This window comes from Bradyrhizobium sp. Bra78 (assembly GCF_024519855.1).
GTDB lineage: Bacteria > Pseudomonadota > Alphaproteobacteria > Rhizobiales > Xanthobacteraceae > Bradyrhizobium > Bradyrhizobium japonicum_G.
This window is the reverse complement of sequence record NZ_JALJRE010000003.1, coordinates 629,920-686,016: the sequence shown is the minus strand read 5'-3', so window position 1 is coordinate 686,016 and position 56,097 is coordinate 629,920. Positions and strand designations below refer to the sequence as shown.

The window sequence follows — 56,097 nt, the reverse complement described above, 5'->3', positions numbered from 1 at the left end:
CCGGAAGAATTCGCCGCGCTGGAGGCGGCCTATGCGCCGCCGGCGGCGGACATCAAGGGCGCCGCGGAGTAGGAATGTGTCGATGATCGAAATGCCGCCGCTCCAGTTCGCGCAGACGAACGGAATCCGCATGGGCTACTACGAGGCGGGCCCGGCCGATGACAAGTCGCCGATCGTGCTGTGCCATGGCTGGCCCGAGCTCGCCTTTTCCTGGCGTCACCAGATCAAGGCGCTGAGCGAGGCCGGCATCCGGGTGATCGCGCCGGACCAGCGCGGCTATGGCGCGACCGACCGGCCGGAGCCGGTCGAGGCGTATGACATAGAACATCTGACAGGCGATCTCGTCGGACTGCTCGATCATCTCAACATCGATAAGGCGATCTTTGTCGGTCACGACTGGGGCGGCTTCATCGTCTGGCAGATGCCGCTGCGGCACATCGACCGGGTCGCCGGCGTGGTCGGCATCAATACGCCCCATACCAACCGCGCCTGGGCCGATCCGATCGAGCTCCTGCGCGCGCGCTTCGGCGACAAGATGTACATCGTGCAGTTCCAGGACCCGGCGCGTAAGCCTGACAGGATCTTTGGCAGCCGCGTCGAGCAGACCTTTGACGCCTTCATGCGCAAGCCGGCGCCGCGCCCGGCAGATGCTCCGGCGGAGGAAGTCGTCGCTGGTGTCGGTGCCTCGCCGCGGCTGAACCTGGCATTCCCGCAAATGATCGCGGGCTATGATGCGAAGCACGATCCCCGGACGCCGATCCTGTCGGCGGAGGAGAAGAAAGTGTTCGTCGATGCCTTTACCAGGACCGGATTCACCGGCGGCATCAACTGGTATCGCAACATGTCGCGCAACTGGGTGCGCTCCGAGGGGCTCGATCATACGGTGCGCGTGCCGTCGTTGATGATCATGGCCGAGAATGATGCGGTGCTGCCGCCGTCGTCCGCCGATGGCATGGAGAAATTCATTCCCGATCTGGAAAAGTACCTGGTCCGCGACAGCGGCCATTGGACGCAGCAGGAGAAGCCTGAGGAGGTCAGCGCCAGGCTGATCGAATGGCGTAGAAGGCGGTTCGGCTAATTCGTCATTGCGAACTCGTCATTGCGAGGAGCGAAGCGCCGAAGCAATCCAGACTGCTCCGCGGATATATTTCTGGATTGCTTCGCTTCGCTCGCGATGACGACATTGAGGCAGGGGGACTACATTTCGATGTCATCCAAGAACCGTCTGGATCCGATCCCGCAGCCGCCGACCAAGCCGGTGGTCGGCAACATGCTGTCGCTGGACTCGGCCGCCCCCGTGCAGCACCTGACGCGGCTTGCGAAGGAGCTGGGCCCGATCTTCTGGCTCGACATGATGGGCTCGCCGATCGTCGTCGTCTCCGGCCATGATCTCGTCGACGAGCTCTCCGACGAGAAGCGGTTCGACAAGACGGTGCGTGGCGCGCTGCGGCGCGTGCGCGCGGTGGGCGGCGACGGACTGTTCACGGCCGACACCCGGGAGCCGAACTGGAGCAAGGCGCACAATATCCTGCTCCAGCCCTTCGGCAACCGCGCCATGCAGTCCTATCATCCGAGCATGGTCGACATCGCCGAGCAGCTCGTCAACAAATGGGAACGGCTCAACGCCGACGACGAGATCGACGTGGTCCACGACATGACGGCGCTGACGCTGGACACGATCGGCCTGTGCGGCTTCGACTACCGCTTCAATTCGTTCTACCGGCGCGACTACCATCCCTTCGTCGAGTCGCTGGTGCGCTCGCTCGAAACCATCATGATGACCCGCGGCCTGCCGTTCGAGCAGATCTGGATGCAGAAGCGGCGCAAGACGCTGGGCGAAGACGTCGCTTTCATGAACAAGATGGTCGACGAGATCATCGCCGAGCGGCGCAAGAGCGCGGAAGCGATTGACGACAAGAAGGACATGCTGGCCGCGATGATGACCGGCGTCGACCGCTCGAGCGGCGAGCAGCTCGACGACGTCAACATCCGCTACCAGATCAACACGTTCCTGATCGCGGGCCACGAGACCACCAGCGGCCTGCTGTCCTGCACCCTCTATGCGCTGCTCAAGCACCCGGACATCCTGAAGAAGGCCTATGACGAGGTCGACCGCGTCTTCGGCCCTGATGTCAATGCGAAGCCGACCTACCAGCAGGTGACGCAGCTCACCTACATCACGCAGATCCTGAAGGAGGCACTGCGGCTGTGGCCGCCGGCGCCCGCTTACGGTATCTCGCCGCTCAACGACGAGACCATTGGCGGCGGCAAGTACAAGCTCCGGAAGGCCACGTTCACCACCATACTGGTGACGGCGTTGCATCGCGATCCCTCTGTCTGGGGACCGAACCCCGACGCCTTCGACCCCGAGAATTTCAGCCGCGAGGCGGAAGCCAAGCGGCCGATCAATGCCTGGAAGCCGTTCGGCAACGGCCAGCGCGCCTGCATTGGCCGTGGCTTCGCCATGCACGAGGCCGCGCTCGCACTCGGCATGATCCTCCAGCGCTTCAAGCTGATCGATCACCAGCGCTACCAGATGCACCTGAAGGAAACGCTGACGATGAAGCCGGAGGGCTTCAAGATCAAGGTGCGTCCGCGCGCCGATCGCGAGCGCGGCGCCTATGGCGGGCCCGTAGCGGCGGCTTCGGCGCCGAAGGCGCCGCGTCAGCCGACCGCGCGTCCCGGCCACAACACGCCGATGCTGGTGCTTTACGGCTCCAACCTCGGCACCGCCGAGGAACTCGCGACGCGGATGGCCGACCTTGCCGAGATCAACGGCTTTGCCGTGCAACTCGGCCCGCTCGACGATTACGTCGGCAAGCTGCCGCAGGAGGGCGGCGTGCTGATCATCTGCGCCTCCTATAACGGCGCGCCGCCGGACAATGCGACGCAGTTCGTCAAATGGCTCGGCGACGATCTGCCAAAGGATGCCTTCGCCAATGTGCGCTATGCCGTGTTCGGCTGCGGCAACAGCGACTGGGCGGCGACCTATCAATCGGTGCCGCGTTTCATCGACGAGCAATTGTCGGCGCATGGCGCGCGCGCAGTCTATCCGCGCGGCGAAGGCGATGCGCGCAGCGATCTCGATGGCCAGTTCCAGAAATGGTTCCCGGCGGCCGCGCAGGTCGCGACCAGGGAATTCGGCATCGACTGGAATTTCACCCGCACCGCCGAGGACGATCCGCTCTACGCGATCGAGCCGGTGGCGGTGACCGCGGTCAACACCATCGTAGCCCAGGGCGGCGCGGTGGCGATGAAGGTGCTGGTCAATGACGAGCTGCAGAACAGAGGTGGGTCCAATCCGTCCGAGCGTTCGACGCGTCACATCGAGGTGCAGCTGCCGTCCAACATCACCTACCGCGTCGGTGATCATTTGAGTGTCGTTCCGCGCAATGACCCGACACTGGTGGATTCGGTCGCCCGCCGCTTCGGCTTCCTGCCGGCAGACCAGATCAGGCTTCGCGTCACTGAGGGCCGCCGTGCGCAATTGCCGGTCGGCGATGCCGTGTCGGTCGGCCGCCTGCTCAGCGAGTTCGTCGAGCTGCAGCAGGTGGCGACACGAAAGCAGATCCAGATCATGGCCGAGCACACCCGCTGTCCGGTCACCAAGCCGAAGCTGCTGGCCTTCGTCGGTGAGGAAGCAGAGGCGGCCGAGCGCTACCGAACCGAGATTCTGGCGAGACGCAAATCGGTGGTCGACCTGCTGCTCGAATACCCGGCCTGCGAATTGCCGTTCCACGTCTATCTGGAGATGCTCTCGCTGCTGGCGCCGCGCTACTACTCGATCTCGTCCTCTCCGTCGGTCGACGCGTTACGTTGCAGCGTCACCGTCGGCGTGGTCGAGGGGCCGGCCGCCTCCGGGCGCGGCACTTACAAGGGCATCTGCTCGAACTATCTCGCCAACAGGCGCGCGGGCGATGCGATCTACGCCACCGTGCGCGAGACCAAGGCCGGCTTCCGGCTCCCGGATGATTCGTCCGTGCCGATCGTCATGATCGGCCCGGGCACGGGACTGGCGCCGTTCCGCGGCTTCCTCCAGGAGCGCGCCGCGCGCAAGGCGAAGGGCGCCACGCTCGGCCCGGCCATGCTGTTCTTCGGCTGCCGCCATCCTGATCAGGATTTTCTCTACGCGGACGAGCTGAAGGCGTTCGCGGCCGATGGCGTCACCGAGCTGTTCACGGCCTTCTCGCGCGCGGATGGACCAAAGACCTACGTGCAGCATGTGCTCGCCGCGCAGAAGGACAAGGTCTGGCCGCTGATCGAGCAGGGCGCCATCGTCTATGTCTGCGGCGACGGCAGCAGGATGGAGCCCGACGTGAAGGCGGCCCTCGTCGCGATCCACCGCGAGAAGAGCGGCAGCGACGCCGTGGCGGCTGCGCGCTGGATCGAGGAGATGGGCGCGACGAACCGGTATGTGCTGGACGTCTGGGCGGGAGGGTGATTGTTGGTCCGACCGTGCTAAAGCTCTCGCATGATTCCCTGGGAAAAGATCGATACCGCGAAAATCCCCGGCTCCGACGAGGAGCTCCGCCTGATGCGGCGCGGCAAGGAGTTTTCCATCAAGCTCGGCACCAACGAGCTGATGAACAACCGACTGTCGGGCTCGGAAGCCGCACTCGCGACGCTTGCGGCGAAGCAGATCGAGATGGTCGCAAAACCTGTCGTTCTCATCGGCGGCCTCGGCATGGGTTTTACGCTGCGCGCGGCGCTCGCCGTGCTGGGAGGCAAGGCGAAGATCGTGGTGTCCGAGCTCGTGCCGGCGGTGGTCGCCTGGGCGCGAGGCCCGATGGCGCAGGTTTTTGGCGATAGCCTCGATGATCCCCGGGTGAGCATCCGGGAGACCGACGTCGGTGAAATCATCCGGGCGCAACGCTCGACCTTCGACGCGATTCTCCTCGACGTCGACAATGGGCCGGAGGGACTGACCCGCAAGGGCAATGACGCGCTCTATAGTGCGAGCGGATTGAAGGCGGCGAAGACCGCGCTGCGGCCGGGCGGGGTGCTGGCCGTCTGGTCCTCTGGGCCCAACCCTGCATTCACCAAGCGGCTTGGAAGCGCCGGCTTCGACGTCAACGAGGTCAATATCCGCGCCACCGGCAGGGGTGGCGGCGCGCGTCATGTGATCTGGATGGCGAAAAAGAGCTAGGCCGCCTGCGCAGTCCCCAGTTCGATCCGTCAGAACATCGTGTTGCTGTTGGCGGGAATTTCGGGGACGGCCTGGACGACGTCCCAGTGTTCCACGATCTTGCCGTTCTCCAGCTTGAAGATGTCGACAATCGCATTGCCCCTGGTGCCGGGTTCGCGAACCGCGTGAACGTGCAGGATGACGTAGTCGCCATCCACGAAGCTGCGCTTGATCTCGCTGTGCGAGTTCGGGAATTTCTCGCGCAGGAAGCCGATGAACTTTCGGAAGCCGTCCGGACCGTCGGCCGCGTTCGGATTGTGCTGGACGTAGCGGTCGCCGACATAGGCGAGGGCTGCATCGGCGTCCTTCTGGTTGAGGCCCTTCTCGTAGAAGGCAAGCACGGCGGCGCGGTTGGCTTCTTCCTGCGCGCTGGCGGCGATCGCGGCGCCGTTGCCGAGGGACAGCATGAGAATGGAAGCCGCAATCATTGCGACGGACCGGACGATGAGACGCATGTGAGCTCCGAGAGGCCGCGGCCTCTGTCTTGCGATTGAGGGAGGCCTGTATAGCTTTCGTGCCGGCCTGCGTTAAGAGAGTAACCGGAAGCTCACATGGTCACCGCGAGGAGACCTCCGCCGGTCTACGCCGCCTGCGCTGCCGCACCATGCGCGTGCTTGTCGATGGCACCGATGATCTCGGGCCAGAAGCGCATCGGCAGCGCGTGGCCCATGCCTTCGATCATCAATAGCTTTGCGCCGGGAATTGATGCTGCCGTGTCCTTGCCGCCTTCGGGATGGACCAGGGGATCGACCGTGCCGTGGATCACCAGCGTCGGCGTCTTCACGCCATGCAGCCGCTCCTTGCGGCTGCCGGAGGCGAGCACCGCGCGGAGCTGCCGGCCGACGCCGGCGGGATTGAGCCCGCGCGCGAACACGCGTTCGGCACGGCCGGGGTCGAGCGCCTCCTCGTCCGGGAAGGACCCGGCGCGCAAGATGTTCCAGGTCTGGCCGTAGCGGACGATGAACTCCTCCTTGCTGCGCGGCGGCGGCGCCATCAGCATCGCGGCGGCCTCGCGTGTCGGCGGCGGCACGCGCGGATTGCCCGTCGTCGACATGATCGAGGTCAGCGAGCGCACGCGCTCGGGAAACGACAGTGTCACCTCCTGCGCGATCATGCCGCCCATCGAGGCGCCGACCAGATGCGCCGACTTGATGCCAAGTGCATCCATCAGCCCGACCGTGTCTTTCGCCATGTCGATCAGCTTGTAGGTTGCCGCGACGGGAATCTTGAGGAAGCGCAGCTTCAACAGCTCGAGCGGCGTCAGGCGCTTGCCGCCGGTGAGGTGGCTCGACTTGCCGATGTCGCGGTTGTCGAAGCGGATCACGCGAAAGCCATGCGCGGCGAGCTGCTCGCAGAACGCATCGTCCCAGTGGATCATCTGGGCGCCCAGCCCCATGATCAGCAGCAGCGGCTCGGCATTGTCGTTGCCGAAAATCTCGTAGCAGATATCGATGCCATTGGCGCGGACGGTCTGGGGCGGCTGATGGGCGGTCACGGATGCGTTCCCTCGGCTTTTGATCGATTGTGTATCGCACGGTTTCCCGCCGCAATGAAGCATGCGCGACACCGCGCCGCCGCTTGCCGGTTGACCGGCACCTCGCAACGGTGTGGTATGACGGAAAAAGAAGGGCGTCGAAGCTCTCGATTTCAGGAGGACGCCGATGACCGACAAGACCAACGACCCGGTCGCCATGTGGCAGAAGATGATGGGCGAGATGGAGAAGGGCTTCAACTCCTTCGCCAACCAGGCCATGTCGTCGCCCGAGTTTTCACAAGCCATGAACCGGGCCGGCGGCGTTGCTGCAGGTGCTCAGAAGCAGCTTGGCGAGCTCATGGAGAAGTATCTGGTCTCGATGAACCTGCCGAGCCGGGAGCAGGTCACGGCCCTTGCGGAACGGCTGCAATCCATCGAAGCCCAGGTCGGCGAGATGAAGTCGATGCTGAGCCAGATGGCGGCGAGTTCCGGCATCTCGCAAGGCCTCGACGGGGCGCCGAAGCCGCCGCGGACGAAGCGTCCGCCCTCGGAAAACGGAGGGCAGACATGAACGCGCCGGCGGGACTTGATTTGGCGTCGATCCCGGAGCGCATCCAGTCCGAGGTGCAGCGCGCGATCCAGCGCAGCATCAAGGGCGTCGAATATTTTTCGACCTCCGGGCCCACCCTCGGCTCGACGCCGAAGGACGTGCTGCATTCGCGCGGCACGATGAGCCTCTATCACTACCGGCCGATGTCGGACGAGATCTACCGCGTGCCGGTGCTGATCGTGATGGCGACCACCAACCGCGGCTACATTCTCGACCTCGTGCCGGGCCAGAGCTTCATCGAGTTCCTCTTGAAGCGCGGCTACGACGTCTACATGCTGGACTGGAGCGCGCCGCGGCCGGAGGAGAAGAGCCTGCGGATGGAAGACTATGTCCTCGACTTCATCCCGGACTGCGTCCGCCGCGTGCAGCAGGATTCCGGCGAGCAGGACGTCTCCGTGATCGGTTACTGCTTCGGTGGCGTGCTGTCGTTGCTCTACGGCTCGATCTTCATGGACGGGCCGATGAAGAATTTGATCTGCTTCACCACGCCGATCGACTTCCGCGAGATGAAGCTGTTCTCGAATTTCTCCGACCGCCGTTATTTCGACGTCGACCGCCTCGTCGACAGCGTCGGCAACGTGCCGCCGGAGATGATCCTGTCGTCGTTCGAGATGCTGCGCCCGGCCTCGCGCGCGGTGAGCCAGATCCAGCTCTGGGAAAACATCTGGAACGACGAGTTCGTCAAATCCTACCGGATGTTCGACCGCTGGGCGACCGACACGCTGCCGCTGGCTGGCGAATATTTTCGTACGATCACCAAGGACCTGATGTGGGACAACAAGCTGTTCAACGACACCATGTCGGTTGGCGGCCGCGCGGCGAAGCTCGCGAACATCAAGGTGCCGTTCCTGCATGCGGTCGCCGAGCACGACCACATCGTGCCCTATGACGCCGCAAAGCACCTGATCGCCAAGATCGGATCCGGGGACAAGGAAGAGGTGATGCTGAAGGGCGGTCACGTCTCGCTCGTCGCCGGCGCCAATGCGGTGAAGCGGCTGTGGCCGAAACTGGATTCCTGGCTTGGGAAGAGATCGACATGAGCGAGCAGCGTTCCTATCCGCGTCACGTCAAGACCGATGCCGGAGATATCGAGATCCGCCTGATGTCGCCCGCGGACGAGGCCGCCGTGCTCGCCTTCGGCAAGGGCCTGCCGACCCACGATCTCCTTTTCCTGCCTCGCAACATCAGCGAGCCAAAAGTGCTCTCGGCCTGGGTCAAGGAGATCGAGCGCGGCGCGATCACGAGCCTGCTCGCGGTGAAGGACGGCAAGGTCGTCGGCTGCGGCACGCTGGTGCGCGATCCTCACTCCTGGTCGCCCCATGTCGGCGAGATCCGGATGGTCGTCTCGCTCGACGTGCGCGGGAAGGGGGTGGGGCGGGCGTTGTCGCAGGAGACCTTTGCGCTCGCGCTCGGCGCCGGCCTCGAAAAGCTCTCGGTCCAGATGACGGTCGACCAGCAGGCGGCGATTGCCGTGTTCGAAAGCCTCGGCTTCAAGGCCGAGGCGCTGCTGCGCGACCACGTCCGGGACGTCGACGGCAAGACGCACGACATCGTCGTGCTCGGCCACAACATTGCGCAGGTCCAGGCACAGATGGAAGCCTATGGGCTTCCGGGCGCCGTCCAGCACTAGGTTCCCAGCGGGGCCCGACTGGCTACGAAGGCACCATATTGCCTACCCTGAAGGCTGTTCACGATTTCGTGATATCGCAGCGCAATATGAATATTGCATCGCACAATTAACTATGCCATATAAGCAGTGCCCCGGGCCAATGAGGACGGGGTGAGCCCATAGCTCAACCAATGAGGATGGAGAAAACCCCATGACCACCGAAACCAACACCGCTTTCGAGGGCTTCAAAGACGCTTTCAAGAACATCCAGAACCTGGAAGTTCCCGAGGCTGCCCGCGAATTCGTCAAGAAGTCCGCCAGCACCGCCAAGGATCGTGCTGCCGAAGTGTTCGCTGGCTCCGAGCGCGTGACCGCCGCCGTCGAGAACGCGGTGACCGAGTCCGTCACTGAAGCCGGCAAGATCAGCCGCAACATCCAGCAGGCGATCTTTGAGGACGCCGAGGCGTTCTTCTCGGGCATCGACAAGCTGGCGTCCGCCAAGTCGTTCAGCGAAGCCGTCGAGATCCAGTCCAGCCTGCTCCGTGCACGCGGCGAAGCCTTCGTCTCGCGCGCCAAGGCGACCACCGACTATCTCGGCAAGCTCGCCACCAACGGTGCGAAGTCCGCTCAGGACAATTTTGCCAAGGTCTACAACAAGACCGCCTGATCTGTCTGGACGAGAAACTGAATTTGAGGCCCGCTTCGGCGGGCCTTGTTTTTTGCCTTGCCGTCATTGCAAACGAAGCGAAGCCATCCGGACTCTTTCTGCGGAACGATTCTGGATTGCTTCGCTTCGCCTGCAATGACGGGTACTGTGATGCAGTCATGACTCCATCGGGCAGCTTCTCCTTCGACTCCCCCGGCGATGCCGAACGCGCGGCCGAACTGCGCCGAGTGAAGGCGCTGGCTACGCTGGTGCTGGCCTCGACGCTTCTGCTGTTCGTCGTCGCGAAATGGCTTCTCCCCGTGCATCCCGTATTCGGCTTCATCGCCGCCTTCGCGGAAGCTGCGACCATTGGCGGGCTCGCCGACTGGTATGCCGTGGTCGCGCTGTTCAAGCGTCCGCTTGGCCTGCCGATCCCGCACACCGCGATCATCCAGAGCAACCAGGCCCGCATCGCCGACAAGCTCGGCGAATTCATCCAGGTGCATTTCCTCGAGGCCGGTCCCGTCGAGGCCAAGCTGCAGGAGATCGACTTCGGCTCGTTCGTTGCGGACTGGCTGCGCGATCGCAAGCGCAGTGACGACCTGGCGCGCTTTGCGTTGCGCCTGCTGCCCGAGGCCTTCTCCGCGACCGAGACCTCCGGCCTGATGACCTTCATCATCCGCCGCATGTCCTCGCAGCTCCAGGCGATCGACCTGGCGCCGCTCGCGGCCGGCACGTTGCGCGGCTTTGTTGCGGAGGGGCGGCACCAGATCCTGTTCGACGATCTCCTGCGCGTGATGCACGAGACGCTGAACCAGAAGGAGACGATGGCGATAATCCGCGACAAGGTGCGCGCGGAGTTGCCGACCCTGCTCAGGCTCTATCGTGCCGACAAGTTTCTGGTGAACAAGATCGTTGCGTCGGCGACCGCCTTCTTCAATGAGGTGCGCAGCGATCCCAAACATCCGTTCCGGAGTGAGTTCGACCGCATGGTGCTGAGCTTCGTCGACCGGCTCGGCACCGACCAGGCCTATGTCGAACGCATCGACGGCCTGAAGCGCGACCTGCTCGCACGGCCCGAGCTTGCCGATCTCGCCCGCACGGTCTGGGCCAACACGCGGTCCTTCATCGAGCGAAGCGCGAGCGGCGAGACGCAGGTATTGCAGCATCATCTCGCCGGCATGTTCGTCGCCGCCGGCGAAGCGCTCGCCGGCGATGCCGAGCTGCGCGGCGAGATCAACAAGGGCCTGGTGGCGGTGCTGCGCAGTTTCGTCGCGGACCAGAAGAGTGGCGTCTCGACCTTCATCTCCGACCAGGTCAAGGCGTGGGACATGGCGCAGCTGATTTCGCTGATCGAGATCAACATTGGCCGCGACCTGCAATACATCCGCTTCAACGGTTCGCTGATCGGCGGGCTCGCTGGTCTTGCGCTCTACTCCGTAGAATTCCTGCTTCGATTGTTGTGACTTTTGCGTCACGCACGTTGGCATTCACGCGCCGGCCTATTGTGGCCTTTGGCTTCACCCGCTTGAATGTCGGGAACCGGCGCCCTAGCTGATTCATGTTGCGCTGCGGAACGTTCGAGAAGCCGGCGTGTTGGAATTCAACCCATTTGCCGGCATCGCAGCCGGTGACCTTTTCAGCAATTCTTCCGAGGGACCATTGATGACCGCTACTGCCCAGACGCTGCGTCCGCCGTCCCGTACTCTGATGTTCCTGGAAGGGCGCGCGATCCACGAGTTCGGTGCATTCCTCGGCTCACTGCCGCTGCTGAGCCTTGCGTCGCGCGGCGATGGGCATCCGGTGCTGGTGCTGCCGGGCCTTGTGGCCTCCGACACGTCCACACGCGCACTGCGCACGTTTCTGGCGGGCAAGGGCTATGCGGTGAGCGGCTGGCGCCAGGGCCGCAACTATGGCCTGCGCGAGGGCGTGCAGCACGCGATGGTCGATCTGGTCCAGGAGCTCAGCGATACCCATGGCCGCAAGATCAGTCTGGTGGGCTGGAGCCTCGGCGGCCTCTACGCGCGCCAGCTCGCCAAGATGATGCCGGAGCGCGTGCGCCAGGTGATCACGCTCGGCAGCCCGTTTGCGGGCAATCCCCATTCCACCAATGCCTGGCGCGTCTATGAATGGGCGAGCGGGCGGAAGTCCGACGAGGTCGATCCGCAGTTCGGCGGCGAGCTCGCCGTGCCGCCGCCGGTGCCGACCACCGCGATCTTCAGCCGCACCGATGGCGTCTGCGCCTGGCAGGGCTGCATGGAGAAGGCGGGCGCGCAGACCGAGAGCATCGAGATCGAGAGCAGCCATTGCGGCATGGGTCATCATCCGGCCGCGGTCTATGCGGTCGCCGATCGCCTCGCGCAGAAGGAAGGCCAGTGGCGGCCCTTCGACCGCAGCGGCTGGCGCAGCCTGGCCTATCCCGACCCGCATCGGTAGTGCACGTCCTCACCTCGCCCCGTGACAACGGGGAGGGGGAGAGCAACAGCGTCGCTCCCGTCCATTGTCGCGCCAGCACCAAACGCGCTATGCCTCGCGCATGGCGCATCCGTTGTCCCGCATCATCGACCAGCTCAAGCGCGAGCCGTCGCGCACCGGCTCCATCGTCATCACCGTGTTCGGCGACGCCATCGTGCCGCGCGGCGGCTCGGTGTGGCTCGGCACGCTGCTGGAATTCTTCGAGAGTCTGGCCATCGACAGCGGCGTGGTGCGCACGGCGATGTCCCGGCTCGCAGCCGATGGCTGGCTGACGCGCGAAAAGGTCGGCCGCAACAGCTTCTATCGCCTGGCCGATAAGGGGCAGCAGACCTTCGCGGCCGCCACACGTCACATCTACGATCCGCCGCCATCTGACTGGACCGGACGCTTCGAGCTGCTACTGATCGGCAATGGCGAGGATCGCGACGCCTCGCGCGAGGCGCTGCGCAACGCCGGCTTCGGCAGCCCGCTGCCTGGTGTGTGGGTTGCGCCGTCGGGCGTGCCGGTGCCGGACGAGGCCGCGGGCGCGATCCGGCTGGAAGTCTCGGCCGAGGATGACAGCGGCCGCCGTCTGCTCAGCCAAAGCTGGCCGCTCGACCGTACCGCGGACGCCTATCTGAAATTCATGAAGACGTTCGAGCCGCTGCGCGGCGCGCTCGCGCGCGGCACGAATTTGTCCGGGGCCGACGCGTTCACCGCGCGCATTCTCCTGATCCACTATTATCGCCGTGTCGTGCTGCGCGATCCCCTGCTGCCCCAGAGCCTGCTGCCGCCGGACTGGCCGGGGCGGGCTGCACGCGAACTCTGCGGCGAGATGTATCGCGCGCTGCTTGCCCCGTCCGAACAATGGCTTGATGGCCATGGAACCAACGAAAGAGGGCCATTGCCGCCGGCCCGGAAGCTTCTGGAACGCAGATTCGAGGCCTGATCGACATGTTACAGAAATATCTTGCATGAGATAATTCTTGTTATATATTGCCTCTCAATAAAACGGGAGGATGCGCATGTATACCCAGGCGCTGAACACGGCCGAGGCGGATGACCGCAGCCTCGAGGACGTAGCCAAGGCGGCCCAGTTCCAGGCCCGCATCGACGCCGAGGAGCGCATCGAGCCGAACGACTGGATGCCGGCGGCCTATCGCAAGACGCTCACCCGTCAGATCTCCCAGCACGCCCATTCCGAAATCGTCGGCATGCTGCCCGAAGGCAACTGGATCACGCGCGCGCCGACGCTGCGCCGCAAGGCGGCGCTGCTCGCCAAGGTGCAGGACGAGTGCGGCCACGGGCTTTATCTTTATGCCGCCGCGGAGACGCTTGGCGCCTCGCGCGAGGAACTGGTCGATGCGATGCTTGCCGGAAAGGCCAAGTACTCGTCCATCTTCAACTATCCGACGCTGACCTGGGCCGACATCGGCACCATCGGCTGGCTGGTGGACGGCGCCGCGATCATGAACCAGATCCCGCTGTGCCGCTGCTCCTACGGTCCCTATGCGCGCGCGATGATCCGCGTCTGCAAGGAGGAATCGTTCCACCAGCGCCAGGGCTACGAGATCATGCTGACGCTGTGCCGCGGGTCGGACGAGCAGAAGGCGATGGCGCAGGATGCGCTGGATCGGTGGTGGTGGCCGGTGCTGATGATGTTCGGCCCGCCCGATGCCACCAGCCAGCATAGCGACACCTCGACGAAGTGGAAGATCAAGCGCTTCTCCAATGACGAGCTGCGTCAGAAATTCGTCGATGCCACCGTGCCGCAGGCGCAATATCTCGGCCTCACCATTCCCGATCCCGGCATGACGCAGGACGCAGACGGGCACTGGCGCTACAGCGCGATCGACTGGACCGAATTCAAGCAGGTGCTTGCCGGCAACGGACCTTGCAACCGCGACCGCATGGCCGCGCGCCGCAAGTCGCACGACGAGGGCGCCTGGGTGCGCGAGGCTGCCGCTGCCTATGCCGCAAAGCGCGCGCAGCGTCAGACCGCACAAGCTGCGGAATAGGGAGATCACGATGACCACGCCGAACACGCCGCTGTGGGAAGTCTTCATTCGCAGCCGCAACGGGCTTGCGCACAAGCATGTTGGCTCCCTGCATGCCAGCGACGCCACCATGGCGCTCCAGGCCGCCCGCGACATCTACACCCGCCGCGGCGAGGGCCTGTCGATCTGGGTCGTGCCGTCGACCGCGATCACCGCCAGCGATCCCGCCGAGAAGGGGATGATGTTCGAGCCGGCGGAATCGAAGATCTACCGGCATCCGACGTTCTATGAGGTGCCGGAAGAAGTGGGGCACATGTGATGCCTGTCGCCAACATCCAGGTCTCCGAAACACCGCTGGTGCTCTATGCGCTGCGCCGCGCCGACGATGCGTTGATCCTCGGTCATCGGCTGTCCGAATGGTGCGGGCATGCGCCGATGATGGAAGAGGACATGGCGCTCTCCAACATCGCGCTCGATCTCATCGGCCAGGCGCGCGAGCTCTACACCTACGCCGCCAAGGCTGAAGGCAACGACAACGACGAGGACAAGCTCGCCTACCTGCGCGATGTCAGGCAGTACCGCAATCTGCTGCTGGTCGAGCAGCCGAACGGCGACTTCGCCCAGACGCTGGTGCGGCAGTTCTTCTATTCCGCTTTCGCCGACCTCTATTGGCGCGCGATGATGACATCGCGCGACACGACGCTCGCGGCGATTGCCGCGAAGTCGGAGAAGGAGAGTGCCTATCACCTGCGGCACGCCTCGGAGTGGATCATCCGTCTCGGCGACGGCACCGAGGAGAGCCATGCCCGTGCGCAGGCCGCGATCGATCATCTCTGGGCGTTCACCGGCGAGATGTTTGCCGTCGACGATGGCGAACGCGCCTTGATCCATGCGGGTATCGCCGTCGATCCGGGTGTTCTGCGCGGCCGCTGGCTGAAGATGCTCTCCGATGTCGTCAGCGAGGCCACGCTTGAGCTGCCGCAGAACGACTGGATGCAGCAGGGCGGCCGCGTGGGCCGGCACAGCGAACATCTCGGCCATCTCCTGTCCGAGCTGCAGTCGATGCAGCGCACTTTCCCGGGGCTGGCATGGTGACGGTGCTGGAACGCGATAGCGAGCTGCGCCAGCGTGCCTGGGACGCCGCGGCCAGCGTTGTCGATCCCGAAATTCCGGTGCTGAGCATCGCCGATCTCGGCGTGCTCAGAGACGTCGTTCTCGACGGCGATCATGTCGAGGTCGCGATCACGCCGACCTATTCGGGATGTCCGGCCATGAACATGATCGCGCTGGAGATCGAGGTCGCGTTGGAGCGCGCCGGATTCCGCGGCTCAAAGGTGCGCACGGTGCTGTCGCCTGCCTGGACCACCGACTGGATGAGCGATGAGGGTCGGCAGAAGCTGCGTGCCTACGGCATCGCCCCGCCGCAGGCCTCCAGCTCGCGCCGCGCGCTGTTCGGCGAACAGGCCGTCGCTTGCCCGCAATGTGGCTCGGACAATACCGAACTGTTGTCCGAATTCGGCTCGACTTCCTGCAAGGCGCTGTGGCGCTGCAATGCCTGTCGCGAGCCCTTCGATTACTTCAAGTGTCATTGAGTTGAACGAGATGCCAGCCACATTGTCATTGCGAACGCAGCGAAGCAATCCAGACTGTCTCCGCGGAAGCAGTCTGGATTGCTTCGTCGCAAGAGCTCCTCGCAATGACGGCGGTGAGGCCGATGTAGGGTGTCCATGATGTCCGCAGCCGCCCCCCGCTTCCATCGTCTGGCCGTCAGCGATCTCCGCCGCGAGGCGTCCGACGCCGTCTCGATGACCTTCGCGATCCCGCGCGAACTCTCCGATGACTATGCTTTCAACCCCGGCCAGTATCTCACGCTCCGGACCATGCTCGATGGCGAGGAAGTGCGCCGCTCCTATTCGATCTGCTCCGGTCCCGATGACGGTGAAATCCGCATCGCTGTGAAGAAGATCGACGGCGGCGCGTTTTCGAGCTGGGCCGCCGATGAACTCAAATGCGGCGACGAACTCGACGTGATGACGCCGACCGGCCGCTTCGGCGTGGTCGCGCCGGCCGATACGGGGCGGATCCATGTCGGCTTTGCCGCAGGTTCAGGCATCACGCCGATCCTGTCGATCGTCAAGGGCATCCTCGCACGCGAGCCGGACAGCCGCTTCTTCCTGTTCTACGGCAACCGCGCGACCGACAACATCATGTTCCTCGAAGCACTCGAGGAGCTCAAGGATCGCTTCATCGACCGCCTCTCGATCTTTCACGTCATCTCCGGTGAAGAGCAGGACATCCCGATCCTGCATGGCCGGCTCGACGGCGACAAGGTGAGGGTGCTGCTGCGCTCGCTGGTGCCGGCGGCAAGCGTCGATCACGTCTTCATCTGTGGTCCGTCCGGCATGAGCGAGGACATCGAGGCGACCTGCCGCGATCTCGGCATCGCGGACGAGCGCATCCACGTCGAGCGCTTCGTCTCCGAGTTCGGCGGCAAGCCGCGGCCGAAGAAGGCCGTCGCCCCGGATGCGCCGCCGAAGGCGATCGCATCGCTGATCATCGACGGCAAGCGCCGCGACGTGCCGGTCGCCGAGGACGAGGCCATCCTCGATGCCGCGCTTCGCGCCGGCGTCGATCTGCCCTTCGCCTGCAAGGGCGGCATGTGCTCGACCTGCCGGGCAAAACTGGTCGAGGGCGAGGCACCGATGGACATCAACTATTCGCTGGAACCCTGGGAGCTGAAGGCCGGTTTCGTCCTGACCTGCCAGGCAAAGCCTTCGTCGGCGCGGGTCGTCGTCGATTACGACCACGTTTGACAGTGCGAGCCAACCAGAACAACATCATGAGCAAGCCATTGGCCGGGAGAAGCGCGTGAACGTCAAAGCCGCCCTGTCGCCTGAGGATGTTGCCCGTGCCTGCGCCGACGCGATGTGGGCGGAGGACGATGCTTCCAAGGGCCTCGGGATGGAGATCGTCGAGATCGGCCCAGGCCTTGCAACGCTCGCAATGACGGTCCGGCCGGACATGGTCAATGGCCAGCGCATCGCTCATGGCGGCTTCATCTTCACGCTGGCCGATTCCGCTTTCGCCTTTGCCTGCAACTCGCACAACGACCGCGTCGTCGCGGCCCAGGGCCAGATCACCTTCATCAAGCCGGGCAAGCTCGGCGACCGCCTCGTTGCGAGAGCAAGAGAGATTACTCGGAGCGGCCGCTCCGGCATCTACGACGTGCGCGTCACCGCCGGCGATACCGTCATCGCGGAATTCCGCGGACATTCGCGCGTCATTCCCGGCAATTGGCTGCCGGCACACGACGAATAAAGAAAAGAACAGATCAATGTGGGGAAACCAGGATGGCTCTGACGAGGCTCAAGGCAGGTGGCGACGCCTATAGCGCCGAGACGGACGCGCACGAGCGCGCCTCGCGCGACGAGATCATGGCGCTCCAGAAGGAGCGGCTGGCCTGGTCGCTGAAGCACGCCTATGACAACGTCGCGCATTATCGCAAGGCTTTCGACAAGGCCGGCGTGCACCCGTCCGACTTTCGCGAACTGTCCGACCTCGCGAAATTCCCGTTCACGGTGAAGACGGATCTCCGCGACAACTATCCCTTCAACATGTTCGCAGTGCCGCGCGAGAAGCTGGTACGCGTACATGCCTCCTCCGGCACCACAGGCAAGCCGATCGTTGTCGGTTACACGCAGGCCGACATCGATACCTGGTCCGCGGTGATGGCGCGCTCGATCCGCGCCGCTGGCGGCCGCACCGGCATGATCATCCACAACGCCTATGGCTATGGGCTCTTCACCGGGGGGCTCGGCGTCCACTATGGCGCGGAGAAACTCGGCTGCACCGTGGTGCCGATCTCCGGGGGCATGACCGAGCGGCAGGTACAGCTCATCAACGATTTCCGGCCCGACATCATCACGGTGACCCCGAGCTACATGCTGGCGATCCTCGACGAGTTCAAGCGCCAGAAGCTCGATCCGCGCCAGTGCTCGCTCAAGGTCGGCATCTTCGGCGCCGAGCCCTGGACCAATGCGATGCGCGGCGAGATCGAGGACGCATTCGACATGGACGCGACCGACATCTACGGCCTGTCCGAGGTGATCGGCCCCGGCGTCGCGCAGGAATGCATCGAGACCAAGGACGGCCTGCACATCTGGGAGGATCATTTCTATCCCGAGGTGATCGACCCCGAGACCGGCGCGGTGCTTCCCGACGGCGAGAAAGGCGAGTTGGTTTTCACCTCGCTCACCAAGGAAGCCTTTCCGGTGATCCGCTATCGCACCCGCGACCTGACGCGGCTGCTGCCGGGCACGGCGCGGCCGGGCATGCGGCGCATGGAGAAGGTGACCGGGCGCTCGGACGACATGATCATCCTGCGTGGCGTCAATCTGTTCCCCACCCAGATCGAGGAGGTGCTGCTCGCGACCGACTGGTGCGGCGGGCATTTCATCATGGAGCTGACCCGCGAAGGCCGCATGGACGAGCTGACCATCATTGCCGAAGCGCGGCCGGAGAGCTGGGACGGCCGGGGTCTGGTCGACCACGCGGACCGGATCTCGACCCACATCAAGAACACCATCGGCATCAGCTCCCGGGTGCAGGTGGTCGCGCCGGCCACGCTGGAGCGTTCGCTCGGCAAAGCCAAGCGCCTCTACGACAAGCGGCCGAAGGATTGACTTGACCATCCGTAAGGGCGACAAGGCCCGCGAGAAATCGCGGGTCTTTTCCATGTCACCAGCCGATAGCAAAGCCATTGAGGCGCGCTGCGTGCGCCTCAATGCCAAGGCCGAAAACGCAGCCGCGCTTACGCCCGTGGTGGAGCGTCAGACTTTCACACGCGGTTCAGACGATCTCCTGATCGAGGTGAAGGCCGCCGCCGTCAATCCGTCCGACATCAAGGCCGCGACAGGGCTGATGCCCTATGCCGTATTCCCGCGCACGCCCGGCCGCGACTACGCGGGCGTGGTGATCGATGGGCCGGCCGATACGATCGGCCGCGAGGTGTTCGGCTCATCCGGCGATCTCGGCATCCGCCGCGACGGCACGCACGCAAGCCATCTCGTTGTGGAAGCCGACGCGGTGGTGGAGAAGCCGAAGGCGCTGTCCTGGGAGGAGGCGGCCGGCATCGGCGTGCCTTTCGTCACCGCCATGGAGGGCTTTCGCCGCGCCGGCGTGCCGAAGAATGGCGAGACCGTTCTGGTGTTCGGCGTCAACGGCAAGGTCGGTCAGGCTGCGGTACAGATCGCGACCTGGCAGGGCGCGCGCGTCATCGGCGTGGTGCGCAAGGCGGAAGCCTATGAAGGCCATGCCAATGGGCCCATCGAAGTGATCGACGCTTCCGTCACCGATGTCGCGACGCGCGTGCGCGAAGTGACCGGCGGCAAGGGCGCCGACATCGTCTTCAACACGGTCGGCGATCCCTATTTCCAGGCGGCGCACAAATCGCTCGCACTTCGCGGCCGCCAGATCCTGATCGCCGCGATTGACCGCATCGTGCAATTCAACATCCTCGAATTCTACCGGGGCCAGCACACCTATGTCGGCATCGACACACTCGGCCTGTCCTCGGTGGCAACGGGCGCCGTGCTGCGCGATCTCGGCCCCGGCTTTGCGAGCGGCCATCTGAAGCCGTTTCCGATCAGGGCGAATGCCGTCTATCCGCTGGAGCGCGCCAAGGAGGCGTATGTCGCGGTTGCCGGCTCGTCGCGGGATCGCGTGATCCTGAAGCCGTAACACGTCGTCATTCCGAGCGCAGCGAAGCAATCCAGAAATGTATCCGCGGAGACAGACTGGATTGCTTCGCTGCGCTCGCAATGACGGAGAATGACGAGAGATCTGAGAACAGCCGATGGAATCCACCCAACTCGTCATCCTCGCCGGCCTCGTCATCGGCCTGATCTATGGCGCCGTCGGCCTGCTCAGCGGCTTCTGCCTGATGAGCAGCATGCGTGGCTGGCTGGCCGGTGGAGACGGGCGGCTGGTGCGCACTTATGCGCTGGCGATCGCGGTTGCGATCGGCGCGAGCCAATTCCTCGCCGGCAGCGGTATGGTCGATCTCGGCAAGTCGATCTACCTGCAACAATCCTTTTCCGCTCCGGTGCTGTTCCTCGGCGGCCTGCTGTTCGGTTACGGCATGGTGCTGTCGAACGGCTGCGGTTCGCGTGCGCTGGTGCTGCTCGGCCGCGGCAATCTCCGCTCCTTCGTGGTGGTGATCGTGCTTGGGATTGCCGCTCAGATGAGCCTCAAGGGGCTGATCGCGCCAGCGCGCATTGCGCTGGTTCAGGCTACGCAAACCACTGTCGCCGCCAATTCGCTGCCGTCGTTGCTGGTGACGTTCGGTCCGGGCGACGCGGTCTCGCGCGTGCTGGCCGCGACCGTGATCGTCGTTGGGCTGATCCTGTTTGCTTTCGCGCATCCAAAGTTCCGGCGTTCGCCGGGCCAGATCGCGGCCGGCGCTATCGTCGGTGTCCTCGTCGCCGCCGGCTGGTTCGTCACCGGCTTTCTCGGCGCCGACGACTTCAATCCCGTGCCGGTGACCTCGCTCACCTTTATCGCGCCGATCGCGGATGCGCTGCAATACGCCATGCTCTCGACCGGCCTGACGCTCAATTTCGGTATCGCGACGGTCGGCGGCGTCTTCGCCGGCAGTCTCGTGACTGCGCTCGCGACGGGCAGCTTTCATCTCGAAGGCTATTCTTCGCCGCGCCACATGCTGCGCTCGGCCGGTGGGGCCGCGCTGATGGGCATCGGCGGGGTGATGGCGTTCGGCTGCTCGATCGGGCAGGGGCTCACAGGCGTATCGACGTTGGCGCTGGGCTCGTTCGTCGCGGTTGCCGGCATCCTGCTCGGCACGACGGCTGGCCTGCGCGGAAGCTTGCGCGTTCAGCCCCTCGCGGTCGCCTGACCGCGCAGCAGCCGGTCGCCCAGCGTCGCAAGGCCGATACCGGCGACGATCAGCCCGGCTGCGACAGCAAGACTGATGTCGATCGGCTCGCCCAGCAGGATCGCGGCACTGGCGATGCCGACGAGCGGTGTCCCGGTGGTGCCGAGCGACGTCGTCAGCGCCGAGATGCTCTTGTTGACCATCGACATCGCCCAATAGGCCAGCGCCGTCCCGATCAGTCCGGAGTACAGGAACAGCAGGACGAGCCGCCACGACCATTCCGCATGCGGCAGGCCGTCCGTGACGGTCGCGCTGACGGTCAGCACGATCGTTGCGACGAGTACCTGCCAAATCAGCAACTGGAGCGGGGATGCGATCCAGCGATGCGCGCGGATATAGATAATGTTCGCGGCCCAGGACATCGCGGCCAGGATGACCATGCCGGCGCCGAGCACGACGTTGCTATTGGTCCAGTCGATCGATGCCGGGTTCAGGATCACGGCAAGGCCGATCAGCCCGAGCAGGGCGCCGGCAAGTTTTGGCGCGGTCAGCGTATCCTTCCCGAGCAGGGGCGCAGCGATCGCGACCCAGAGCGGCGTGGTGTAGCCGAGCACGATGGCCTTGCTCGCGGGCAAGAAGCGCACGCCGGCCGCAACCAGGACCGAGAACACCGTCATGTGCAGCAGCGCGACGCTCAGGACCACAGGAATGTCGCGACGCTCCGGGATCACCAGATTGTTGCTCAGTCCGAGGATCACGAACAATCCGGCCAGCGCGATCCAGCTTCGGATCGCCGACGTCCACAGCGGCGGAAGGAACTGGACGAGCTGCTTCGTCACCGACCAGTTCACGCCCCAGGCCAGCACGACGATGAGGAACAGGCCGACAGCCGTGCGGGGTGAGAGGGAGTTCATCGCAAAATCCTTGAAGCAGTCCAGCCCGGCGGATAGCATTTCAATTGGCACCAGAAAAAGTGCCAGATCAGAAAGGAACAGGGTGCCAGTTTCGGAAAGCATGATTTCTGCCCTGATCGACCTGAGGCGGGCCGATGATGACGGGCTGGTGGCTCAGTTGACGAGCCAGCTCCGAGGCCTGATCGCAACCGGCCGTCTCGGCAAGGGTCGTGCGCTGCCGTCGAGCCGCCGGCTGGCGAGCGATCTCGGCGTTTCCCGCAACACGGTCACCTATGCGTTCGAACAGCTCGCCGCCGAGGGATATCTCGAGGCATCGCATGGCCGTCGCGCGGTGGTGACGGTCGACGGCGGCGCGCACGGTGAAGGGGTGGGGGCAGTCGTATCCGGCGTGCGCTCCGCAAAGCCGCGGCTCTCCCCGTGGGCTTCGAAGCTCAAGCAGACGGACTGGCCGATGTCCTATCAGGCACCGCTCAAGCCGTTGCGTCCGGGGCATGGCGATTTCAGGGAGTTTCCGAGCGAAGTCTGGGCCCGCTGCCTGCGCCGCAGCGCTGTGCGCGCGGCCAAGCGTGAGCTCGGGCCGGTCAACCGGACCCGCCTGCGCGAGGCGCTGGCGCATTATCTGGCGACCAGCAGGGGCGTTCACGCCACTGCGGACCAGATCATGATCCTGCCGAGCGCGCAGGCCGCGCTGACCTTGATCGCGGCGTCGCTCATCGCGCCCGGCGATGATGTCTGGGTCGAGAATCCCGGTTATCCCGGCGCCACGGCTGCCTTCCTTGCGTCCGGCGCACGCGTCACCGGCATGAGGCTGGACGAGCAGGGTATGCAGCGAATGCCCGGAATAGCCACGCCAAAGCTCATCTTCATGACACCATCTCACCAGCACCCGACCGGGCGGCTGATGTCGCTGGCCCGCCGCACCGAGTTTCTCAGGTTGAGCCGGCCCGGCAAGACCTGGATTGTGGAGGACGATTACGACGGCGAATTCCACTATGACAGCCGGCCGGTGCCGGCCTTGCAAGGCCTCGATGCCCATGGCCGCGTGTTCTATGTCGGCACGTTCTCGAAGGCGATGACATCGGACATCCGGCTTGGCTATCTCGTCGTGCCGCCGGCGCTGGTCGGCACCCTGGAAATCGCGCAACGGCACATCGGGCTGATTGCTTCCAGCCACATCCAGGAAGCGCTCGCCGAGTTCATCGCCGACGGGCATTTCCTCGCACATCTGCGCCGCGTGCGCCGGCTCTATCACGCACGCCGAGATCATCTCGTCGAGGGCCTGGAGCGCCATCTTGGTGGGGCGCTTTCGGTCGAGGTCCCCTCGGGCGGCATCCAGCTCGTCGCGCGCCTCAAGCGCGGCCGCGCTGATCAGGCGGCGGTCAAGCTGCTGGTCGAAGCGGGCGTCGAAACGCGTGCCTTGTCCAGCCTGTCGTTGGGTCGGCCGCGCGATCACGGCCTGCTGCTCGGCTTTGCGGCCTGGCGCGAGAACGAGATCAGCGCGGCACTGCGGACGATGGCGGCGTGCTTCTAGAGCATGATCCGGAAAAGTGTGAAGCGGTTTTCCGAAAAGATCATGCTCAAACAATAGGGCGCTAGTCCACGGCCTTGGTCACGATGCGGATCTCCGAGGTCAGCGTCCGGTGCACCGGGCACTTGTCGGCGATCTCCATCAATTTCTTGCGCTGCTCGGCATCGAGCGCGCCGTCCATGGTGATGTCGCGCTCGATCTGGTCGAGCATGCCGTCGCGTGTTTCGCACTCCTCGCAGTCCTTGGCGTAGATCTTGGAGTGCTTCAGCGTGACCGTGACGCGGTCGAGCGGCAGCGACTTGCGTTCGGCATAGAGGCGCATGGTCATGGATGTGCAGGCACCGAGACCGGTAAGCAGGAAGTCATAGGGGCCGGGGCCGGCATCCTCGCCGCCGGCGGCGACGGGCTCGTCCGCCACCAGATGATGCGGCCCGACCGTGATGATCTGGTTGAATTTGCTCTTGCGCGTCTCCTGCACCACGACCTGGCGCGGCGCCTCAGGGAGATCCATCGCCTTCGCGGGTTTGGCCATCTCGATGTACCGGCTCGCCCAGGCCGCGATCACATCGGCCGCATAGAGCGCGTCGGCCGGTTTGGTCAGGAGATGATCGGCGTGGTCGAGCGAGACGAAGCTCTTGGGGTGCCTGGCTGTAACGAAGATCTTGGTCGCATTGTCGATGCCGACGGTATCGTCGACCGGTGAATGCATCACCAGCAGCGCCTTGTGCAGGCCGGTGACGTCCTTCATCAGCTCATGCTCGGCGACGTCGTCGAGGAATTCGCGCCTGATCCGGAACGGGCGGCCCGCGAGCGAAACCTCGACTTCGCCTTGGGCGCGGATGCTGTCGAGATGCTCCCTAAACAGGCCGGTGACGTGCGCGGGATCGGAGGGCGCTGCGATGGTCGCAACTGCCTTGGCTTCGGGGATTTGTCCGGCTACCGCCAGGACCGCGGCGCCGCCGAGGCTGTGACCGATCAGGATCGACGGCGCCTTGCGGACGCTACGCAGATGATCGGCGGCGCGCACGAGATCGGCGACGTTGGAGGAGAACGTCGAATTGGCGAAATCCCCCTCGCTGGAGCCGAGCCCCGTGAAGTCGAAGCGCAGCACCGCGATGCCTCGGGCTGCGAGCGCGACCGAGATGCGCTTGGCCGCCAGCGTGTCCTTGCCGCAGGTGAAGCAGTGCGCGAACAGCGCAAAGGCCGCTGGCTCACCGTCCGGCAGTTCGAGTGCGGCCGAAAGCTGATGGCCGCCTTCACCCGTGAACTGAAAGCGTTCCGTCGACATGGGCTTTCCCCCCGTTTCCAAACTCTAATCGTCGGAGTAGCGCTGTTCGGCCCAGGGATCGCCGCGGTTATGATAGCCGCGGACTTCCCAGAAGCCAGGCGCATCCTCGGTCAGGAACTCGATGGCCTGGAGCCATTTGGCGCTCTTCCAGAAATACAGATGCGGCACGACCAGCCGCACCGGGCCGCCATGCTCTTCGGTCAGCGGCTTGCCGGACCAGCTATGGGCGAGCAGCGCGTCCTCGGCGGCAAAGTCTTCCAGCGCGAGGTTGGTGGTGTAGCCGTCATGGGAATGCAGCACGACGAAGCGTGCATCGTCGCGCGGCTGGCAGGCCGCCAGCAGTTCGCGCGTCGCAAGCCCTTCCCATTGGTTGTCGTAGCGCGACCAGGTGGTGACGCAGTGGATGTCGGAGGTGAACTGCACCTGCTTCTGGGCGGCAAACTCGGCAAAGGTCCAGAACACCGGGTTCTCGATCGCACCGTAGACGTCGAGCCGCCAGCGCTCGCGCGAAATCGGTGGCATGACCCCCAAATCGAGGACCGGCCAGTCCTTGGTGAGATGCTGGCCGGGCGGCAGCCGCTGGTCCTCGGGACGCGTGGTCCTACCGGTGAGGAAGCGGCCTTCGCGCGCCCATTTCTCCTTGGTGCGCGTCAGCTTGCTGTCGGGCGGCTCGTTGTCGTCGGCCATGACCTACTCGTGGCGGTGCATCGCGGAGGCGTGCTTGGTGTCGCGCATGGTGGAATAGATGATCAGCGACAGGCAGATGATGCCGGCAAGATAGTAGTAGAACCACGCCTCATGCCCGATGCTCTTGAAATACAGCGCGATCGCGGGAGCGGTGCCGCCAAAGATCGAAACCGTGATCGCATAAGGCAGGCCGACGCCGAGAGCGCGGACGTTGGTCGGAAACAGCTCGGCCTTCACGACGGCGTTGATCGAGGTGTAGCCGGCGACGAACAGCCATGCGGCGCAGATCAGGATGAAGGCCATGAAGGGCGACTTCGACTCCTTCAGCGTCATCAGCAGCGGCACGGTCGCGAGCGTGCCGGCGACACCGAAGAAGATCAAGAGCGGCTTGCGCCCGATCTTGTCGGAGATCGCGCCATAGATCGGCTGGAGGATGGTCGCGAAGATCAGCGTGCCGAAGATCACGAAAGTGGTCTGGTCCTCGGTGAGCCCGACCGAGAGCTTCACGAAGGTCTGCATGTAGGTGGTGAAGGTGTAGAACGCCGCGGTGCCGCCGGCGGTGAGGCCGACCACGAGCAAAAGCTCCCGCGGATATTTCAGCAAATTGGCGAGCGAGCCGGTCGGCTTCACGACCTTCCTGGCTTCCTCGAACGCCTCGGTCTCGTGCAGGCCGCGCCGCATCACCGCCGCGAAGATCGCGAGCGCCGCGCCGATCGCGAACGGGATGCGCCAGCCCCAGGCCTTCAGTTCTTCGGGCGTGAGGAAGACCTTTTGCAGGAGCAGCAGCACGATGATCGCGGTGAGCTGGCCGCCGATCAGGGTGACGTATTGGAAGCTCGAATAGAAGCCGCGGTGCTTGGGATCGGCGACCTCGCTGAGATAGGTCGCGCTGGCGCCATATTCGCCGCCGAGGCTCAGGCCTTCGATCACGCGGGCAAGCGCCAGGATCACCGGCGCGGCAAAGCCGATCGACGCATAGGTCGGCGTCAGCGCAATGATCAGCGAGCCGAAGCACATGAAGACGACCGACAGCGTCAGCGAGATGCGCCGGCCGAAATGGTCGGCGATATAGCCGAACAGCCAGCCGCCCAACGGGCGCATCAGGAAGGTCGCCGCGAACACCACGGCGACGTTCAATTGTTGCACGACGGGGTCGTTGCCCGGGAAGAAGGCCGGGGCGAAATAGAGTGCAAACGCCGTGTAGGCGTAGAAATCGTACCATTCGACGAGATTGCCGATCGATCCGATGAAGATCGCCTTGATACGGCGCTTGGCGTCGGCGATGTCAATGTGGTCGGAGGCCAGTTGGGTAGCTTGCTCAGTCACGTCCGGCCTCTCCGCATCGCTGTTTGGAGAGGCCTACATCGCCTTTCCGAGCAGAAATGGCAACTGGCGGGGGCCTCTCACCGTGCCCTGCGACCAGGTCACGGTGCCTGCCGGATCGAGGGCGAAGTCCGGAATCCGCTTCAGCCATTCCTCCAGCGCAACCTGCATCTCCATCCGCGCCAGGTTGGAACCGACGCAGCGATGGATGCCGAGGCCGAAGGCGGCGTGTCGGTTCTCGCGGCGGTCGATCACGACTTTGTCAGCGTCCGGAAACACGCTGGGATCGCGGTTGGCAGCCGGGAAGGACAGCAGCACCATGTTGCCCGCCTTGACCGGGCAGCCGGAGATCGTGGTCTCCTTGACCACCTCACGCGCCATCGTCACCGGCGAGTAGGCCCGCAGCAGCTCCTCCACGGCGGTCGGGATCAGGCCCGGCTCGGCGATCAGGCGCTCGCGGTCGGCCGGCGTCTTGGCGAGATGCCAGAGCGACGAGCCGATCGCGCTCCAGGTGGTATCGATGCCGGCGATCAGGAGCAGGCGCAGCGAGCCCAGCACGTGGGACTCTTCCAGCGGCTGGCCTTCCTTGTCCCTGGCATTCATCAGATAGGAGATGAGATCGTTGGTCGGCCTCGATCTGCGTTCCTCGATGTGTGTCCTGAAATAGGCGCTCATCTCCTGCACGGCCTGGAGCAGCTTGCTCTCGTCCTTGATGCCGAGCTCGAGGATCATGTGGATCCAGTTGACGAACAGGTCGCTGTCGCTCTCGGGAATGCCGAGCATGTGGGCGATCGCGCGCACCGGAATGTGCTTGGTGTAGCGCGCTGCCGCGTCTACCCGGCCTTCGGCGATGAAATCGTCGATCAGCTCGTTGCAGATGGCGCGTACGCGCGGCTCGAGCCTCTTCATTGCGTCCGGCGTGAACGGCGGCAGCAGCAATTGCTTGGCCGGCTTGTGCACGGGCGGATCGGAGGTGATCGGCGGTGCGGCGTTCCTGGCGACCTCGGGCCGGACGTCGCGGACGATGATGCGGCGTGAGGAGAAATGCTCGGTGTCGTTGGCGATCTCGCGCACCGCCTCGTAGGTCGTCGGCATGTAGCATCCGAGAAAACGCTCGGTGTGCACGATCGGGCTCGCGGCGCGCAAATCGTCCCAGATCGGGAAGGGATCCTCCGTCCATTGCGGATCGGTGTGGTCGAAATCATGGATCCAGTCGGTCACGGGCGGATGGGCGGCGGGCTGGCTGACGTCGGACATGGCAGGAAATCCCTTGGGGGTCGTTCGGGAAAGGCACGTGGGGCGCGGGCAGGGGCTGCGCTACTCTTCGGTCACGTCGATTGCGATTTCCGGACAGTTTGATTTGGCAAGCCAGGCCTTGTCTTCGAGGCCGGGCGGGACCGTGCCGTCGCCGGCTTCATGGGCGTTGCCGTATTCGTCGAGCTCGAACAGCTCCGGCGCGAGCGCCTTGCAGCGTGCGTGTCCCTGGCATTTGTCGGGATCGACGCGAACCCTCAGTCGCTCTGTCATGGCGGCTTCCTCGGTCGTATGCACGCTGGCCCGGAAGGCGGCGCGTTCCTCTTGTCAATCTTTTGTCCACGGCATTTGCCGCTGGTCTTAAGTTATATGCTATTACATTCGTCGCAGGCTTCCCCTGTCAAGTGCAAACTTATAGGCTCGGCGCAACATGCGTTCACAACTTGCCCGCAAGCCAGGGAATCCCTACCACCATGGCGATCTGCGCGACGCCCTGATCAAGGCCGCGCTGCGCGAAGCGGAACAGGGTGGGGCCGAGGCGATCAGCATCAAGGCGCTGGCAAAGCAGCTCGGCGTCTCGCAGCCGGCGCCATACCGGCATTTTGCCGATCGCGAGGCGCTCCTCACGGCGATAACGGCAGAGGCGTTCCGGCAGTTCAGCGCGATCCTGCGCGAGGCGATGGCGAAGCCGTCCAGGCAATCGAAACTGTCGCGATTGGCGCAGGCGACGCTCGATTTCGGGCTGCGTCGCAACGGTATCTACCGCTTGATGTTCGCGTCCCGCACCGTGTCATGCGCCGCCAAGGGCAGCGAGCTGCACGAGGCGACGCGCGAGACCTTTGCGCTGGTGATCGAAGCTTTGGAAGCGCCGGCCGTCGGTTTCTTGCGCGAACGGCAGGCGCTGAAGATCTGGGCGGCACTGCACGGTGTGGTGATGCTGGCCGAGCAGGGCCTGTTCACCGGCGAGGCCGCGCATGCCACGCGCGAGGAGCTGGTCGAGGATTTCGTCAGCGAAACGAAGGCAGCGCTCGCGGTCGCGATCCGGGGCGCGCGTCAGAAGCCAAAGGTCCGCGCCTAGGCCTTCGCCGCAAGCAGCTTCATCAGCTTCTGTACTGCGCTGTCCGGCGTGGTCACGACGGGGCGGCCGGTGGTCTCAGCAACCAGCGGAGCCGTTGCCGCGACGCTGAACTGCGCCAGCGCGACGACGTCGCAACCGCGCAAGTCCTTTGACGCTTCGGCAATCAGCCGGTCGTGCGTGGCGCGGTCGCCGCGGTCGAGGGCGGCCAGTGCGCCTTCGGCAAGTTTCGGCACGACCTCGACGGAGGCGGGAAACTCGGGCGGCATCGAGGCCAGGGTCGGTGGGAAGGTGGAGAGCAGGCCGATCCTTTTGCCCATCGTCACCGCCTGCTCGATCATGGCTTCGTTCGGCCTGAGCACCGGCATCGGCGCATGCGCCTGCGCGACCGCCTCGATGCAGGGGCCGAAGGCCGAGCAGGTGAACAGGATTCCGTCCGCGCCCGTTGCTGCCGCATAATCGCCGAGCGCGAGGAAGCGATCGGTCATGGCATCGCTGAGCGCGCCGTCACGCGCCAGATCCGCCGACAGGCTGTCGTCGAGCAGGTTCATCAGCCGCGCCTCTGGCCACGCCTGCGCGAATGCCGCCTCGATCGGCGCGATGGAATGCTTGAGTGCGTGGATCAGGGCGATGCGCATGGGGTTTCTCTTTGTCCTCTCCCCGCAAGCGGCCGCAAGCGGGGAGAGGTGAACTTCCTACTTGAACGGCACCGCGTACATCAAGCCGCCCTTGGTCCAGAGGCCGTTGAGGCCGCGGTCGAGCTTGAGCGGGCTGGCCTTGCCGACATTGCGCTCATAGATCTCGCCATAATTGCCGGTAGCCTTGATCGCCGTGACCAGCCATTTGTTGTCGAGCCCGAGCCGCGAGCCGAGATCGCCGGAGGCACCGAGCAGCCGCTGGATCGCGGGTGTCTGCGACTTCGCCATCTCGTCGACATTGGCCTGCGTCACGCCGAGCTCTTCGGCCTCGATCAGGCCGTAATGCAGCCAGGTGATGATGTTGCTCCAGACCTCGTCGCCGTTGCGGGTGAAGGGGCCGAGCGGCTCCTTGCTGATGGTCTGAGGCAGCACGACGTAGTCGGCCGGATTTGGCGCTGCGGTCGTCACCGCGCCCGCGAGGGCGGAGGCGTCCTGGGTCATGGCATCGCAGCGGCCGCCGAAGAAGGTCTGGTACATGGTGTCGACGCGGTCGAACACCAGCGGCTTCCAGTCGATGCCGTTGGCGCGGCCGTAATCGCCGAGCGTAACCTCGTGCGTGGTGCCCTGCGCGACGCAGACGGTGGCGCCCTTGAGGTCCTTGATCTCCTTTACGCCGAGGTCCTTCTTCACGACAAAACCCTGGCCGTCGTAGAAATTGATCGGCCCCTGCTGCAGGCCCAATGTCACGCCGCGCAGATAGGTCTGCGTCGAGTTGCGGTAGAGCACGTCGATCTCGCCCGATTGCAGCGCGGTGAAGCGGTTCTGCGCGGTCAGCGAGACGTAGCGCACCTTGCTGGCATCGCCCAGCACGCCGGCCGCGAGCGCGCGGCAATAGTCGACGTCGAGTCCCTTGTAGTTGCCCTGCGAATCCGGCGCGGAGAACCCGGCAAAGCCGGCGCTGACGCCGCATATCAGCGTGCCGCGGCTCTTCACCGTGTCGAGCGTCGCTGCCTCCGAGACCACCGCAGATGCCGCGAGCAGGCCCGCCGCAAGAACCACTTTCCTCATCATGATACTCTCCCCTCAGTGATTGACACTACGCAACACGTTGTCGACGGCCGTGCCGAGCTTGTCGACGATCTGGTCGATCTCATCAGTCGAAACGATATAGGGCGGCGCCAGCAGCACGTGGTCGCCGCGGACGCCATCCACCGTGCCGCCGCCGGGATAGCAGCCGAGCCCGTTGGCGAAGGCCTCTGCCTTGATCTTCTGGTTCAGCTTGAGCGCCGGATCGAATGAGGTGCGGCTGGCGCGATCGGCGACGAGCTCGATCGCCCAGAACAGCCCGCGTCCCCTGATATCGCCGACATGGCGGTGATTGCCGAAGCGGTCGATCAGGCGCTGTTCGAGCTGCTTGCCGCGCTCCTTGACGCGCTCGAGAAGACCGTCCTCGCGGATGACATCCTGCACCGCGAGCGCGGCTGCGCAGGCGAGGGGATGCGCCAGGTAAGTGTGGCCATGCTGGAACGCGCCGGAGCCGGCGCGGATGGTGTCGATGATCCTTCCGCTTGCGAGCATCGCACCGATCGGCTGGTAGCCTCCGCCGAGACCCTTGGCGATCGCCTGGATGTCGGGCGCGATGCCTTCCTGCTCCCATGCGTGCGTGGTGCTGGTGCGGCCCATGCCGCACATGACCTCGTCGAGGATGAGCAGCGCACCGTGCCGGTCGCAGATCTCTCGTACCGCCTTGAAGTAGCCGTCCGGCGCGGTTACCGCACCGGCGGTGGCGCCGACGACGGGCTCGGCGAGAAACGCTGCAACGGTGTCAGGGCCGAGCCGCTGGAATTCGGCCTCGAGCTCGGCGGCGAGCCGCGCCACGAATTGCGCATCGGACTCGCCATCGTGCTTCTCGTGATAGGCAAAGGCTGGCGTCACATGGCTGAAAGCGCCGGAGAGCAGCGGCGCATAGGGCGCGCGACGCCAGGCGTTGCCGCCTGCCGCAAGCGCGCCGAGCGTGTTGCCGTGATAGCTCTGGCGCCGCGCGATGAAATGCTGCCGCTGCGGCTCGCCGCGCTCGATGAAAAATTGCCGAGCGAGCTTGATGCTGGCTTCGATCGCCTCGGAGCCGCCGCTGACGAAATAAGCGTAGGCGAGACCGCCGGGCTCATGGCCGACAAGCGTCTCGGCCAGGGCTTCGGCCGGCTCGGAGGAAAAGAAGGCGGTGTGCGCATAGGCCAAGGTCGAGGCCTGCTTCGCCATCGCCGCGATCACGCGCGAATGCTGGTGGCCGAGGCAGGAGACCGCAGCCCCGCCGGAGGCGTCGATCACGCGCCGTCCGTCCTCGGCAAAAAGATAGACGCCTTCGCCGCCGATCGCCTTGGGCGGCGTCTCACGCAACGAGCGGTGCAGCACGCGGCTGGTGCGAGAGGCCATGGGTCAACCTTTCTCCGAGACGTAGGTGGAGGCCGCGGCGAGCCGCGCCTCGCTACTTTCCAGGCGCTTCTTCGCGGCCGTGCCGCCGAGCGAGAACGTCACCGCGGCGAGCGACTGCGCGATCGCGATGGCGCCGGTCAGACTCGGGAAGAAGCCGGGCGAGGCGGCGGCCTCGAACAGCAGCACGTGGTCGGCACCCTCTGCCATCGGTGCTGTCACGCTGTCGGCGATCGCGATCAGCTTCGCGCCGGCGCGATAAGCGGCCTGTGCGACGCGAACGCTCGCATGCGTATAGGGCATGAAGCCGATGACGATGACGATCTCGCCGGGACGGATCGCGCCGAGATCGAGATCGTCGGGGCCCGATGCACCGACGATCTGCACCTGTTCGGGACGGAACAGCCGCAGCTCGTAGTTCAGCAATTCCGCGACGCTACGGCAACTTCGGTAGCCCGCAATCCAGATCCGCTTTGCGTCGTGCAGCGTGCGGGCCGCTTCCGCGATCGGAGGCACCGGGATGCGCGGAAGGCCCGCGGCCTCGGCCTCGAGCTTGTCGGTGACGAGCGTGACGTCGGCATTGGGGCCGTGGCGGCGACCCTTGGCGCGGATGGAGAAGGGCGCTATCTGCGCCGGCCGCCGCGCCTCCGTCAGCGCCGCGCGCAATTCGTCCCAGCCGGAATAGCCGATCGCCTTCGCAAGCCGCGTGAAGGCCGCAGGGTCGGCGCCAGCAACCGCTGCGAGATCGCGCATCGAACGGGTGGTGGCGTCGTAATCATTGGCGGCGACGAAGCGTCCGACCTCCTGCAGCCGCATCGGGAGCGATGGCAATGCAATGCGCAGTTCGCTCAGCGGCGAGGATTTAGCGGGCTCGGCCATGAAACATTTGTTGCACGATTTGAAGAATGGTGCAACAGTTGACGTGCGCCGCCGGAAATCGTTGTCTTGAGAAGGATTTTTGTGCTGTGACTTCGGACGCTCCAAGACCGCCGCCGCGCCGCCGCTTCTTAGGCGCCTTCGGGCGCCGCGAACTGCAAGGCCTGTTCTGGCAGGTCCTGGTGGTCGGGATCGTAGTCGGGGTCATCGTCTTCCTCTGGTCCAACACCGTCACCAACCTGTCGGCCCGCCGCATCACCACCGGTTTTGCCTTTCTGGGCCGCGAGGCCGGCATGCCGATCGCGGACAGCCTGCTCACCTACAATCCGAGAAACACGTATCTGTGGGCCTTCGTCGTCGGCATCGCCAACACGCTGCGCGTCGCGGTGATCGGCATCGTGCTTGCAACCATTCTGGGGACGCTGATCGGCATTTCGCGGCTGTCGGCCAACTGGCTGTTGTCGCGGCTGGCAGCCGTCTATGTCGAGACGCTCCGCGACATCCCGCTGCTGCTCCAGCTGCTGTTCTGGTACGTGCTGATGCAGACGCTGCCCGCCGCGCGCGCGGCGTTCCGGCCCGTTGAGGGCGTGTTCCTGTCCAATCGCGGCCTGATCCTGCCGGCGATCCCGATCGGGGCGCCGCAGCTCTGGGTGCTCGGCACGGCAGTGCTCGGGCTTGTGGCGTACTTTCTGATCCAGCGATGGCTGGTCGCTCAGCAGATGCGCGATGGCAAGCCGCGGCCGGCCTGGCCCTTTGCGGTCGGCCTCGTCCTCGCGCTGCCGACGGCAGTATCCGTGGCGCTCGGCGTGCCCTGGGCGATCGAATGGCCGGAGTTGCGCGGCTTCAACTTCGTCGGCGGGTTGACGCTCGCGCCGGAATATTTCGCGCTGCTGATCGCGCTCGTCACCTACACCTCGGCCTTCATCGCCGAGATCGTGCGCAGCGGCATCCAGTCGGTGCCGCGCGGCCAGTGGGATGCCGCCAATGCGCTCGGACTGCGTCGCAGCTTCATGCTGCGGCAGATCATTCTGCCGCAGGCGTTGCGCGTCATCGTGCCGCCGATGACGAGCCAGTATCTCAACCTGACCAAGAACTCTTCGCTGGCAGTGGCGATCGGCTACCAGGACGTGGTCTCGATCGCCAACACCACGCTGAACCAGACCGGGCAGGCGATCGAGGCGATCGCCCTGATCATGGCGGTGTTCTTGACCATCAGCCTCGGCATCAGCTTCTTCATGAACTGGTACAATTCGCGCATCGCGCTGGTGGAGCGCTGACCATGACGGCGATCACCGACATGCCGGAGGTGCCGCGCGCGGCCCGCCGCCCGCAAATCGGAAACCCGGTGCTGCGCTGGCTGCGCGCCAATCTGTTCTCGTCGATCCCGAACGGCATCCTCTCGGTCGTGCTGCTGGCGGTGCTTGCCAAGGGTATCTTCAGCTTCGTGCAATGGGGCATCGCCAATGCGGTCTGGTTGACGCCGGCAAACGATTCCAGCGCTTGCCGGGCGGTGCGCGGCGTCGGCGCCTGCTGGGCGATCATCCCCGAAAAATATCGCTTCATCCTGTTCGGCACCTATCCGTTCGACGAGCAGTGGCGGCCGGCGCTGTCGGTGCTGGTTTTCATCGCGCTGTTCTATCTCTCCACGCGCCGCGCCCTGTGGCGGCGCGAGCTGGCCTATCTCTGGATCGGGGCGCTGGCGCTGATCAGCATGCTCATGTGGGGCGGTGTGTTCGGTCTGTCCTTCGTTTCTCAGGACCGCTGGGGCGGCTTGCCGGTGACGCTGATCCTGGCGACCTTTGGTCTGGCCTTCGGCTTCCCGCTCGGGATTCTCGTCGCGCTCGGCCGGCGCTCAAGGCTGCCGGCGATCCGCTCGCTCAGCGTGCTCTATGTCGAATTGATCCGCGGCGTACCGCTGGTGAGCCTGCTCTTCATGGCGAGCGTGATGTTTCCGCTGTTCATGCCGAACGGATTCAACATCGACAAGCTCTTGCGCGCGCAGATCGCGATCATCCTGTTCGCAGGCGCCTATCTGGCCGAGGTCATTCGCGGCGGCCTCCAGGCGGTGCCGCGCGGGCAGTATGAGGCGGGCGATGCGCTCGGGCTATCCTACTGGCGCAAGCATCGCCTGATCGTGCTGCCGCAGGCGATCCGCCACGTCATTCCGCCGCTGGTCAACACCTTCATCGCCTTCTTCAAGGACACCAGCCTCGTGCTGATCATCGGCATCTTCGATCTGCTGACGACGGCGAAGACGGCGATCATCGATCCGGCGTGGCAGCAGTTCTCGGTCGAGGTCTACATCTTCGTCGCCGCGATCTATTTTGTCTTTTGCTTTGCGATGTCGCGGTACAGCCGCAGCCTGGAGGCGACCAGCGGGAGGTGATCCTCCGCCTCTCCCCGCAAGAGCGGGGCGAGGGAGCGCACCGAGTGCGTGGCGTGCCGATTGTCTTACTTCTTCACCTTCGGGTCGATCGGCGTCGTTTCGCGCAGGCCCAGAATATCCTCCAGCACCTTCGCGCCCGCGATCACCTGCGCATCCGCGCGGGGCGCCCCGACCACCTGCACGCCGACGGGCAGGCCCGAAGCCGTGAAGCCGCAGGGCAGCGACAGCGATGGGCAGCAGGCCAGCGTGATCGCATAGACGATGCCGAGCCATTCGACGTAATTGTCGAACTTCTTGCCGGCGCATTCGGCGACATAGCGGTGCTCGATCGGGAAGGGCGGCACGATCGTGGTCGGCACCAGCAACAGATCGTAGGTCTTGAAGAACTCGATCGCGCGTGCGGTCATGCCGACGCGCTGCGCCTCGGCGCGCTCGAGTTGCTCGACGGTGAGCTTGAGACCCTCCTCGATGTTCCAGATCACTTCGGGCTTGAGCAGGTCGCGCTTGGTGCGCAGCAACTGCGCCTTGCTGATGGCGAAGTCGAAGGCGCGCAGCACGTGGAAGCACTCATGCGCCTCGCGCCAGTCCGGATGCGCCTCCTCGACGATCGCGCCGGCTTCCGCGAAGCGTTCAGCCGCCTTGCGCGTGATCGCCTTGACCTCGGGATCGACCGGCGTGATGCCGAGATCGGGCGAATAGGCGATGCGCTTCGGCTTGTTGCCCGAGCGCGCCGCCGACAGGAACGAGGTCGCCGGCGCCGGCAGCGACAGCGGATCGGCCGCGTAGTCGCCGCTCATGGCATCCAGCAGCAGCGCGAGATCCTCGACGTTGCGCGCCATCGGGCCGAGGACGCCGAGATTGCGGTCGATCGCCGCTTTCGGCGTATGTGCAACCCGGCCGATGCTTGGCCGCATGCCGGCGATGCCGCAGAAAGCTGCCGGGCTGCGCAGGCTGCCGCCCATGTCGGAGCCCTGCGCGAGCCAGGCCATGCCGGTTGCGAGCGCCACGGCGGCGCCGCCCGAGGAGCCCGCGGCGGACTTGGATGTATCCCAGGGATTGAGGGTCGCGCCGAACACCTCGTTGAAGGTGTTGGCGCCGGCTCCGAACTCCGGCGTGTTGGACTTGGCGTAGACCACCGCGCCGTTACCTTCGAGGTTCTCCACCATGAGGTCGGACTGTTTGGGCACATTGTCCTTGAAGATCGGCGAGCCCTGCGTGGTCAGAACGCCCGCAACGTCGGTCAGGTCCTTGATGGGCACCGGCAGGCCTGCGAGCAGCCCGCGTGCGCCGGCCGGCTTCTGCATCAGCGCCTTGGCGCTGTTCCGCGCGCGATCGAAGCACAGCGTCGGCAGCGCATTGACCTTGCCGTCGACGTCGCTGATGCGTTTCTCCAGCACATCCAGCAGCTCGAGCGGCGAGACGTCGCCGGACCGCAGCTTGTCGACGACGGCGCATGCGGTTTCACGGATCAACTCTTGAGACAATTATTCTACTCCTACTCTTGCAAAAGGTCGGAAATACTAACCCCATCCCGCGCTGATCCCGCCGTCCACCGTGTAGATCACGCCCGACGTGTAGCCCGCGCGGTCCGACGCCAGGAACGCCATGAGATCGCCGATCTCGCGCGCATGCGCAGGCCTGCCGAGCGGCAGGCTCTTCTGGAATTCCTTGTAGCGGCTCTCGTCGCCAAACTGGTGCTTCGCACGCGTCTTGAGCAGCGTGACGTGACGGTCGGTCCCGACCGGGCCGGGGTTGATGCCGACCACGCGGATGTTGTCGGCGAGGCTCTTGCCGCCGAGCGCGCGGGTGAAGGCCATCAGTGCGGCATTGCCGGCGCTGCCGCAAATGTAGTTCGCGTCGAATTTCTCGCCGGCCGCGCCGATGTCGTTGACGATCACGCCGCCCCCCTTCGCCTTCATCTGCGCGTAGATCTGCCGCGTCAGGTTGATGTAGCCGAACACTTTCAATTCCCAGGCGTGCCGCCATGTCGCCTCGTCGATCTTGTCGATCGAGCCGCCCGGGATGTCGCCGGCGTTGTTGACGAGAACGTCGATGTCGGCGGCTTCCCTGGCGAGCCGCGCCAAATCCTCGGCCTTGCGCAGGTCCACGATGCTGGTCGCGGCATCGATCTGATGCGCGGAGCGCAAGCGGTCCGCCAGCGCCTTGAGCTGCTCGCCGTTGCGGGCGGCGAGCAGCAGATGCGCGCCTTCCTCGGCAAATGCCTCGGCGGCGGCTGCGCCGATGCCCTTGGACGCGCCCGTGATCAGGACGCGCTTGCCACGCAGATGCAGATCCATGGGATGTACTCACTCGGTGGGAACGGAATCAAATCAGTAGGCGGTCGGCCGCGCCACGGTCAACATTGCAGTGCAGCGTTGCACTGTCGCCGCGTTTGGTCCATTGCAGTGCGGTCAAAAGGACGGCGGTTGCCGGACCAAAAAGGGACGTTCTCGATGAGCAAGAAACAATACCGGATCGCGGTCATACCCGGCGACGGCATCGGCAAGGAAGTGATGCCCGAGGGACTGCGTGTTTTGGAGGCTGCCGCCAAGAAACATGGCGTATCCCTGCATTTCGACCATTTCGACTTCTCGTCCTGGGACTATTACGAGAAGCACGGGCAGATGATGCCGGATGACTGGAAGGAGAAGATCGGCAAGCATGATGCGATCTACTTCGGTGCGGTCGGCTGGCCGGCCAAAATTCCGGATCACGTCTCGCTGTGGGGGTCGCTGATCAAGTTCCGCCGCGAGTTCGATCAGTATGTGAATTTGCGCCCGGTGCGTCTGATGCCCGGCGTGCCGTCGCCGCTGGCGGGCCGCAAACCCGGCGACATCGATTTCTGGGTCGTGCGCGAGAACACCGAAGGCGAGTATTCCTCGGTCGGCGGCCGCATGTTCCCGGACACCGACCGCGAGTTCGTGACGCAGCAGACGGTGATGACCCGCGTCGGCGTCGATCGCATCCTCAAGTTCGCGTTCGAGCTCGCCCAGTCGCGGCCGAAGAAGCACCTGACCTCGGCGACCAAGTCGAATGGCATCTCCATCACAATGCCCTATTGGGACGAACGCGTGGAGGCGATGGCGAAGAAGTTTCCGGGCGTGAAGTGGGACAAGTACCACATCGATATCCTCACCGCGAACTTCGTGCTGCATCCAGACTGGTTCGACGTCGTGGTCGGCTCGAACCTGTTCGGCGACATCCTCTCCGACCTCGGCCCCGCCTGCACCGGCACGATCGGCATCGCGCCTTCGGGCAACATCAATCCCGAAGGCGATTTCCCCTCGGTGTTCGAGCCGGTGCACGGCTCGGCGCCCGATATCGCGGGGCAGGGCATCGCCAACCCGATCGGCGCGATCTGGTCGGGCGCGATGATGCTCGAGCATCTCGGTGAGAAGGAAGCCGGCCGGTCGATCGTCGATGCGATCGAGCGCACGCTGGCCGAACGCACGCTGCGTACCAAGGATCTCGGCGGCAACGCCGACACCACCGCCTGCGGCAAGGCGGTCGCGGACATGGTGGATTAGTTCGCTGTTTTACCCTCTCCCCTTGTGGGAGAGGGTGGCTTCGATGCGAAGCATCGAAGACGGGTGAGGGGGGGCCTCTCCGTGGAGACAGCGCTCTCATTTGGGAAATTATTCGTCGCGGAGCGAACCCCTCATCCGTCGCTTCGGGCCACCTTCTCCCACAAGGAGAGAAGGGGAAGCAGCACGTCGCATCAGGCCAATCAACCTGCGATCTTCTCGATCGCAGCCTGATCGAGCCCGAACTTCTTCCCGGCTTCAAGAATCTCCTGCCACGTGGTCGGGTCGACCGGGATGCCTTCAGCCAGCCGCTTCTTCTTGGTCTCGCGCTCGGGCTCGCCGGCGATCCTCACCTTGTCGACGCCGGGGGCGGGCGGCGAGCCGGTGTGCCAGGCGACGAAGCTCTCGACTTCGCGCGCCAGGTTCTCGCCGGTGCCGAGCTTGCCCGGATCGATGATGATCGAGAGCATGCCGTTGAGGACGTTGTGCTTGCCGTCGGACGGGCCCTTGACCGCCTGCCCGCCGGAGAGCGCGCCGCCGAGGATTTCGCATACCAGTGCGAGCCCCGAACCCTTGTGCTCGCCGAACGGCAGGATGGCGCCGTGCGGCGGGATCACGGTGTAGCGCGGATTGACGGTGGGCTTGCCTTCGTTGTCGATGATGGTGCCGGGCTCGAGTTCGACGCCCTTGTTATGGGCGACGCGGGTCTTGCCCTGCGCGATCCTGCTGGTGGCAAAGTCGAGCACGATGGGGTCCTTGCCCCTGCGCGGGATGCCGACGCAGAGCGGGTTGGTGCCGTGGCGCGCATCGCTGCCGCCCCAGGGCGCCACGATCGGGCGCGAGATCACGTTGACGAAGTGGATCGAGACCAGCCCGTGGTCGATGCACTGCTCGGCCCAGTGGCCGATGCGGCCGATATGGTGCGAGTTCGAGAGGCCGACGAGACACACGCCGTTGCGCTTGGCGCGCTCGGCCGCCAGCTCCATCGCTTCATGACCGATCACCTGGCCGTAGCCGGTGAGGCCGTCGAGGGTGAGAAGCGGACCGGTGTCGAGCACGATCTTGACGTGCTGGTTCACGGCGAGGCCGCCCGTGGTGACGCTCTGGACATAGCGCGGGATCATGCCGACGCCGTGCGAGTCGTGCCCCTTGAGATTGGCCTCGACGAGGTTCGTCGATACGAGCTCGGCCTCGCGGTCCGAAGATCCGCCCGCCTTGACGATTGCGCGGATGGCGTTAGTGAGGGGCTCAGCCCTGATGGTGCGGTAATCGGCCATTGTTGTTGCTCTTATCCCTTCACGATCCGGCGGCAGTGGACCAACGCCGCTTCAATCAGGTTTTCGCTCGCCTCCGGTGTGCGGAAGGCCGAATGCGCGGACAGCGTCACGTTTGGAATCTTCGTCAGCGGGTGGTCCGCAGGCAGGGGCTCGATGTTGAAGACGTCGAGGCCGGCATGGCGGATGTGGCCGGACTTCAGCGCGTCGATCATCGCGGCCTCGTCCACGACTGCGGCGCGGGCGGTATTGACGAGGATGACGCCGGGCTTCATCGCAAAAATCTTCTCGCGGGTGATCATGCCGCGGGTCTCGTCGTTGAGCAGCAGATGCAGCGACACCACGTCGCTACTTGCCAGCACCGCGTCGAGATCGGTGAACTCGACGCCCGGAAAGCTCTTGGGCGAGCGGTTCCAGGCGATCACCTTCATGCCGCTGCCCGATGCGATGCGCGCGACCTCGGCGGCGATGCCGCCGAAGCCGATCAGGCCGAGCGTCTTGCCGGTGAGCTGCATGCCGTCCTCGCGCAGCCAGTTGCCGCCGCGCATCTCGCGATCCATCATCGCGATGACGCGGGCCGAGGCCCACATCAGTGCGATCGCGGACTCCGCCACCGCGGTGTCGCCATAGCCCTTGATCAGATGCACGGAGATGCCAAGCTCTGCCAACTCTTCCGGGTTCATGTAGCTGCGCGCGCCGGTGCCGAGAAACACGACGTGCTTGAGCCCAGTGCACTTCTTCGCGACCTCGGTGGGAAGCGCCGTGTGATCGACGATCGCGATCTCGGCGCCATCGAGGATGTCAGGATATTGCTCGGGCTTGATGTCGGGGTCCCTGTGGATCCGCACTTTGGGGTCCCCGGGCCGCTCCAGCCGCTCCATGATCACGGCGAGGGCTTCGTTGGCATCGACGAAAACTCCGCGCATGGTCTTTCTCCGGTCAGGATGCGACGCCGGCGATCGCCAGCACCGTGTGCATGAGAACGTTGGTGCCTGCGGCGCAGTCGGGCTGCGTGGCGTCTTCCAGCTCGTTGTGGCTGATGCCGTCCTTACAGGGCACGAACACCATCGCAGCGGGGATGATAGTGTTGAGATTGCAGGCATCGTGGCCCGCGCCGGAGGTGATGCGGCGAGAGGAATAGCCGAGCGTCTTTGCGGCATTCTCGACTGCCGCAATCAGCTTGGGGTCGAAATGCGTCGGCGGCTTGCGCCAGACGAGGTCGATCTTGACCTCGACCTTGCGGCGCGCGGCGATCTCGGCAATGGCGGCACGGAGGTCGCGGTCGAGCGCATCCATGATCGCGCCATCCGCACTGCGGCAATCCATGGTGAAGGCGATCTCGCCTGGAATGACGTTGCGGGAGGGATTGGCGATCACGGCCTCGCCGATGGTGCCGACCGCTTTCGGCCCGTGCTTCTTCGCAATAGCTTCCATTGCCAGCACGATCTCGGACAGTGTCGCCAGCGCATCGCGCCGCAGCGGCATCGGTGTCGAACCCGCATGGCTTTCGAAGCCGGAGATCTTGCCGTCGTACCAGAGCACGCCCTGGCCGGAATCGACCACGCCGATGGTCTTGCCCTCGGCTTCCAAAATCGGGCCCTGCTCGATGTGCAGCTCGACGAAGCAGCCGAGCTTCTGGAAGCCGACCGGCTTGTCGCCGCGATAGCCGATGCCGTCGAGCGCCTGACCGACGGTCGTGCCTTCGGCGTCCTTGCGCGAGAGGATGTCGTCGGTGGTGAAATCGCCGACATAAGCCGCGGAGGCCATCATCGCCGGTGCGAAGCGCGAGCCTTCCTCATTGGTCCAGTTGACGACGCAGATCGGCGCCTCGGTCTCGATGCCGGCGTCGTTCAGCGTGCGGATCACTTCCAGCGCGCCGAGCGTACCCAGAATGCCGTCATACTTGCCGCCGGTGGGCTGGGTATCGAGATGCGAGCCGATGCCGACGGGCAGCTTCGACATGTCGCGCCCCTTGCGCAGGCCGAACTGTGAGCCGAGCGCATCGGTGTGCACCTCGAGGCCGGCCTCCTCGCAGGCCTTGCGGAACCAGTCGCGCACCTGCTTGTCTTCCGCGCTCAGGGTCAGCCGCCGCACGCCGCCCTTGGCCGTTGCGCCGAATTGTGCGGTCTCGTGGATGGAGCCCCAGAGGCGGGCGGAATCGATTTGCAGATTGGTGGTGGCTCGGCTCATGCGGTCGGTCTCTCGATTGTCCGGCGCCTGTTTCAATGACGCGCCGGCGCGGCCTCGTCAACCGCGAGGCTGCTCTGCGCAATCTGCCGTGCAAGCTCGGCGACGCGCTCGATTGCCACGACGTCGGGTGAGGCGAGCCAGCTTGCCGTGAAGGTCAGCGGCGCGATGGTGAGATCGGTGTCGAGCAGCTGCAACCGCCCGTCGGCGAGCTCGTCCTCGACGATGGCGTCGGGGATCACGGCGATGCCGAGCCCTTCGACCGCCATGTGGATGACCGTTGCCAGCGAAGCAGAGGCGTGCAGACGGATCGGCGGCAGCTCCGGCCGGTCGAACACTTCGCGCACGACTTCGTAGGGCCGGGTCTTGCGCGGGAAGGTGATGATCGGAAACCGCGCCAGCTCGGCCCTGGTCACCGGGCCGCTGCCGAACCCGAGCGAGGGGCTTGCGAGAAAGCCGATCGGATAGTCGGCGAGCACGCGATTGTGCACGCCGGAAGTCGACAGCGGTCCCACCACGAAGGCCAGCTCGATCTCCTGCGCGAGCAGGCGTGCGGTGAGGTTCGGTGTGATGTCGACCTCGATCTCCAGCGACAGGTTCGGGTAGACCTCGTTCATGCTCTTGACGAGCCGCGGCAGCCAGGTGTGCACGATGGTCTCGGCGACACCGAGCCGCATCACGCCGCGCATCGCCGAGCGGTCGCCGATCTCGGCTATCATCGCGGCGCGCAGGCCGATCAGCTTCTCCGCATAGACCATCATCTGCCGGCCGCTCGGCGTCGGCGACGCCACGCGATGATCACGGTTGAGGAGTTTCACCCCCATCTCGCGTTCGAGCTGAGCGATGCGCTGGGAGATCGCGGGCTGGGTGGTATTGAGCCTTTGTGCGGCGCCGCGAAAGCTGCCGAGCTTCACAACCCAGAGGAACGTCTCGATTGACCGGAAGTCCAGCATTGGAAGGATTTTCCTGTTCGATAAACAAAATTTATCGATCTTGATTAGAAACGACGATTAGACTTTATAACACGCTTGGTGTTGGCTTGTCTTTGTCGAGTTTATAGGCAGGTCGATCTCATGACTGTTTTGGTGGCAGCGCAGCAAACTGAAACGCCCGACACGCTCCCGAGCCGTACGGCGCGGCTCGCCTACCGCGAGGGGCTGGTCGCCTCCACCGCCGGCGTTGCCCCCGGCTTCGTCCAGGGCAATCTGGCGATTCTGCCGGCGGAATATGCCAGCGCCTTTCACCGCTTCTGCCAGCTCAATCCCAAGCCGTGCCCGATCATCGGCATGTCCGATATCGGCAGTCCGCACATTCCGGCGCTGGGCGCCGATCTCGACATCCGCACCGACGTGCCGCGCTATCGCGTCTGGCGCGACGGCGAGGTCGTCGACGAGCCGACCGATGTGACCAAGCATTGGCGCGACGATCTCGTGACCTTCGTGCTCGGCTGCTCGTTCTCGTTCGAGGAGGCGCTGCTCGACGAGGGCATGCCGATCCGTCACATCGAGCAGAACGTGCGCGTGCCGATGTACCGCACCAACATCGCTTGCGGCGAGTCTGGTCCGTTCGCGGGTCCCATGGTGGTGTCGATGCGTCCGTTCAAGCCGGCGGATGCGATCCGCGCGGTGCAGATCACCTCGCGCTATCCCGCCGTGCACGGCGCGCCCGTGCACCTCGGTCATCCGCATCTGATCGGCATCAAGGACATCGCCAGGCCGGACTACGGCGACCCGGTGCCGGTTGCTGAGGACGAGATCCCGGTGTTCTGGGCCTGCGGCGTGACGCCGCAATCGGTCATCAATGCCGCCAAGCTGCCGTTCGCGATTACGCATTCGCCCGGTCTGATGCTGGTGACGGATCTCAAGAACAGGACCATGGCCGTGATTTAGTAGGCAGCGTTTGCTGCTTGTTCGGGCTTTACCGCATCCATCAATCGCTTCATTCGATCAGCCGAAATTCAGAAACAGGGGACTATGCCATGACGATTACTCGCCGCGACGTGTTGTTGGGAGCCACCGCCACTGCCGCGCTGGTGCCGCTGGCAGCGCGGGCACAGACTTCGGAAGTCGTTATCGGCGTGATCTACCCGTTCTCCGGCGGCAGCGCGCAGCAGGGCGTCGACGCACAGAAGGCCTATGAGACCGCGCTCGAGGTCATCAACAAGGACACCGATTTCGACCTGCCGCTGGCGAAGGGCGAGGGCTTGCCGGGTCTCGGCGGCGCCAAGATCCGCCTCGTGTTCGCCGATCACCAGGCCGACCCGCAGAAGGGCCGCGCCGAGGCCGAGCGCCTGATCACCCAAGAGAAGGTCTCCGCCATCATCGGTACCTATCAGAGCGCGGTGGCCGTCACCGTCAGCCAGATCTGCGAGCGCTACCAGATCCCGTTCGTCTCCGCCGACAACTCGTCGCCGAGCCTGCATCGCCGCGGCCTCAAATATTACTTCCGCGCGTCCCCGCACGACGAGATGTACTCGGCCGCGATGTTCGACTTCTTCGATGCCATGAAGAAGAAGGGCGCCAAGATCGAGACGCTGTCGCTGTTCCACGAGGACACCATCTTCGGCACCGATTCGGGCAACGCCCAGGCCAAGATCGCCGGTGAGCGCGCCTACAAGATCGTCACCGACATCAAGTACCGCGCCAACTCGCCGTCGCTCTCGGCCGAGGTGCAGCAGCTCAAGACCGCCAATGCCGACGTTCTGATGCCCTCGAGCTACACCACCGACGGCATCCTGCTGGTCAAGACCATGGCCGAGCTCGGCTACAAGCCGAATGCGATCGTGGCACAGGACGCCGGCTTTTCCGAGAAGGCGCTCTACGACGCCGTCGGCGACAAGCTCGAAGGCGTGATCTCGCGCGGCACCTTCTCGCTCGACCTCGCGCAGAAGCGCCCCATGGTCGGCAAGGTCAACGACATGTTCAAGGCGAAGTCGGGCAAGGATCTCAACGACCTCACCTCGCGCCAGTTCATGGGCCTGATCGTGCTGGCCGACGCCATCAACCGCGCCAAGTCGGCCGACGGCGAGAAGATCCGCGACGCGCTGGCCGCGACCGACATCCCGGGCGAGCAGACCATCATGCCCTGGAAGCGCATCAAGTTCGACGAGACCGGGCAGAACAACGATGCTGACCCGGTGCTGCTGCAATATGTCGGCGGCAAGTTCGTCACCATCTTCCCGCCGCAGGCAGCGATTGCCGAGGCGATCTGGCCGATGAAGTAAGCGTTTTCGGAGAGCGGGAGCACAGACGGCAGCTCCCGCCCTCATCCTGAGGAGCGGGCGCAGCCCTCGTCTCGAAGGACGAGGGCTGGGCCATCCTTCGAGACGCGCGCTTGTGCGCGCTCCTCAGGATGAGGATGAATTTCGGGGGACAGACTTTTGACAGCCCAAGCCATTATCCAGAGTCTCGCGAGCGGCCTGCTCATGGGCCTGCTCTACGGACTGATTGCCGTCGGCCTCGCGCTGATCTTCGGCCTGATGGACGTCACGAACTTCGCTCATGGCGAGTTCCTGATGATCGCGATGTACCTGTCCTTCTTCCTGTTCGCATTCTTCGCGATCGACCCCCTGCTGTCGGCGCCATTGGTCGCCGCGGCCATGTTCGTGTTCGGAGCGGTGGTCTATCTGCTCGTTGTACGGTTTGCCATGCGGGCCAAGGCCAATGCCGGCATGGTGCAGATCTTCACCACGTTCGGCCTTGCCATTCTCATGCGCGGCCTCGCGCAGTTCTTCTTCACGCCGGACTATCGCAGCATTCCGCAGTCCTGGGCCGGCGGCAAAACCGTCTCGGTCGCCGGCATCTTCCTGCCGGAGCCGCAGCTGATCGGCGCGGCGGTCTCGATCGCCGCCTTTGCCGCCCTCTATTTCTTCATCCACCGCACCGATTTCGGCCGCGCGCTGGAAGCCACCCGCGAGGATCCTGGCGCGGTCGCACTGGTCGGCATCGACAAGAACCGCGTGTTCGCGTTCGGTTGGGGCCTCGGCGCCGCGCTGGTCGGTCTCGCCGGCGCGATCATGGCGGTGTTCTTCTACATCTATCCGGACGTCGGCGCGTCCTTTGCGCTGATCGCCTATGTCACGGTGGCGCTCGGCGGTTTCGGCAGCGTGTTCGGCGCGTTTGCCGGCGGCATCATCGTCGGCCTCGTCGAAGCGACCACCGCTTTGGTGCTGCCTCCCTCCCTGAAATCGGTCGGCATCTACGCGGTTTATCTGCTGGTCGTCTTCATCCGGCCGCGCGGCCTGTTCGGGTCAATGTGATGGACAAGACTTTTGCCGCGCGGCGCCGCCGCGACCTCATCATCGCCGCGGCTCTGGCCGGGCTCGCAGCGCTCGCGCCGCTGTTCATCAAGGATGTCTACGTCCAGAACATCCTGATCCTGACCCTGATGTACGCGGCGCTGTCGCAGAGCTGGAACATCCTCTCCGGCTATTGCGGGCAGATATCGCTGGGACACGCGCTCTATTTCGGCATCGGCGCCTACACCACCGAGCTTCTGTTCACCAAGTTCGGCGTGCTGCCCTGGTTCGGCATGCTCGCCGGCGGCGTGATCGCGGCCGTGATTGCGATGGGGCTCGGCTATCCGTTCTTCCGCCTGCGCGGCCACTACTTCGTGATCGCCACCATCGTGATCGCGGAGATCGGGCTGCTCCTGTTCCAGAACTGGGAATGGGCAGGAGCCGCGATGGGAATCACCGTTCCGGTGCGTGGCGACAGCTGGCTGAAATTCCAGTTCATGCGCAGCAAGCTGCCATACTTCTATTTTGCGCTGGCGCTGTGCAGCCTCGCCTGGTTCGTCACCTGGTGGCTCGAAGACTCCAAATGGGGCTTTTGGTGGCGCGCGGTGAAGGACAATCCGGACGCCGCCGAGAGCCTCGGCGTCGTCGTGTTCAACTCCAAGATGGGCGCGGCTGCCGTCTCCGCTTTCCTGGTCGCCATCGGCGGCGCCTTCTATGCGCAGTTTCTCGCTTATATCGATCCTGAGAGCGTCATGGGCTTCCAGTTCTCGCTGCTGATGGCGCTGCCGGCCGTGCTCGGCGGCATCGGCACCTTGTGGGGGCCGGTGCTCGGCGCTGCCATCCTGATCCCGATGACGGAGCTGACGCGCTCTTACATCGGCGGCTCCGGTCGCGGCGTCGACCTCATCGTCTATGGCGCACTGATCGTGGCGATCTCGCTGGCCTTGCCGCAGGGACTGGTGAGCCTGTTTTCCCGTTCAAAGGCGAAGGGAGCCACGCGATGACCGCGCTGCTCGAGACCCGCGGCGTCTGGCAGCGCTTTGGCGGCCTCGTCGCCAACAGCGACGTCTCTATCTCGGTCGGCCGCGGCGAGATCGTCGGCCTGATCGGCCCCAACGGCGCCGGCAAGTCCACGCTGTTCAATCTCATCGCCGGCGTGCTGCCGCCGACGCAAGGCTCGATCTGGTTCGACGGCAAGGATGTCACCAGCCTGCCGGCGGCCGAGCGCTGTCAGCGCGGCGTCGGGCGCACCTTCCAGGTCGTCAAGAGCTTTGAGACCATGACGGTCATCGACAACGTCATCGTCGGCGCGCTGGTGCGCAACACGGTGATGCGCGAGGCCCGCCGCAAGGCGCATGAGGTGCTGGAGTTCACCGGCCTTGCCGCGCGCGCCGACGTGCTCGCGAGCGATCTCGTGCCGGCCGAGAAGCGCCGCCTCGAAGTCGCCCGCGCGCTGGCGACCGAACCGAAGCTGCTGCTGCTCGACGAGGTCCTCACCGGCCTCACGCCGACCGAGGCGCAGACTGGTGTCGCTCTGGTGCGCAAGGTGCGCGATGCCGGAATTACCGTGCTGATGGTCGAGCATGTCATGGAGATCGTGATGCCGCTGGTCGACCGCGCCATCGTGCTCGACCTCGGCAAGGTGCTGGTCGAGGGCAAACCCGCCGACGTCGTTCGCGATCCCAAGGTGATCAGCGCATATCTGGGGGATCGTCATGCTGTCAGTGCATGAAGTCACGACCGCCTATCAGGGCCTGGTCGCGATCTCCGCGGTCTCGATCGAGGTCCAGAAGGGCGAGATCGTCTGCGTCGCGGGCGCCAACGGCGCGGGCAAGTCGACCCTGCTGAAATCCATCGCCGGCGCCGAGCGCCCGCGTTCGGGTACGGTGACGTTCGACGGCAAGCGCCTCGACGGCATGGCGCAGCATCACATCACGGCCACCGGCATCGCCTATGTGCCGGAGAACCGCCGCCTGTTTCCGCGCCTGTCTGTGCGCGACAATCTTCGCCTCGGCAGCTATCTCTATCGCGGCGAGGCCGACCGCGAAGCGCCGCTCGATCTCGTCTTCACGCTGTTCCCGCGTCTGTCCGAGCGCCTCGAGCAGCGCGCCGAGACTCTCTCCGGCGGCGAGCAGCAGATGCTCGCGATCGGCCGCGCGTTGATGACGCGCCCGCGGCTTCTGATGCTGGACGAACCCTCGCAGGGCATCATGCCGAAGCTGGTCGACGAGATATTCCAGGCGGTGCTGCGCATCCGCGATGCCGGCATGACCGTGCTGATCGTCGAGCAGCGCATGGCGGAGTGCCTCGAGATTGCCGACCGCGCCTACATCCTGCAAACCGGCCGCGTGCTGATGCAGGGGCCGGCGGCTGAGATCAGGGGTAATCCGGACGTGCGCAAGGCGTATCTGGGGCTGTAAGGCACATTGGCCGCTCCGTCATTGCGAGCGAGCGAAGCAATCCAGAGTCTTTCCGCGGAGGGATTCTGGATTGCTTTGCTGCGCTCGCAATGACGAGGTTGGAGCCAGGATCAATGCTCGTGCCCATGCTCCGGCAACGCCACCCCGAACACCTTCATCAAATCCGTCACCTGTTCCGGCGACAGATAGCGCGGGTTCATCCCGCGTAGCAGCAGATACAGCTTCGCCGTCTCCTCCAGCTCCTCGGTCGCGAACACCGCCGCTTCCAGCGTGTCGCCCGCAACGACCGGCCCGTGATTGGCGAGCAGCACGGATGAATATTTCCCCGCCAGCCCCTTGATCGCATCCGCAACCGCCGCATCGCCGGGGCGGTAATAGGGCACGAGCGCAGTGGCGCCGCATTTCATCAAATAATAGGCCGTCATCGGCGGCAGCGCGGCCCGCGGGTCGATCTCGGGCAGCATCGAGAGCGCGACCGAATGGGTGGAGTGCAGGTGCACGATCGCCCGTGCGCTCTCGCGCGTGTCGTAGAGTGCGGTGTGCAGCGGAACTTCCTTGGTCGGCGCGTCGCCCGAAACCAGCCGGCCTTGATCGTCCAGCCGCGACAGCCGCGCCGGATCGAGGAAGCCGAGCGAGGCGTTGGTGGGCGTCACCAGCCATCCGCCATCGTGCATCTTGACGCTGATATTGCCGGAGGAGCCCGGCGTCAGCCCGCGCTCGAACAGGGACCGTCCGAAGCGGCAGATCTCCTCGCGCAGCCTTGTCTCGTTGCTCATGGCCGTCATGCCCGCTTGTCTCACGCTTTGGCAGCGCGGCCAAGCCGTGTTATTCGAGATGACGAGCTGCCGCAAAGGGCGGCCGCCCGGGAAACGTTCGCAAGGATCAGTTGCATGTCCGCCTCCACGTCACAAAATCAGCGTATCGCCGTCATCGGGCTCGGCTCGATGGGCTATGGCATGGCGACCTCGTTGAAGCGCGCCGGCCATGCTGTCACTGGCTGCGACGTTTCGGCTGATGCGGTGGCACGGTTCGTGACGGATGGCGGCGCCGGCGCCAACACGCCGGCCGAAGCGGCCAAGGGCGCCGATATCGTCGTCAGTGTCGTCGTCAACGCCGCGCAGACCGAAACGATCCTGTTCGGCAAGGACGGCGTCGCCGAGACCATGCCGAAGGACAGCGTCTTCGTATCTTCCGCCACGATGGACCCGGATGTGGCGCGTCGCCTTGCAAAACAGCTGGAGGCGAGCGGCAGGCTCTATCTGGATGCGCCGATCTCCGGCGGGGCGCAACGCGCTGCGCAAGGCGAGCTGACGATCCTCGCCTCAGGCAGTGCGGCCGCGTTCGCGAAAGCGCGGCCCGCGCTCGATGCCATGGCCGCAAAGCTCTACGAGCTTGGCGATGCCGCAGGCCAGGGCGCTGCGTTCAAGATGATCAACCAGCTGCTCGCCGGTGTGCACATCGCCGCCGCCTCCGAGGCGATCGCGTTCGCCGCAAAACAGGGCCTCGACATCCGCAAGGTCTACGAGGTGATCACGGCATCGGCCGGCAATTCCTGGATGTTCGAGAACCGCATGCCGCACGTGCTGGACGGCGACTATTCGCCGCGCAGCGCGGTCGAGATCTTCGTCAAGGACCTCGGCATCATCCAGGACATGGCGCGCAGCGCCAGATTCCCGGTGCCGGTCTCGGCCGCCGCGCTCCAGATGTTCCTGATGACATCGGCCGCCGGCATGGGCCGCGACGATGATGCGTCGGTGGCGCGGATGTATGCGCAGGTCACCGGCGTCAAGCTTCCCGGCGACAAGTAGAAGAGGATTCCAATGCCCCGTTTCGCCGCCAATCTCTCGATGATGTTCACCGAGGTGCCGTTCCTCGATCGGTTCGATGCCGCCGCGGCAGCCGGCTTCACCGCGGTCGAATTCCTCTTTCCCTATGAGCATCCGGCCGAGGCGGTCGGCGAGCGGCTCAAGCGCAACGGCCTGACCCAGGCGCTGTTCAACCTGCCGCCCGGCGATTGGAATGCGGGCGAGAAGGGTTTTGCTGCGCTCCCGGCGCGCTTCGCCGATCTCAAGGCCAGTCTCGAGACTGCGCTGCCTTACGCCAAGGCCACCGGCGTCAAGCGGCTGCACCTGATGGCGGGCCTCGCCAATCGCGGCGAGCGCGTCGCGATCGAGGCGTTCTACAAATCGGTGGCGTGGGCGGCTGAGTTCTTCGGGCCGCACGGCATCGACATCGTGATCGAGCCGATCAATGCCCGCAACGTGCCCGGCTATTTCCTCAACGATTTCGGCTTCGCGCGCGACCTGATCCAGGAGTTGCGGCTTCCGAACCTCAAGCTCCAGTTCGATATCTATCACTGCCAGATCATCCATGGCGACGTCACGATGCGGCTGCGCGAGATGATGCCGATCGTCGGCCACATCCAGGTCGCCAGCATCCCCTCGCGCAACGAGCCCGATGGCGAGGAGCTGAATTATCCGTTCCTGTTCGACGAACTCGACCGGCTCGGCTATGCCGGCTTCGTCGGCTGCGAATATAATCCGCGCGGCAAGACCACCGACGGCCTCGCCTGGTTCAAGCCTTATGCGGGAGTAAAGCCGTGACACTTGCGTTGGGCTGCATCGCCGACGACTACACCGGCGCCTCCGATCTCGCCAACACGCTGACGCGCGCCGGCCTGCGCACGGTGCAGACCATCGGCGTGCCCGCCGACGACCTCGCACTGCCCGAGGTCGACGCCGTCGTGGTGTCCTTGAAGAGCCGTTCAATCGAGGCCGGTCTTGCCGTGTCGCGCTCGCGCGCGGCGGAGACATGGCTGCGCGGCCGCGGCGCGAGCCACGTGCTGTTCAAGATCTGCTCGACCTTCGATTCCACCGATGCCGGCAACATCGGCCCGGTGATGGATGCGTTGCGCACCTATGGCGGCGAGGGTGTCGTTCTGGTGACGCCGGCCTTCCCGGAGACCGGCCGCACCGTCTACCAGGGCAATCTGTTCGTCGGCGCCGTGCCGCTGAACGAGAGCCCGCTGAAGGACCATCCGCTCAACCCGATGCACGATTCCAACCTGGTCCGTGTGCTGGCGCGCCAGAGCAAGACGCAAATCGGCCTCGTCGACCTCGCGACCGTCACGCGCGGTGCGGAGGCGGTACGGGCACGCCTTGCGGAATTGTCGGGCAAGGGCATCGGCGCCGCCATCATCGACGCCGTGTTCGACCGCGACCTCGAAACCATCGGCCTCGTCGCCGCCGGGCACCGGCTGTCTGTCGGCGCCTCCGGCATGGGTCTTGGGCTGGCGCGGGCGCTGGTGTCGACAGGCAAGGTCAAATCGACGGCGGCGAGCAGCGAGGCGGGGGCAGCGGTCGGCGGACCTGCGGCCTGTCTTGCAGGGAGCTGTTCGCAGGCGACGCTCCAGCAGATCGCCAATGCCGAAGGCGTCATGCCGGTGCTGCATCTCGATCCGGACCGTATTATTGCGGGCAAGGACGAGGTGCAGCGCGCGCTGGCCTGGGCGAAGCCGCGACTCGCCGACGGTCCGGTCCTGATCGCATCGAGTTCGACGCCGGATCAGGTCGCAGCGCTCCAGGCGCGCCACGGCCGCGACGCGGCCGGTCATGCCATCGAGCAGGCGATGGCGGATATCGCCGAGGGTCTGGTGCGGGCCGGCGTCAAGCGCCTGATCGTGGCCGGCGGCGAGACATCCGGCGCCGTGGTCGATCGGTTGAGAATTCCCGGATTTCTCGTGGGGGTCGAAATCGCGGCGGGCGTGCCGGTGTTGCGCGCGGTCGGCGCAGAGGCAGGCGAGATGTTGCTCGCCTTGAAGTCAGGCAACTTCGGTGGCGCGGCGTTTTTCACGGATGCGCTTGGACTCATGCGCTGAGCGCAGGGCATTCTTAGCGCCACGTTCATTTGTTTCGGGCTTCCGTACTCGTACGGAGTCGTAGTTAACATCTGCTCAGGTGCCCTGGTGTTGGATGTCGGTGCTGCTCCCTTTGGTTGATTCGTAAAACCTCGGCCGCGCCGGCGCGCCAGCACAAAGAGACCCGATTATGCTCACCACCATTTCCATCCGCGCCAAGATCATCAGTGTCGTGGCGTTCCTGCTGGTCGCGATGGCCGGCATGGGCCTGCTCGCCGTCATGAAGATGCGGGCCATCAATGCCAACACCGTCGACATCACCACGAACTGGATGCCCAGCGTGCGTGTGATCGGCGACCTGCGCGCCGGCGTCATCACCTACCGCAACGTCATCCGGGAGCACATGCTGGCGGAGACGCTGGAGGAGAAGCTGGCGGCCGAGAAGACGCTGGCGACGGTGGTCGAGGCGAACACCAGGTTTCGCAAAGCTTATGAGGCGATGATCACCTCGCCCGACGAGAAGGCTCTTTACAGTCAGTGGTCCAAGAGCTGGGAAGACTACAAAAAGGGCACCCAGGAAGTCATGGCGCTGTCGCGTCGGGATGCAGGCAAGGTCCCGCATGACGCGCATGAGCTGAACTCCAAGACGGTCAACAAGATCGGGCTCGAGGCTGACACCATCCTGGCCAAGGACATCGAACTCAACACCAAGGGCGGCGATCAGGCCTCCGCCGACGCCTCCGATACCTATTATTACGCCTTCATGCTGGTCGCGATCATTCTCGGTGCGGCCGTTGTCATCGGGATCGGGGTCGGCTTCTATCTCGTCCAGGACGTCTCCAGCGGCATCAACTCGATCGTCGAGCCGATGCAGGCGCTGGGCAAGGGCGACCTTTCCGCCGAAGTCCCGCACCGCGGCGAGAAGACGGAGATCGGCGCCATGGCCGACGTGCTCCAGATCTTCAAGGAAGCGCTCATCGCCAAGAAGGCCGCCGACGAGGCCGCCGCCGCTGATGCCGAAGCCAAGATCGAGCGCGGCCGCCGCGTCGACAACATCACCCGCGAATTCGAAACGATGATCGGCGAGATCGTCCAGACCGTGTCGTCGGCTTCGACCCAGTTGGAGGCCTCCGCCTCGACGCTGACCTCGACCGCCGACCGTTCCCAGCGGCTGGCGACCACGGTTGCCGGTGCGTCGGAGGAAGCCTCGACCAACGTGCAGTCGGTAGCCTCGGCGACCGAGGAGATGGCCTCGTCGGTCGGCGAGATCAGCCGCCAGGTCCAGGAATCGGCCCGCATGGCGGGCGACGCCGTCGGCCAGGCCCGCGCCACGACCGAGCGCGTCAGCGAGCTGTCCAAGGCCGCCTCGCGCATCGGCGACGTCGTCGAGCTCATCAATACCATCGCCGGCCAGACCAACCTCTTGGCGCTGAACGCGACCATCGAAGCCGCCCGTGCCGGCGAAGCCGGCCGCGGCTTTGCGGTGGTGGCCTCCGAAGTGAAGGCGCTCGCCGAGCAGACCGCGAAGGCGACCGGCGAGATCGGCCAGCAGATATCCGGCATCCAGGCGGCGACCAACGATTCGGTCGGCGCCATCAAGGAAATCTCCTCGACCATCGAGCGCCTGTCGGAAATCTCCTCGGCCATTGCGGCTGCGGTGGAAGAGCAGGGCGCGGCGACCCAGGAGATCGCCCGCAACGTGCAGCAGGCGGCGCAGGGCACCCAGCAGGTCTCCTCCAACATCACCGACGTGCAGCGCGGCGCAACCGAGACCGGCACAGCCTCGTCTCAGGTGCTGTCGGCGGCGCAGATGCTGTCGAACGACTCGGGACGGCTGAAGAGCGAAGTCGGCAAGTTCCTAACCAACGTCCGCGCGGCGTAAGCTTCCGCGCCAATCACCCATCGACGAAAGAGCGGCGCCGCAAGCGCCGCTCTTTTTTGTTGCGGCGGTAGCATGATGTCGCCTGCAGGTAGCATCGTGAGGTCTTGCCGTATTCTTACGGGAAGGCCGTTTCATCGATAGTTAAATTCGGCTTACAAGAATAGGCCAAGGACCGCCGGTAGCAGCCCTGATTGGAATCATCTCACACTCATCCGTCTTTGGGGGCCTCGATGCGCAAGAATTTTCCTGTCACCACGGTCGAATATCCCGTTAGTGACGAGACGCTGATCGTCTCCAGGACCGACCTCAAGGGCAAGCTCGCCTACTTCAACGACGACTTCCTTGCTGCTGCTGGCTTCACGTCTTCGGAGCTTATGGGGCAGCCGCACAATATCGTCCGTCACCCCGACATGCCGCCGGAGGCGTTCGACAACCTCTGGGACACGCTGAAAGCCGGCAAGCCGTGGCTCGGCGCGGTCAAGAACCGCCGCAAGAACGGCGATTTCTACTGGGTGCTGGCAACTGCATCGCCGATCCGCGAGAACGGCCAGGTCACCGGCTATACATCGATCCGCACCAGACTGCCGGCCGACCAGCGCAAGCTTGCCGAGGAAGTCTACGCCGCGATTCGCGACAAGAAGCCCCATGGCTATCGCATCGACGGCGGCATCATTCGCCGGCGCTCGCTGCTCGACCGCTTCAGCGTCTTCACCAGGACGGTGAAGGCGCGCCTCGTGACCACGATGGTCCTCCAGCTGCTCTTCGTGCTCGCGCTCGGCATCGGCGGGGGGCTCTCGACCAGCGGTTCGACCAGCCTGAGCCTGGCGCTGCTCGCCGTCGCCGGAGCTGCCGTCCTCGGCTTCGCCGGATTTGCGACCATGCGCGCCATTCAAGGGCCGATGCAGCAGCTCAACGACACCCTGGTCAATCTCGTCCAGGACAAGCTGGACAACCGCATCGTCGTCGAGCGGGACGACGAGATCGGCGAGGCGCTGCGCAACCTCCAGACGGTGCAGACCATCATCCGCTTCAGCCGCGACGAGGTGCAGGCGGTGCAGCGCCGCGCCGAGGGACAGCGCAAGGCCGACATGACCAAGCTTGCCGATGGCTTCGAGGCCGCGATCGGGGAGATCGTGGAAACCGTATCGTCGGCCGCGACCGAGCTCGAAGCATCGGCCTCGACGCTGTCGTCGACCGCCGGCCGTGCGCAGGAACTGGCGACCGTTGTTGCCGCCGGCTCCGAGGAAGCCTCGACCAACGTTCATTCGGTGGCAACGGCTGCCGAAGAGATGTCTTCCTCGGTCCACGAAATCAGCCGTCAAGTCCAGGACTCCGCGCGGATCGCCGGCGAGGCCGTCAGCCAGGCACACGCCACCACCGACCGAGTCAGCGAGCTGTCGCGGGCCGCATCCCGGATCGGCGACGTCGTCGAGCTCATCAATGCCATCGCAGGT

General features: G+C 64.9%; 55 protein-coding genes (2 of these 55 cut by a window edge). 36 read left to right on the top strand and 19 right to left on the bottom strand.

Annotated elements, in window-relative coordinates:
* The 4 genes from OC450_RS10505 to OC450_RS10490 form a co-directional block, all read left to right on the top strand.
* Positions 1–72 carry the final stretch of a WS/DGAT/MGAT family O-acyltransferase gene (locus tag OC450_RS10505; RefSeq protein WP_211382732.1) on the top strand. The gene continues 1,479 nt to the left of window position 1, outside the view, so only the last 72 of its 1,551 coding nucleotides appear in the window; its start codon lies beyond the left edge, outside the window; its stop codon occupies positions 70–72.
* Between the two features lie 10 nt (positions 73–82).
* Complete coding sequence (locus tag OC450_RS10500) at positions 83–1,078, top strand: alpha/beta fold hydrolase (RefSeq protein WP_262047818.1); 996 nt, start codon at positions 83–85, stop codon at positions 1,076–1,078.
* A 129-nt stretch (positions 1,079–1,207) separates the two neighbouring features.
* Positions 1,208–4,441: a bifunctional cytochrome P450/NADPH--P450 reductase gene (locus OC450_RS10495; RefSeq protein ID WP_262047817.1), complete on the top strand. Its 3,234-nt coding sequence runs from the start codon at positions 1,208–1,210 to the stop codon at positions 4,439–4,441.
* Positions 4,442–4,471: 30 nt separating this feature from the next.
* Positions 4,472–5,146: a spermidine synthase gene (locus tag OC450_RS10490; RefSeq protein WP_262047816.1), complete on the top strand. Its 675-nt coding sequence runs from the start codon at positions 4,472–4,474 to the stop codon at positions 5,144–5,146.
* A gap of 29 nt (positions 5,147–5,175) precedes the next feature.
* Here OC450_RS10490 and OC450_RS10485 read toward each other — a convergent pair whose 3' ends face one another.
* Positions 5,176–5,640, bottom strand: coding sequence for a nuclear transport factor 2 family protein (locus tag OC450_RS10485; protein ID WP_211382735.1), 465 nt, complete (start codon positions 5,638–5,640; stop codon positions 5,176–5,178).
* 125 nt (positions 5,641–5,765) lie between these two features.
* Positions 5,766–6,680 carry an alpha/beta fold hydrolase gene (locus OC450_RS10480; RefSeq protein WP_262047815.1) on the bottom strand — a complete coding sequence of 305 codons (915 nt, stop codon included), beginning with the start codon at positions 6,678–6,680 and terminating at the stop codon, positions 5,766–5,768.
* 166 nt (positions 6,681–6,846) lie between these two features.
* Between OC450_RS10480 and OC450_RS10475 the strand changes: the two genes are divergently transcribed.
* The 16 genes from OC450_RS10475 (at position 6,847) to OC450_RS10400 (ending at position 20,885) form a co-directional block, all read left to right on the top strand.
* Positions 6,847–7,230, top strand: a complete 384-nt coding sequence (locus OC450_RS10475; RefSeq protein ID WP_211382737.1) for a hypothetical protein — start codon at positions 6,847–6,849, stop codon at positions 7,228–7,230.
* Complete coding sequence (locus tag OC450_RS10470; RefSeq protein WP_211382738.1) at positions 7,227–8,309, top strand: PHA/PHB synthase family protein; 1,083 nt, start codon at positions 7,227–7,229, stop codon at positions 8,307–8,309. The genes OC450_RS10475 and OC450_RS10470 overlap by 4 nt, the downstream gene beginning before the upstream one ends.
* A complete protein-coding gene (locus OC450_RS10465) occupies positions 8,306–8,899 on the top strand; it encodes a GNAT family N-acetyltransferase (protein ID WP_211382739.1) in 594 nt (197 codons plus the stop codon). The genes OC450_RS10470 and OC450_RS10465 overlap by 4 nt, the downstream gene beginning before the upstream one ends.
* 190 nt (positions 8,900–9,089) lie before the next feature.
* On the top strand, positions 9,090–9,545 hold the full coding sequence (locus OC450_RS10460; RefSeq protein ID WP_211382740.1) for a phasin: 456 nt from the start codon (positions 9,090–9,092) through the stop codon (positions 9,543–9,545).
* Positions 9,546–9,703: 158 nt separating this feature from the next.
* On the top strand, positions 9,704–10,990 hold the full coding sequence (locus OC450_RS10455) for a DUF445 domain-containing protein (protein WP_211382741.1): 1,287 nt from the start codon (positions 9,704–9,706) through the stop codon (positions 10,988–10,990).
* Between the two features lie 199 nt (positions 10,991–11,189).
* Positions 11,190–11,960, top strand: coding sequence for a lipase family alpha/beta hydrolase (locus OC450_RS10450; RefSeq protein WP_256806422.1), 771 nt, complete (start codon positions 11,190–11,192; stop codon positions 11,958–11,960).
* A gap of 100 nt (positions 11,961–12,060) precedes the next feature.
* Positions 12,061–12,927 carry a phenylacetic acid degradation operon negative regulatory protein PaaX gene (gene paaX / locus OC450_RS10445; RefSeq protein WP_211382743.1) on the top strand — a complete coding sequence of 289 codons (867 nt, stop codon included), beginning with the start codon at positions 12,061–12,063 and terminating at the stop codon, positions 12,925–12,927.
* A gap of 76 nt (positions 12,928–13,003) precedes the next feature.
* Positions 13,004–13,996: a 1,2-phenylacetyl-CoA epoxidase subunit PaaA gene (gene paaA, locus OC450_RS10440; RefSeq protein WP_256806421.1), complete on the top strand. Its 993-nt coding sequence runs from the start codon at positions 13,004–13,006 to the stop codon at positions 13,994–13,996.
* A 10-nt stretch (positions 13,997–14,006) separates the two neighbouring features.
* Positions 14,007–14,294 carry a 1,2-phenylacetyl-CoA epoxidase subunit PaaB gene (paaB, locus tag OC450_RS10435; protein WP_092186062.1) on the top strand — a complete coding sequence of 96 codons (288 nt, stop codon included), beginning with the start codon at positions 14,007–14,009 and terminating at the stop codon, positions 14,292–14,294.
* Entirely contained in the window at positions 14,294–15,070 is a 777-nt protein-coding gene (gene paaC, locus OC450_RS10430; RefSeq protein WP_211382745.1) for a 1,2-phenylacetyl-CoA epoxidase subunit PaaC, read from the top strand. Before paaB ends, paaC begins: the two co-directional genes overlap by 1 nt.
* Complete coding sequence (gene paaD, locus OC450_RS10425; protein WP_262047814.1) at positions 15,064–15,567, top strand: 1,2-phenylacetyl-CoA epoxidase subunit PaaD; 504 nt, start codon at positions 15,064–15,066, stop codon at positions 15,565–15,567. The genes paaC and paaD overlap by 7 nt, the downstream gene beginning before the upstream one ends.
* Before the next feature lie 138 nt (positions 15,568–15,705).
* On the top strand, positions 15,706–16,788 hold the full coding sequence (gene paaE / locus OC450_RS10420) for a 1,2-phenylacetyl-CoA epoxidase subunit PaaE (protein ID WP_211382747.1): 1,083 nt from the start codon (positions 15,706–15,708) through the stop codon (positions 16,786–16,788).
* A 55-nt stretch (positions 16,789–16,843) separates the two neighbouring features.
* Positions 16,844–17,293 carry a hydroxyphenylacetyl-CoA thioesterase PaaI gene (paaI, locus tag OC450_RS10415; RefSeq protein ID WP_262047813.1) on the top strand — a complete coding sequence of 150 codons (450 nt, stop codon included), beginning with the start codon at positions 16,844–16,846 and terminating at the stop codon, positions 17,291–17,293.
* Between the two features lie 32 nt (positions 17,294–17,325).
* Complete coding sequence (paaK, locus tag OC450_RS10410) at positions 17,326–18,657, top strand: phenylacetate--CoA ligase PaaK (RefSeq protein ID WP_211382749.1); 1,332 nt, start codon at positions 17,326–17,328, stop codon at positions 18,655–18,657.
* Between the two features lie 52 nt (positions 18,658–18,709).
* Entirely contained in the window at positions 18,710–19,714 is a 1,005-nt protein-coding gene (locus tag OC450_RS10405) for a zinc-binding alcohol dehydrogenase family protein (protein ID WP_262047812.1), read from the top strand.
* Between the two features lie 115 nt (positions 19,715–19,829).
* The gene (locus tag OC450_RS10400; RefSeq protein ID WP_211382751.1) at positions 19,830–20,885 is read left to right on the top strand and encodes a YeeE/YedE family protein; all 1,056 of its coding nucleotides are present in this window, start codon (positions 19,830–19,832) and stop codon (positions 20,883–20,885) included.
* On the opposite strand, the gene OC450_RS10395 is transcribed toward OC450_RS10400, so the two are convergent.
* The gene (locus OC450_RS10395) at positions 20,864–21,778 is read right to left on the bottom strand and encodes a DMT family transporter (protein WP_262047811.1); all 915 of its coding nucleotides are present in this window, start codon (positions 21,776–21,778) and stop codon (positions 20,864–20,866) included. The genes OC450_RS10400 and OC450_RS10395 overlap by 22 nt on opposite strands.
* A gap of 100 nt (positions 21,779–21,878) precedes the next feature.
* Here OC450_RS10395 and OC450_RS10390 point away from each other — a divergent pair, with 100 nt between their 5' ends.
* On the top strand, positions 21,879–23,309 hold the full coding sequence (locus OC450_RS10390; protein ID WP_262047810.1) for a PLP-dependent aminotransferase family protein: 1,431 nt from the start codon (positions 21,879–21,881) through the stop codon (positions 23,307–23,309).
* 61 nt (positions 23,310–23,370) lie between these two features.
* On the opposite strand, the gene OC450_RS10385 is transcribed toward OC450_RS10390, so the two are convergent.
* Genes OC450_RS10385 through OC450_RS10365 form a run of 5 tightly spaced genes read right to left on the bottom strand, consistent with a single transcriptional unit; the run spans position 23,371 to position 28,131 of the window.
* On the bottom strand, positions 23,371–24,594 hold the full coding sequence (locus OC450_RS10385; RefSeq protein ID WP_262047809.1) for a bifunctional alpha/beta hydrolase/OsmC family protein: 1,224 nt from the start codon (positions 24,592–24,594) through the stop codon (positions 23,371–23,373).
* A 24-nt stretch (positions 24,595–24,618) separates the two neighbouring features.
* Entirely contained in the window at positions 24,619–25,281 is a 663-nt protein-coding gene (locus OC450_RS10380; RefSeq protein ID WP_211382755.1) for a sulfite oxidase-like oxidoreductase, read from the bottom strand.
* Positions 25,282–25,284: 3 nt separating this feature from the next.
* Positions 25,285–26,607 (bottom strand): MFS transporter, encoded by a 1,323-nt coding sequence (locus OC450_RS10375; protein ID WP_211382756.1) that lies wholly within the window; start codon positions 26,605–26,607, stop codon positions 25,285–25,287.
* Between the two features lie 33 nt (positions 26,608–26,640).
* Positions 26,641–27,861 carry a cytochrome P450 gene (locus tag OC450_RS10370; protein ID WP_262047808.1) on the bottom strand — a complete coding sequence of 407 codons (1,221 nt, stop codon included), beginning with the start codon at positions 27,859–27,861 and terminating at the stop codon, positions 26,641–26,643.
* 60 nt (positions 27,862–27,921) lie between these two features.
* On the bottom strand, positions 27,922–28,131 hold the full coding sequence (locus tag OC450_RS10365) for a ferredoxin (protein ID WP_262047807.1): 210 nt from the start codon (positions 28,129–28,131) through the stop codon (positions 27,922–27,924).
* 157 nt (positions 28,132–28,288) lie between these two features.
* Between OC450_RS10365 and OC450_RS10360 the strand changes: the two genes are divergently transcribed.
* Positions 28,289–28,936: a TetR/AcrR family transcriptional regulator gene (locus OC450_RS10360; RefSeq protein ID WP_211382758.1), complete on the top strand. Its 648-nt coding sequence runs from the start codon at positions 28,289–28,291 to the stop codon at positions 28,934–28,936.
* Here the strand turns inward: OC450_RS10360 and OC450_RS10355 are convergent.
* Genes OC450_RS10355 through OC450_RS10340 form a run of 4 tightly spaced genes read right to left on the bottom strand, consistent with a single transcriptional unit; the run spans position 28,933 to position 32,880 of the window.
* Positions 28,933–29,571 carry an aspartate/glutamate racemase family protein gene (locus OC450_RS10355; RefSeq protein ID WP_262047806.1) on the bottom strand — a complete coding sequence of 213 codons (639 nt, stop codon included), beginning with the start codon at positions 29,569–29,571 and terminating at the stop codon, positions 28,933–28,935. The two genes, OC450_RS10360 and OC450_RS10355, sit on opposite strands and share 4 nt — an antisense overlap.
* A 57-nt stretch (positions 29,572–29,628) precedes the next feature.
* On the bottom strand, positions 29,629–30,642 hold the full coding sequence (locus OC450_RS10350; RefSeq protein ID WP_211382760.1) for an amino acid ABC transporter substrate-binding protein: 1,014 nt from the start codon (positions 30,640–30,642) through the stop codon (positions 29,629–29,631).
* A 12-nt stretch (positions 30,643–30,654) separates the two neighbouring features.
* Complete coding sequence (locus OC450_RS10345) at positions 30,655–32,004, bottom strand: aspartate aminotransferase family protein (protein WP_262047805.1); 1,350 nt, start codon at positions 32,002–32,004, stop codon at positions 30,655–30,657.
* 3 nt (positions 32,005–32,007) lie between these two features.
* Positions 32,008–32,880, bottom strand: coding sequence for a MurR/RpiR family transcriptional regulator (locus OC450_RS10340; RefSeq protein WP_262047804.1), 873 nt, complete (start codon positions 32,878–32,880; stop codon positions 32,008–32,010).
* 86 nt (positions 32,881–32,966) lie between these two features.
* Between OC450_RS10340 and OC450_RS10335 the strand changes: the two genes are divergently transcribed.
* Positions 32,967–34,154: an amino acid ABC transporter permease gene (locus OC450_RS10335; protein ID WP_256806410.1), complete on the top strand. Its 1,188-nt coding sequence runs from the start codon at positions 32,967–32,969 to the stop codon at positions 34,152–34,154.
* Between the two features lie 2 nt (positions 34,155–34,156).
* Positions 34,157–35,263 carry an amino acid ABC transporter permease gene (locus OC450_RS10330; protein ID WP_262047803.1) on the top strand — a complete coding sequence of 369 codons (1,107 nt, stop codon included), beginning with the start codon at positions 34,157–34,159 and terminating at the stop codon, positions 35,261–35,263.
* Between the two features lie 65 nt (positions 35,264–35,328).
* Here OC450_RS10330 and OC450_RS10325 read toward each other — a convergent pair whose 3' ends face one another.
* Together OC450_RS10325 and OC450_RS10320 are read right to left on the bottom strand one after the other, a co-directional pair.
* Positions 35,329–36,747, bottom strand: a complete 1,419-nt coding sequence (locus OC450_RS10325; protein ID WP_211382764.1) for an amidase — start codon at positions 36,745–36,747, stop codon at positions 35,329–35,331.
* Between the two features lie 36 nt (positions 36,748–36,783).
* A complete protein-coding gene (locus OC450_RS10320; protein ID WP_262047802.1) occupies positions 36,784–37,560 on the bottom strand; it encodes an SDR family oxidoreductase in 777 nt (258 codons plus the stop codon).
* A 156-nt stretch (positions 37,561–37,716) separates the two neighbouring features.
* On the opposite strand from OC450_RS10320, the gene OC450_RS10315 reads away from it, so the two are divergent.
* Positions 37,717–38,790: a tartrate dehydrogenase gene (locus OC450_RS10315; RefSeq protein ID WP_211382766.1), complete on the top strand. Its 1,074-nt coding sequence runs from the start codon at positions 37,717–37,719 to the stop codon at positions 38,788–38,790.
* Between the two features lie 200 nt (positions 38,791–38,990).
* On the opposite strand, the gene OC450_RS10310 is transcribed toward OC450_RS10315, so the two are convergent.
* From OC450_RS10310 to OC450_RS10295, 4 genes are read right to left on the bottom strand one after another with little or no spacing between them, the layout of a single operon-like run.
* Entirely contained in the window at positions 38,991–40,064 is a 1,074-nt protein-coding gene (locus tag OC450_RS10310; RefSeq protein ID WP_262047801.1) for a malate/lactate/ureidoglycolate dehydrogenase, read from the bottom strand.
* Positions 40,065–40,075: 11 nt separating this feature from the next.
* Complete coding sequence (locus OC450_RS10305) at positions 40,076–40,987, bottom strand: NAD(P)-dependent oxidoreductase (protein WP_211382768.1); 912 nt, start codon at positions 40,985–40,987, stop codon at positions 40,076–40,078.
* A gap of 13 nt (positions 40,988–41,000) precedes the next feature.
* Positions 41,001–42,251, bottom strand: coding sequence for a Zn-dependent hydrolase (locus tag OC450_RS10300; protein WP_262047800.1), 1,251 nt, complete (start codon positions 42,249–42,251; stop codon positions 41,001–41,003).
* A gap of 32 nt (positions 42,252–42,283) precedes the next feature.
* Positions 42,284–43,201, bottom strand: a complete 918-nt coding sequence (locus OC450_RS10295; RefSeq protein ID WP_211382770.1) for a LysR family transcriptional regulator — start codon at positions 43,199–43,201, stop codon at positions 42,284–42,286.
* A gap of 120 nt (positions 43,202–43,321) precedes the next feature.
* On the opposite strand from OC450_RS10295, the gene OC450_RS10290 reads away from it, so the two are divergent.
* The 6 genes from OC450_RS10290 to OC450_RS10265 all read left to right on the top strand — a co-directional run bounded on the left by OC450_RS10290 (position 43,322) and on the right by OC450_RS10265 (position 48,905).
* A complete protein-coding gene (locus OC450_RS10290; RefSeq protein ID WP_211382771.1) occupies positions 43,322–44,137 on the top strand; it encodes a putative hydro-lyase in 816 nt (271 codons plus the stop codon).
* An 89-nt stretch (positions 44,138–44,226) separates the two neighbouring features.
* Positions 44,227–45,471 (top strand): ABC transporter substrate-binding protein, encoded by a 1,245-nt coding sequence (locus OC450_RS10285; protein WP_211382772.1) that lies wholly within the window; start codon positions 44,227–44,229, stop codon positions 45,469–45,471.
* Positions 45,472–45,627: 156 nt separating this feature from the next.
* Positions 45,628–46,506: a branched-chain amino acid ABC transporter permease gene (locus OC450_RS10280; protein ID WP_211382773.1), complete on the top strand. Its 879-nt coding sequence runs from the start codon at positions 45,628–45,630 to the stop codon at positions 46,504–46,506.
* Positions 46,506–47,489, top strand: coding sequence for a branched-chain amino acid ABC transporter permease (locus tag OC450_RS10275; RefSeq protein ID WP_211382774.1), 984 nt, complete (start codon positions 46,506–46,508; stop codon positions 47,487–47,489). The genes OC450_RS10280 and OC450_RS10275 overlap by 1 nt, the downstream gene beginning before the upstream one ends.
* Positions 47,486–48,217, top strand: coding sequence for an ABC transporter ATP-binding protein (locus OC450_RS10270; protein ID WP_211382775.1), 732 nt, complete (start codon positions 47,486–47,488; stop codon positions 48,215–48,217). The genes OC450_RS10275 and OC450_RS10270 overlap by 4 nt, the downstream gene beginning before the upstream one ends.
* A complete protein-coding gene (locus OC450_RS10265) occupies positions 48,201–48,905 on the top strand; it encodes an ABC transporter ATP-binding protein (RefSeq protein WP_211382776.1) in 705 nt (234 codons plus the stop codon). Before OC450_RS10270 ends, OC450_RS10265 begins: the two co-directional genes overlap by 17 nt.
* Positions 48,906–49,015: 110 nt before the next feature.
* On the opposite strand, the gene OC450_RS10260 is transcribed toward OC450_RS10265, so the two are convergent.
* The gene (locus OC450_RS10260) at positions 49,016–49,690 is read right to left on the bottom strand and encodes an aldolase (RefSeq protein WP_211382777.1); all 675 of its coding nucleotides are present in this window, start codon (positions 49,688–49,690) and stop codon (positions 49,016–49,018) included.
* 105 nt (positions 49,691–49,795) lie between these two features.
* Between OC450_RS10260 and ltnD the strand changes: the two genes are divergently transcribed.
* The 5 genes from ltnD to OC450_RS10235 all read left to right on the top strand — a co-directional run.
* Positions 49,796–50,713, top strand: coding sequence for an L-threonate dehydrogenase (ltnD, locus tag OC450_RS10255; protein ID WP_256806406.1), 918 nt, complete (start codon positions 49,796–49,798; stop codon positions 50,711–50,713).
* Positions 50,714–50,725: 12 nt separating this feature from the next.
* The gene (otnI, locus tag OC450_RS10250; protein ID WP_211382779.1) at positions 50,726–51,508 is read left to right on the top strand and encodes a 2-oxo-tetronate isomerase; all 783 of its coding nucleotides are present in this window, start codon (positions 50,726–50,728) and stop codon (positions 51,506–51,508) included.
* Entirely contained in the window at positions 51,505–52,782 is a 1,278-nt protein-coding gene (otnK, locus tag OC450_RS10245) for a 3-oxo-tetronate kinase (RefSeq protein ID WP_211382780.1), read from the top strand. Before otnI ends, otnK begins: the two co-directional genes overlap by 4 nt.
* A gap of 169 nt (positions 52,783–52,951) precedes the next feature.
* Positions 52,952–54,643: a methyl-accepting chemotaxis protein gene (locus tag OC450_RS10240; protein ID WP_256806405.1), complete on the top strand. Its 1,692-nt coding sequence runs from the start codon at positions 52,952–52,954 to the stop codon at positions 54,641–54,643.
* Positions 54,644–54,873: 230 nt separating this feature from the next.
* Positions 54,874–56,097, top strand: partial view of a methyl-accepting chemotaxis protein gene (locus OC450_RS10235; RefSeq protein WP_211382782.1) — the 5' portion only. Its footprint extends 471 nt past the window's final position; the window shows 1,224 of its 1,695 coding nt (coding positions 1–1,224); it begins with the start codon at positions 54,874–54,876; the stop codon falls past the right edge of the window.

What these genes read in the sequence shown, in the direction of transcription:
- OC450_RS10500 (WP_262047818.1), top strand. Translation starts at nt 83, where the DNA reads ATGATCGAAATGCCGCCGCTCCAGTTCGCGCAGACGAACGGAATCCGC.
- OC450_RS10495 (WP_262047817.1), top strand. Translation starts at nt 1,208, where the DNA reads ATGTCATCCAAGAACCGTCTGGATCCGATCCCGCAGCCGCCGACCAAG.
- OC450_RS10490 (WP_262047816.1), top strand. Translation starts at nt 4,472, where the DNA reads ATGATTCCCTGGGAAAAGATCGATACCGCGAAAATCCCCGGCTCCGAC.
- OC450_RS10485 (WP_211382735.1), bottom strand. Translation starts at nt 5,640, where the DNA reads ATGCGTCTCATCGTCCGGTCCGTCGCAATGATTGCGGCTTCCATTCTC.
- OC450_RS10475 (WP_211382737.1), top strand. Translation starts at nt 6,847, where the DNA reads ATGACCGACAAGACCAACGACCCGGTCGCCATGTGGCAGAAGATGATG.
- OC450_RS10470 (WP_211382738.1), top strand. Translation starts at nt 7,227, where the DNA reads ATGAACGCGCCGGCGGGACTTGATTTGGCGTCGATCCCGGAGCGCATC.
- OC450_RS10465 (WP_211382739.1), top strand. Translation starts at nt 8,306, where the DNA reads ATGAGCGAGCAGCGTTCCTATCCGCGTCACGTCAAGACCGATGCCGGA.
- OC450_RS10460 (WP_211382740.1), top strand. Translation starts at nt 9,090, where the DNA reads ATGACCACCGAAACCAACACCGCTTTCGAGGGCTTCAAAGACGCTTTC.
- OC450_RS10455 (WP_211382741.1), top strand. Translation starts at nt 9,704, where the DNA reads ATGACTCCATCGGGCAGCTTCTCCTTCGACTCCCCCGGCGATGCCGAA.
- OC450_RS10450 (WP_256806422.1), top strand. Translation starts at nt 11,190, where the DNA reads ATGACCGCTACTGCCCAGACGCTGCGTCCGCCGTCCCGTACTCTGATG.
- paaX (WP_211382743.1), top strand. Translation starts at nt 12,061, where the DNA reads ATGGCGCATCCGTTGTCCCGCATCATCGACCAGCTCAAGCGCGAGCCG.
- paaA (WP_256806421.1), top strand. Translation starts at nt 13,004, where the DNA reads ATGTATACCCAGGCGCTGAACACGGCCGAGGCGGATGACCGCAGCCTC.
- paaB (WP_092186062.1), top strand. Translation starts at nt 14,007, where the DNA reads ATGACCACGCCGAACACGCCGCTGTGGGAAGTCTTCATTCGCAGCCGC.
- paaC (WP_211382745.1), top strand. Translation starts at nt 14,294, where the DNA reads ATGCCTGTCGCCAACATCCAGGTCTCCGAAACACCGCTGGTGCTCTAT.
- paaD (WP_262047814.1), top strand. Translation starts at nt 15,064, where the DNA reads ATGGTGACGGTGCTGGAACGCGATAGCGAGCTGCGCCAGCGTGCCTGG.
- paaE (WP_211382747.1), top strand. Translation starts at nt 15,706, where the DNA reads ATGTCCGCAGCCGCCCCCCGCTTCCATCGTCTGGCCGTCAGCGATCTC.
- paaK (WP_211382749.1), top strand. Translation starts at nt 17,326, where the DNA reads ATGGCTCTGACGAGGCTCAAGGCAGGTGGCGACGCCTATAGCGCCGAG.
- OC450_RS10405 (WP_262047812.1), top strand. Translation starts at nt 18,710, where the DNA reads ATGTCACCAGCCGATAGCAAAGCCATTGAGGCGCGCTGCGTGCGCCTC.
- OC450_RS10400 (WP_211382751.1), top strand. Translation starts at nt 19,830, where the DNA reads ATGGAATCCACCCAACTCGTCATCCTCGCCGGCCTCGTCATCGGCCTG.
- OC450_RS10395 (WP_262047811.1), bottom strand. Translation starts at nt 21,778, where the DNA reads ATGAACTCCCTCTCACCCCGCACGGCTGTCGGCCTGTTCCTCATCGTC.
- OC450_RS10390 (WP_262047810.1), top strand. Translation starts at nt 21,879, where the DNA reads ATGATTTCTGCCCTGATCGACCTGAGGCGGGCCGATGATGACGGGCTG.
- OC450_RS10385 (WP_262047809.1), bottom strand. Translation starts at nt 24,594, where the DNA reads ATGTCGACGGAACGCTTTCAGTTCACGGGTGAAGGCGGCCATCAGCTT.
- OC450_RS10380 (WP_211382755.1), bottom strand. Translation starts at nt 25,281, where the DNA reads ATGGCCGACGACAACGAGCCGCCCGACAGCAAGCTGACGCGCACCAAG.
- OC450_RS10370 (WP_262047808.1), bottom strand. Translation starts at nt 27,861, where the DNA reads ATGTCCGACGTCAGCCAGCCCGCCGCCCATCCGCCCGTGACCGACTGG.
- OC450_RS10365 (WP_262047807.1), bottom strand. Translation starts at nt 28,131, where the DNA reads ATGACAGAGCGACTGAGGGTTCGCGTCGATCCCGACAAATGCCAGGGA.
- OC450_RS10360 (WP_211382758.1), top strand. Translation starts at nt 28,289, where the DNA reads ATGCGTTCACAACTTGCCCGCAAGCCAGGGAATCCCTACCACCATGGC.
- OC450_RS10355 (WP_262047806.1), bottom strand. Translation starts at nt 29,571, where the DNA reads ATGCGCATCGCCCTGATCCACGCACTCAAGCATTCCATCGCGCCGATC.
- OC450_RS10350 (WP_211382760.1), bottom strand. Translation starts at nt 30,642, where the DNA reads ATGATGAGGAAAGTGGTTCTTGCGGCGGGCCTGCTCGCGGCATCTGCG.
- OC450_RS10345 (WP_262047805.1), bottom strand. Translation starts at nt 32,004, where the DNA reads ATGGCCTCTCGCACCAGCCGCGTGCTGCACCGCTCGTTGCGTGAGACG.
- OC450_RS10340 (WP_262047804.1), bottom strand. Translation starts at nt 32,880, where the DNA reads ATGGCCGAGCCCGCTAAATCCTCGCCGCTGAGCGAACTGCGCATTGCA.
- OC450_RS10330 (WP_262047803.1), top strand. Translation starts at nt 34,157, where the DNA reads ATGACGGCGATCACCGACATGCCGGAGGTGCCGCGCGCGGCCCGCCGC.
- OC450_RS10320 (WP_262047802.1), bottom strand. Translation starts at nt 37,560, where the DNA reads ATGGATCTGCATCTGCGTGGCAAGCGCGTCCTGATCACGGGCGCGTCC.
- OC450_RS10315 (WP_211382766.1), top strand. Translation starts at nt 37,717, where the DNA reads ATGAGCAAGAAACAATACCGGATCGCGGTCATACCCGGCGACGGCATC.
- OC450_RS10310 (WP_262047801.1), bottom strand. Translation starts at nt 40,064, where the DNA reads ATGGCCGATTACCGCACCATCAGGGCTGAGCCCCTCACTAACGCCATC.
- OC450_RS10305 (WP_211382768.1), bottom strand. Translation starts at nt 40,987, where the DNA reads ATGCGCGGAGTTTTCGTCGATGCCAACGAAGCCCTCGCCGTGATCATG.
- OC450_RS10300 (WP_262047800.1), bottom strand. Translation starts at nt 42,251, where the DNA reads ATGAGCCGAGCCACCACCAATCTGCAAATCGATTCCGCCCGCCTCTGG.
- OC450_RS10295 (WP_211382770.1), bottom strand. Translation starts at nt 43,201, where the DNA reads ATGCTGGACTTCCGGTCAATCGAGACGTTCCTCTGGGTTGTGAAGCTC.
- OC450_RS10290 (WP_211382771.1), top strand. Translation starts at nt 43,322, where the DNA reads ATGACTGTTTTGGTGGCAGCGCAGCAAACTGAAACGCCCGACACGCTC.
- OC450_RS10285 (WP_211382772.1), top strand. Translation starts at nt 44,227, where the DNA reads ATGACGATTACTCGCCGCGACGTGTTGTTGGGAGCCACCGCCACTGCC.
- OC450_RS10275 (WP_211382774.1), top strand. Translation starts at nt 46,506, where the DNA reads ATGGACAAGACTTTTGCCGCGCGGCGCCGCCGCGACCTCATCATCGCC.
- OC450_RS10270 (WP_211382775.1), top strand. Translation starts at nt 47,486, where the DNA reads ATGACCGCGCTGCTCGAGACCCGCGGCGTCTGGCAGCGCTTTGGCGGC.
- OC450_RS10265 (WP_211382776.1), top strand. Translation starts at nt 48,201, where the DNA reads ATGCTGTCAGTGCATGAAGTCACGACCGCCTATCAGGGCCTGGTCGCG.
- OC450_RS10260 (WP_211382777.1), bottom strand. Translation starts at nt 49,690, where the DNA reads ATGACGGCCATGAGCAACGAGACAAGGCTGCGCGAGGAGATCTGCCGC.
- ltnD (WP_256806406.1), top strand. Translation starts at nt 49,796, where the DNA reads ATGTCCGCCTCCACGTCACAAAATCAGCGTATCGCCGTCATCGGGCTC.
- otnI (WP_211382779.1), top strand. Translation starts at nt 50,726, where the DNA reads ATGCCCCGTTTCGCCGCCAATCTCTCGATGATGTTCACCGAGGTGCCG.
- OC450_RS10240 (WP_256806405.1), top strand. Translation starts at nt 52,952, where the DNA reads ATGCTCACCACCATTTCCATCCGCGCCAAGATCATCAGTGTCGTGGCG.